31 protein-coding genes and 5 pseudogenes are annotated in these 43,267 nt (G+C 37.3%); 10 read left to right on the top strand and 26 right to left on the bottom strand.

The window, feature by feature from the left end:
* The 10 genes and pseudogenes from F6K15_RS26335 to metH form a co-directional block, all read right to left on the bottom strand.
* Positions 1-241 (bottom strand): annotated as a pseudogene (locus F6K15_RS26335) (hypothetical protein); the annotation flags it as partial.
* 277 nt (positions 242-518) lie between these two features.
* Positions 519-599 (bottom strand): annotated as a pseudogene (locus F6K15_RS38660) (type II toxin-antitoxin system PemK/MazF family toxin); the annotation flags it as partial.
* Positions 600-636: 37 nt separating this feature from the next.
* Complete coding sequence (locus F6K15_RS26340; RefSeq protein WP_293066495.1) at positions 637-768, bottom strand: hypothetical protein; 132 nt, start codon at positions 766-768, stop codon at positions 637-639.
* Complete coding sequence (locus F6K15_RS26345; RefSeq protein WP_293066498.1) at positions 759-938, bottom strand: hypothetical protein; 180 nt, start codon at positions 936-938, stop codon at positions 759-761. The genes F6K15_RS26340 and F6K15_RS26345 overlap by 10 nt, the downstream gene beginning before the upstream one ends.
* A 53-nt stretch (positions 939-991) precedes the next feature.
* Positions 992-1,384 (bottom strand): type II toxin-antitoxin system VapC family toxin, encoded by a 393-nt coding sequence (locus F6K15_RS26350; RefSeq protein WP_293066501.1) that lies wholly within the window; start codon positions 1,382-1,384, stop codon positions 992-994.
* 14 nt (positions 1,385-1,398) lie between these two features.
* Positions 1,399-1,611, bottom strand: a complete 213-nt coding sequence (locus F6K15_RS26355) for a hypothetical protein (RefSeq protein ID WP_293066504.1) — start codon at positions 1,609-1,611, stop codon at positions 1,399-1,401.
* Between the two features lie 70 nt (positions 1,612-1,681).
* Positions 1,682-2,059: a DUF6516 family protein gene (locus F6K15_RS26360; RefSeq protein WP_293066506.1), complete on the bottom strand. Its 378-nt coding sequence runs from the start codon at positions 2,057-2,059 to the stop codon at positions 1,682-1,684.
* Complete coding sequence (locus F6K15_RS26365; RefSeq protein ID WP_293066509.1) at positions 2,049-2,339, bottom strand: hypothetical protein; 291 nt, start codon at positions 2,337-2,339, stop codon at positions 2,049-2,051. Before F6K15_RS26365 ends, F6K15_RS26360 begins: the two co-directional genes overlap by 11 nt.
* A 17-nt stretch (positions 2,340-2,356) precedes the next feature.
* Complete coding sequence (locus F6K15_RS26370) at positions 2,357-2,965, bottom strand: hypothetical protein (RefSeq protein ID WP_293066511.1); 609 nt, start codon at positions 2,963-2,965, stop codon at positions 2,357-2,359.
* Between the two features lie 324 nt (positions 2,966-3,289).
* Entirely contained in the window at positions 3,290-6,865 is a 3,576-nt protein-coding gene (metH, locus tag F6K15_RS26375) for a methionine synthase (protein WP_293066514.1), read from the bottom strand.
* Between the two features lie 655 nt (positions 6,866-7,520).
* Between metH and F6K15_RS26380 the strand changes: the two genes are divergently transcribed.
* Positions 7,521-10,004 carry a hybrid sensor histidine kinase/response regulator gene (locus F6K15_RS26380; RefSeq protein ID WP_293066517.1) on the top strand — a complete coding sequence of 828 codons (2,484 nt, stop codon included), beginning with the start codon at positions 7,521-7,523 and terminating at the stop codon, positions 10,002-10,004.
* 4 nt (positions 10,005-10,008) lie between these two features.
* Entirely contained in the window at positions 10,009-11,415 is a 1,407-nt protein-coding gene (locus F6K15_RS26385; protein WP_293066520.1) for a response regulator, read from the top strand.
* Positions 11,416-12,321: 906 nt separating this feature from the next.
* On the opposite strand, the gene F6K15_RS26390 is transcribed toward F6K15_RS26385, so the two are convergent.
* From F6K15_RS26390 to F6K15_RS26405, 4 genes are all read right to left on the bottom strand, one after another.
* Positions 12,322-17,724 (bottom strand): ATP-binding sensor histidine kinase, encoded by a 5,403-nt coding sequence (locus tag F6K15_RS26390; RefSeq protein ID WP_293066522.1) that lies wholly within the window; start codon positions 17,722-17,724, stop codon positions 12,322-12,324.
* Between the two features lie 1,005 nt (positions 17,725-18,729).
* The gene (locus tag F6K15_RS26395) at positions 18,730-18,927 is read right to left on the bottom strand and encodes a hypothetical protein (protein ID WP_293066524.1); all 198 of its coding nucleotides are present in this window, start codon (positions 18,925-18,927) and stop codon (positions 18,730-18,732) included.
* 655 nt (positions 18,928-19,582) lie between these two features.
* Positions 19,583-20,233 carry a DUF1295 domain-containing protein gene (locus tag F6K15_RS26400; protein WP_293066527.1) on the bottom strand — a complete coding sequence of 217 codons (651 nt, stop codon included), beginning with the start codon at positions 20,231-20,233 and terminating at the stop codon, positions 19,583-19,585.
* A gap of 198 nt (positions 20,234-20,431) precedes the next feature.
* Positions 20,432-21,832 (bottom strand): serine/threonine-protein kinase, encoded by a 1,401-nt coding sequence (locus F6K15_RS26405; protein WP_293066530.1) that lies wholly within the window; start codon positions 21,830-21,832, stop codon positions 20,432-20,434.
* A 110-nt stretch (positions 21,833-21,942) separates the two neighbouring features.
* Between F6K15_RS26405 and F6K15_RS26410 the strand changes: the two genes are divergently transcribed.
* Entirely contained in the window at positions 21,943-22,080 is a 138-nt protein-coding gene (locus F6K15_RS26410; RefSeq protein WP_293066532.1) for a hypothetical protein, read from the top strand.
* Positions 22,081-22,449: 369 nt separating this feature from the next.
* On the opposite strand, the gene F6K15_RS26415 is transcribed toward F6K15_RS26410, so the two are convergent.
* Together F6K15_RS26415 and F6K15_RS26420 are read right to left on the bottom strand one after the other, a co-directional pair.
* The gene (locus F6K15_RS26415; protein WP_293066534.1) at positions 22,450-22,644 is read right to left on the bottom strand and encodes a hypothetical protein; all 195 of its coding nucleotides are present in this window, start codon (positions 22,642-22,644) and stop codon (positions 22,450-22,452) included.
* Between the two features lie 1,553 nt (positions 22,645-24,197).
* Positions 24,198-26,540, bottom strand: a complete 2,343-nt coding sequence (locus tag F6K15_RS26420; RefSeq protein ID WP_293066537.1) for a TIGR03032 family protein — start codon at positions 26,538-26,540, stop codon at positions 24,198-24,200.
* Between the two features lie 624 nt (positions 26,541-27,164).
* Between F6K15_RS26420 and F6K15_RS26425 the strand changes: the two genes are divergently transcribed.
* From F6K15_RS26425 to F6K15_RS26435, 3 genes are all read left to right on the top strand, one after another.
* The gene (locus F6K15_RS26425; RefSeq protein WP_293066540.1) at positions 27,165-27,998 is read left to right on the top strand and encodes a hypothetical protein; all 834 of its coding nucleotides are present in this window, start codon (positions 27,165-27,167) and stop codon (positions 27,996-27,998) included.
* Positions 27,999-28,870: 872 nt separating this feature from the next.
* A complete protein-coding gene (locus F6K15_RS26430; protein ID WP_293066543.1) occupies positions 28,871-29,005 on the top strand; it encodes a hypothetical protein in 135 nt (44 codons plus the stop codon).
* 117 nt (positions 29,006-29,122) lie between these two features.
* Positions 29,123-29,266: a hypothetical protein gene (locus tag F6K15_RS26435; protein ID WP_293066546.1), complete on the top strand. Its 144-nt coding sequence runs from the start codon at positions 29,123-29,125 to the stop codon at positions 29,264-29,266.
* Positions 29,267-29,472: 206 nt separating this feature from the next.
* Here F6K15_RS26435 and F6K15_RS26440 read toward each other — a convergent pair whose 3' ends face one another.
* A complete protein-coding gene (locus tag F6K15_RS26440; RefSeq protein ID WP_293066548.1) occupies positions 29,473-30,441 on the bottom strand; it encodes a hypothetical protein in 969 nt (322 codons plus the stop codon).
* A 317-nt stretch (positions 30,442-30,758) separates the two neighbouring features.
* On the opposite strand from F6K15_RS26440, the gene gcvT reads away from it, so the two are divergent.
* The 3 genes from gcvT to rimK all read left to right on the top strand — a co-directional run bounded on the left by gcvT (position 30,759) and on the right by rimK (position 33,524).
* Positions 30,759-31,892, top strand: coding sequence for a glycine cleavage system aminomethyltransferase GcvT (gene gcvT / locus F6K15_RS26445; protein WP_293066551.1), 1,134 nt, complete (start codon positions 30,759-30,761; stop codon positions 31,890-31,892).
* 281 nt (positions 31,893-32,173) lie between these two features.
* The gene (locus F6K15_RS26450) at positions 32,174-32,668 is read left to right on the top strand and encodes a RimK/LysX family protein (protein WP_293066553.1); all 495 of its coding nucleotides are present in this window, start codon (positions 32,174-32,176) and stop codon (positions 32,666-32,668) included.
* Entirely contained in the window at positions 32,643-33,524 is an 882-nt protein-coding gene (gene rimK / locus F6K15_RS26455) for a 30S ribosomal protein S6--L-glutamate ligase (RefSeq protein WP_293066573.1), read from the top strand. Before F6K15_RS26450 ends, rimK begins: the two co-directional genes overlap by 26 nt.
* Positions 33,525-34,696: 1,172 nt before the next feature.
* Here rimK and F6K15_RS26460 read toward each other — a convergent pair.
* The 4 genes and pseudogenes from F6K15_RS26460 to F6K15_RS26475 form a co-directional block, all read right to left on the bottom strand.
* A complete protein-coding gene (locus tag F6K15_RS26460) occupies positions 34,697-36,514 on the bottom strand; it encodes a bifunctional diguanylate cyclase/phosphodiesterase (protein ID WP_293066556.1) in 1,818 nt (605 codons plus the stop codon).
* A 37-nt stretch (positions 36,515-36,551) separates the two neighbouring features.
* Positions 36,552-39,494, bottom strand: a complete 2,943-nt coding sequence (locus F6K15_RS26465) for a histidine kinase dimerization/phosphoacceptor domain -containing protein (RefSeq protein WP_293066559.1) — start codon at positions 39,492-39,494, stop codon at positions 36,552-36,554.
* 166 nt (positions 39,495-39,660) lie between these two features.
* Positions 39,661-39,891: pseudogene (locus F6K15_RS26470) on the bottom strand (sensor histidine kinase); the annotation flags it as partial.
* Between the two features lie 119 nt (positions 39,892-40,010).
* Entirely contained in the window at positions 40,011-40,202 is a 192-nt protein-coding gene (locus F6K15_RS26475; protein ID WP_293066562.1) for a hypothetical protein, read from the bottom strand.
* Positions 40,203-40,293: 91 nt separating this feature from the next.
* Here F6K15_RS26475 and F6K15_RS26480 point away from each other — a divergent pair.
* Positions 40,294-41,440 (top strand): annotated as a pseudogene (locus F6K15_RS26480) (RNA-guided endonuclease InsQ/TnpB family protein).
* Positions 41,441-41,443: 3 nt separating this feature from the next.
* Here F6K15_RS26480 and F6K15_RS26485 read toward each other — a convergent pair.
* The 5 genes and pseudogenes from F6K15_RS26485 to F6K15_RS26505 form a co-directional block, all read right to left on the bottom strand.
* Positions 41,444-41,605, bottom strand: coding sequence for a hypothetical protein (locus tag F6K15_RS26485; RefSeq protein ID WP_293066564.1), 162 nt, complete (start codon positions 41,603-41,605; stop codon positions 41,444-41,446).
* Positions 41,606-42,026: 421 nt separating this feature from the next.
* On the bottom strand, positions 42,027-42,380 hold the full coding sequence (locus F6K15_RS26490; protein WP_293066567.1) for a hypothetical protein: 354 nt from the start codon (positions 42,378-42,380) through the stop codon (positions 42,027-42,029).
* A 277-nt stretch (positions 42,381-42,657) separates the two neighbouring features.
* Positions 42,658-42,807, bottom strand: coding sequence for a hypothetical protein (locus F6K15_RS26495; RefSeq protein ID WP_293066575.1), 150 nt, complete (start codon positions 42,805-42,807; stop codon positions 42,658-42,660).
* A 43-nt stretch (positions 42,808-42,850) separates the two neighbouring features.
* Positions 42,851-42,937: pseudogene (locus tag F6K15_RS26500) on the bottom strand (hypothetical protein); the annotation flags it as partial.
* On the bottom strand, positions 42,903-43,267 hold a 365-nt coding region (locus F6K15_RS26505; protein WP_293066570.1), incomplete at its 5' end, for a transposase. The gene F6K15_RS26505 and the pseudogene F6K15_RS26500, both read right to left, overlap by 35 nt.

Raw genomic sequence — 43,267 nt, forward strand, 5'->3', positions numbered from 1 at the left:
TATTACTTTGAATTTTGTTTTGATTGACATGAATCATTTTTGGTGTGGTAGATTCTCTCTTGCGCCACATACCTTTCGGACCCCGCCGAGCCGGAATTATTACAGGCATTCCACTGTCTGAAACTGGTATTTCCCAGAATCTGCCTTTTTTTTCGGCTCCTTTAACTCTTCCTTGAGCTAATAAAACTAATAAACGTTGACGAGATATACCTAATAAAAAAGATGCTTCTCTAGTACCCATGATTTTTTTTATTAACTATTGGACAATAGTTAAAGTTTATAAGATGTCTATTATATATAAAGTTACTTAAAAGCAAATATAAACAAAATTATTGGTTTTGTCAACAAGAGAGTTTGCGCTCAAAAGTATGAGTGGTTAGGGTAGGAGTCAACTGAGACGACCTAAACCTGAACCAAGAAGTCCCAAATTCCCAATACTACGAACTTAAAGCGCATTACCCGCAGAGTTAAGGGGCGGTTTTGAAACTTAGGTTCCATTTGGCTACAGAAATAATAATTCAGACACTTACTGAACTAAAAAGGTTTGAACTAATCACAACTGCCTGGCGAGTTTTTTTGATTTCTTGACCTCTAGTCGGGTCTAGTTGTACGAATCAAACTTCTCCTCTTTTAGGATTATTCATTTTCTGTTTCCCAATCTTCTCCATCAAGAATAGAAAACTCTGTTAATTCTGGGTCATTTAAAAAATTTTCAGCAGTTTTAGCTATTGATGCTGTTAATAATTTATGACGCTCCGCTATAGGCAAACGAGATTTTTTTTGAGAGATAACTTATTTTTAGAATCAACTTGAGATAGTTTCAATTTGTGTTGAATAAACTGAATAAAGTCTAACACTTCCTGTTGTTTTTCAGGCGGTAATAATTTCAGATTATCCATAACTTCTTGTTCAATATTATTATTTGTTATTGCTGTCATAAAAGTCATCTCCAACTCATATAAGAAGTCATTTTAGCAAAAATATTAAGTTATCATGGTAACACTTCAAATCCAGCTTGAAGAAAATGGTTATCTAAAGTTAAAGCTGTAACTATCTTTCGTTGTTTCATAATGATAAATGATAAACAATCAGTAAGAGAATAGGATTTGTCTTGATGCTTTTGAAAATATTGCCATCCTTGATTAAATAGACTTTTATCAATATTAATCAATTCTATATCAGGACTTTCCAATAGTTGATTACCAACTTCAACTGCTTTATAATGAAGGTTTATACTATTGAAGAAAGTTACTACTTTATCAAAAATATATGTTGTTGTTACTAACAAAGGCTGAGATTTGGCTAAAAAATTCCAATTTTGTAATACTTGTTGATGAGCATCTTCATTTTTTATTTCTAGAGCCAAAATATAGCTAGTATCCAAAAAATATACTTCTTTCATTGTTGATTATACAGATAACGGTCGTGATTAATTGCGCCATCCTTTACATCACATTCCACAGGATTTTTACCTAAATCCCAAATAGAAGGTGTTTTTTTGATGCTGGTGATAATAATTTTCCCATTGTCTTGAATAATCTCAAATTCTTGGTTTTCTCCTAACAATTCTTTGGGTATGAATAACCCTTGTTCTGTTGCTGTTAATTTCATGTTTAATTACCTCTATTAATTTTGTAAATTAATTCATTAAAATCGCCCTATTTCAGAATAGCAATACTTATCATAAATTTTCAATTTCCTGCAATACTTCTATCAAAGTAGGAGCATTTGAGGAAATAATATTTTCTTCAGTTCCATCATGTTTGTGATGAGGAAAGTTGGGCAAATTTAGCTTTTTATGGTGTCTAGTATTGTCATAACGAAAAATCAAGTTTTTGGAGGGAGTCATATATTGATATACGTACATACCACGATTGATTATTGTTTTAACATTTACAAATTCACGCCAATAAAGAATAGAACCATCTATAAAACTTATTTCACCTACAATAAAACCTTGATCGCCTGTTCGTTCATCAGATGTAATATTGAAGGAAGTGACTAATGAGCAAGAGTTAATTACTTCACGAATTTCCTGAACATAATCCTTAATTAACAAACTCAACCACCTTTAAATTTTCTACTTCTTCACAGAGATTTTCCAGCATCCAAGATTCTCCAATCCATTCGTCTAATTCTAGGGTTTCTGTAAATTCATCATTTTCATATCTTCTGAGAAATTCTTCTGTAGATAACTGATACTTAGTCTCAAATTCCTGCAATCTTTGTTTGGTTCGTTCAATACCATCAGACAAAGATTGTAATTCTTTTTCTACTGCTGCTTTTAATAAAATTTTTAATGATTCTGGGTGCTGGCATTTAATTTTTAGTTCTGGCATATTTATTATTTCCTTTGTTAGTTATTCAATAACCTCTTTAATTCATCTTGAATACTTACAGCTACTTGCATTGTTTCATCAAAATATTTTCCATAACTATTAGCTTTATCACTAATTTGCATGGCTTTTAAGGCAGAAATATTATCAGAAAATTTTTCTGGTCTAAAATTAGGGTTTTCTCTCAATATTCTTTCTGTTTTAATAGCACGCACAATATCTTTTCGTGTTAGTTTAACTGCACCAATAACTTTTTCTCTATCCGAGAATTGAACGGGATTTCCTGCTTCTTTTAATTTATCTAATACAACAACGTTTTTAGCAGTATTATTAAACTTATCAGCTTCTAAAACTAAATGTCTGAGAGCTGAAGAAGCTAGAGGAATTTTTTTAGTAGATCGGTTCACAAATTTATCCTGGAAAAAAGAGTTATAGTAAAGAGAACCAGTCAACCTCTGTAAGAAAATTGGTCCTATTCTAAGGAGCTTAAGACCATTTTCTCGAAGTTCCTTCTGTTCTTTGAGTCCGCGACTACCGCCAAAGGGACCGAGAAAGTCAACTTCTTTCCAACCCATCAGCTCTATAATAAAATCATCACTAATAAAAAGTTGTTCTGAATCGTAAGCCATAAAACTCAACCTAAAACTAATAATTTAAAAGCTATTTCTAGCATATCAAATAGATGCTTTTTTTTGCAAATTATTGGTTCATCTCATGTTCAGCTAAATACTTTTCATTAATGGATAATGGATAATGGAGAATTACCTTTCCCTAAAAGGGAGAGGATTGACGAAAAGGAAAAAATTTATTTTTTTTCCCTTGAAAGGGGAGGCTAACAAAGCTGAATTATTTAATTATTTAATTATTAATTCTTCGGTAATAAACTAAATTTGCACTCTGTTGTTTACAGGAAAGGTGAGCATATCGCCCACCCTAAATTAAACTACACCAAACTACGCACTAAAATATTTCGCCACAGGATGATAAGTAATGATCGCTGTCGTAGACTGTTCTGGATAAAGTTGCTCGCTCTCATCCATATACATATCAATCCTTTTCACATCCAACAAGTCTAACTGCTTAAACTGATCCTGCATATTGGGACAAGCAGGATAACCAAAACTATAGCGCGACCCTTGATAACGCTGTTTCAAAATATCCTTAATATTATCTGCATCCTCTGCACCGAAACCTAGCTCCCGACGAATACGAGCGTGTAACCATTCTGCCATTGCTTCCGCAGTTTGTACCGCCATACCGTGGAAATACAAATAATCTGTATACTGATCGGCAGCAAACAACTTCTGAGCAAACTCAGTGGCTATTTCTCCCACTGTTACAGCGTGCATGGGGAACACATCAATAATTCCGGAATCCTTGGGAGCAAAGAAGTCAGCAATACATAACCGTCGTCCTGACTTTTGCCGAGGAAATTCAAAACTGTTGACAACTTTTGTTGCTTTTCCAGTCTTATTCATTTCGTCGGAGTCGTAGATTAAAAGTGTATTTCCTTCTGCTTGACAAGGGAAATAACCATAAATAGCTTGGGGATGTAGTAACTTTTCTTCAACTACCCGTGATTTCCAAGTTTCCAGAATCGGATAAACTTTCTCAGCTAAAAACTCATTATATTCTTCCCGTGGTTGTCCTTGGGGTTTGCGGAATTGCCACTGCCCTGCCATCAACGCTTGTAAATCTAAATACCAGAATAATTCCTCGAATGGCATATCTTCTGGTTGTAATAACTTGGTTCCCCAGAATGGAGGAGTGGGGCGATCGATATCTACTGCTACATCATCGGAACGTCGAGTATCTACCACAACTGGTTCAGCAGGTTTAGTTTTCTCTTTTTCCTCGGACTTAACTTGGGTATCAACTTTACCATTACCATTACCATTCCCACTCCCATTACCGTTTTCTTCGGCAAACTCACCTAAGAACCCTTGAATGTCATCCCATTTCTCTTCTGCTTTTGCTGGCATCAATTTATCCATGAAATGCAAGTCGGAAAAGGCATCCTTACCATAAACTACTTTACCTTTGTAGGTATTTTGGCAATCTTGATGAACGAATTTAGGTGTTAGTGCAGCACCACCTAAAATCACGGGAACGGTAATACCTTCTTGGTTAAATGTTTCCAAGTTATCTTTCATAAATGCGGTTGACTTCACCAATAAACCACTCATGGCGATACAGTCAGCATTATGTTCCCGGTAAGCGGAAATAATATTATCAACTGGTTGTTTAATTCCGAGGTTAATTACTTTATAACCATTATTTGACAAGATAATATCCACGAGATTTTTACCAATATCGTGAACGTCTCCTTTAACAGTAGCAATTAAGAAAGTTCCTTTAGAATTATCCTCACCTGACTCTTCTGTTTCCATGAAAGGTTGTAGATAAGCAACTGCTGCTTTCATAGTTTGAGCAGACTGCAATACAAATGGTAATTGCATTTGCCCGGAACCGAATAATTCTCCTACTACTTTCATGCCATCTAATAAATAGACGTTGATAATATCTAACGGCGGATATGTTTCTAAAGCTTTTGCCAAAGCATCTTCTAAACCGATACGTTCCCCATCAATAATATGTTGTTTTAAACGTTCTTCAATTGGTAAATTTTGTGTAGCACTTCGGTCTTTTTTAGTTGTTTTACCCTGGAACATTGTTGTCAATTCAGTTAGAGGGTCGTAAACACAAATATCCCCATCAAATTCCCGTTGGTCATATATTAGCTTCCGACAAACTTCTTGATGTTCTGGTTCAATTTTTGACATGGGTAAAATCTTACTGGCACTAACAATAGAACCATCCAAACCTACTGCCATTGCTTCATGCAAAAATACCGAGTTCAACACTTGTCTTGCTGCGGGATTTAAACCAAATGAAATGTTAGAAACCCCAAGCATTATATGACAATCTGGTAACTCTTTCCGAATCTTTTTAATAGATTCAATTGTGGCTTTTCCATTTTCCCTATCCTCTTCAATACCTGTAGAAACTGGCAAAGCTAAAGTATCAAAGAACAATTCATGGGCTGGAATGCCATATTCTATTGCTGCATCATAAGCTCGTTTTGCTATTTCAAATTTCTTATCCGCCGTCCGAGCCATTCCATCCTCATCGATGGTTCCAACTACCACACCAGCACCATATTTTTTCGCCAATTCTAATACTTTAAAAAAACGAGGTTCTCCATCTTCATAGTTAGTAGAATTTAGCAAACATTTACCGCCAGCAACTTTTAAACCAGCCTCCATTTTTTCCCATTCAGTCGAGTCTAACATCAGAGGCAAATTAACATTTGTGACTAAACGAGATGCTAATTCGTGCATATCTTTAACCCCATCGCGCCCCACATAATCAACGTTAACATCGAGAATATGTGCTCCTTCTTTTACCTGAGATTTTGCTAAGGCAACTAAACCATCCCAGTCTTCATTATTCAGCAAAGTTCGACATTTTTTAGAACCACTAGCATTCAGTCTTTCCCCAACAATTAAAAATGAGTTATCTTGTTCGTAAGTTTCCGAAGAATAAATAGATGCTGCTGAAGGAATATAGTTATATTTTCGTTCTTTTGGTGTGAGAGTTTGAGTAATTTCAGCTAATGCTTTAATATGGTCTGGACGAGTACCGCAACAACCGCCGATAACTTGTACTCCCAGGTCTTCAACAAAGTGCATTAAAGCCATTTTTAACTCTAAAGGAGTTAATTTGTAGTGAGCTTGTCCGCCGATATTTTCTGGCAAGCCAGCATTAGGAATACAGGAAACAACAAAAGGCGAATTTTCCGACAAATAACGAATATGTTCCTTCATTAAATCCGGACCAGTGGCACAATTTAATCCCAGAATATCGATAGAATAAGGTTCTAAAATTGTCAGAGCAGCATTAATTTCCGAACCAACTAACATAGTTCCAAAAGATTCCATAGTTACTGACACCATGATAGGTCGGCGATCGCCTTTTTTTGCAAAGGTTTCTTCTATGCCATTTAATGCTGCTTTTATTTGTAAAACATCCTGACAAGTTTCTACAAGAAATAAATCTACTCCCCCATCAAAAAGACCTTCCGCTTGCTCGGCAAAACCATTTTTTAGGGTGTCAAAATCAATATGTCCCAGGGTAGGTAATTTTGTTCCTGGCCCCATTGACCCAGCAACAAATCGAGGCTTTTCTGGGGTTGAAAATTCCGCAGTAACAGACTTTGCTAATTCGGCCGCTGCTTTATTCAAATAATAAGCTTTGTCCGCTAAATCGTATTCTGCCAATACAATTTTTGTACCACCAAAAGTATCAGTTTCAATCACATCGGCACCTGCTGCTAAGAACCCTCGGTGGACTGTAGCAACTGCTTCTGGTTTAGTATGGACAAGATATTCGTTACAACCTTCGTATTCTTTACCGCCAAAGTCTTCAGCAGTCAGGTTTTGGACTTGGAGATTAGTACCCATTGCACCATCAAAAACTATGACTGGGCGTTCTGGGCTATGGAGACGATTCAAAAATGGGCTATTCATAATCGAGTGTTTGGTTTTTAGGTACTATTTTATACTACTCTTTTCAGAGTTTAAGAGCAATTTATGTTCTATATGATAATATGTATTTAAGAGGTGCTATCGCAATTAGAATATAGATTGTCTACAGTTAAATAATAACTCAAAAAAATAGAAGTTATAAATCGGTGACTTATGACTTATATATCCTAATATCTATCAAATTTTTATTAGTAGTAATACGATAATTACTTATAAATATAATTTGAAAATGAGAATGATATACAATCAAAATTCATAGATAAATTAAGATTTAATTTTTCTGACAATTACCAAGTTAATATTTTTTAGTAGACCTAGTTTGTCTAAGAAAAATTAGACTGATTAATTAACCTTAATTAAGGTGCTTGAAAAACGGCATTGGTGACTTGAGGTATGATATCATGTCCGGATAAGAGGGCGGGCAAAAAACTTTCCCCTTCTACTCCTGTTTTTTCTTCTTTATTCCCTTCTGACTCGGTCCTCCTAACTCCTGACTCAGTCGTTCCCCTTCTGGCTCCCCTCCTGGGAGGGGCGGGGGTGGGTTGACTCCTAAGTAATGAAGATGAATATCATACACGCTATTCAGCAACGCCAAAAAAACTAATGATTTGATTCAATCAACTAGAATGAAGTAGCTATGAATAGAACTGAGCAACTACCAGGAATCAAATTTCATCAAAAGCTAAGTATTTGGTGGAAAAATAGTCTACAAGATCGGAAATCAACTCGTAGTTTTCTGTTACGTTTGTTGGTTGCATGTACTACTGTCTTAGTTAGTATTGCTGCTTTTTATAGCTATCAAGTTGTTCGTGAATTAATTCTAGAGAAATTGAAAAAAAATGCTTTGTTGGAAGTGCAGCTAGGAGCAGATAATATCGATCGCTGGTTAGCCACCAAAAAAATTGAAACATACACTACTGCTAATACTCCTACATTCCGAACCATGGACTGGTCAGTGGTTAGACCTTTCTTAAAATCTAAAGAGTTGCGATCGCCAGATTTTTTCTTTTTTGCCATGATTAATCCTGATGGTTCCTACTATACCAGTAAAGTTGGCAAGGCAAAAGCCAATCTTAAAGACCGTAAGCACATTAAACGAGCCATAGCTGGTCAAGTAAATGTTTCCGATCCTGTAATTTCTCGCACTCTAGATGTTTTAATGGTTTTTGTTGCTGTTCCTGTGTGGTCAGACGATCCTAATATCAAACAACCAATAGGAATTCTAGCGGGTGCAATTTCAACTGACCGGATGAGGCAAGTAGTGAGTAGTTTGCAGTATGGTGATAATAGTTATGCTTTTGCAATTAATTCTGAAGGAGAGTCAATATTTATACCTCAAAAAGATCTAAACGGCAATGAAACAAAACCTATTCCCAATTTTTCGTCGTCAAAAAATCCTAAGTTACAGAATATTTCCCGAAAAATGCTTGCCAAGGAAAAGGGTATAGAATTAGTAGAGATTAGCGATCGCCAAGTTTATCTAGCTTATCTTCCCATAGAGCAAACAGACTGGTCTCTGGGCTTAATTATCCCCCGTGCAAATATTGAATCGCAACTCAAAGCACTAAATCTGATGGCATTAGTAGTGCTAAGTTTAGCCGTTACCATGATTATAGTCTTGTGGAAAGTACAATCATTTGAGCAAAAGCAACTCAAAAAAACCAAACAAGCTGCTGAGATAGCAAACCAAGCCAAAAGCGAATTCCTAGCCAATATGAGCCATGAATTACGCACCCCTCTCAATGGCATTCTCGGTTACGCTCAAATCCTTCATCGTTCTAAGTATGGGGGCGAAAAAGAACACAAAAGCATTGAAATTATTCATCAATGTGGTAACCACTTGTTAACTCTGATCGATGATGTTCTTGATATATCAAAAATAGAAGCTCGTAAACTTGATTTATATCCCTCCAATTTTCATTTCCCCTCTTTCCTAGAAGGAATTGTAGAAATGATTCGTATTAGATCTGATCGAAAAGGAATTGAGCTTATTTATCAACCAGAAACCAACTTACCAACGGGTATCATTGCAGATGAAAAACGCTTGCGCCAAGTTTTAATAAATTTGTTAAGTAATGCAGTCAAATTTACTGATACTGGTAAGGTTGTTTTTCAAGTGAAAACTTTTAGAGGTAAGTCGAGTCAGAGTCAAGATAACTCACATCCATTTTCTACCATTGAATTTAAAGTTCAAGATACAGGAGTTGGTATTCCAGCAGAAAAAATCGACACTATTTTCAAACCCTTTGAGCAGGTGGGAGAGCAGATGAAACGCTCTCAAGGAACAGGATTAGGATTAGCTATTAGTAGTCAAATTGTTAATCTCATGGGTTCAAAAATTAGAGTAAAAAGTAAGTTAGGTGTAGGCAGTATCTTTTCCTTTAAAGCGAAATTTACTCTCAGTGCTAACTGGGTCAAGTCAGCTTCTACGATCGCTGGAAAACAAATTATTGGTTACACAGGGACACAAAAAACTGTTCTGGTTATTGACGATCGCTGGGAAAATCGATCTGTGCTAATTAATTTGCTGCAACCAATTGGTTTTGTAACTGCGGAGGCAGAAAATGGTTCTCAAGGATTAGCTAAATTAGCAGAACTCAAGCCAGATGTAACCATTGCAGATTTACAGATGCCAGTGATGGATGGTTTTGAGATGCTCAGGCAGTTGCGTGCAGTTGATGAATTGAAAAATTTGCTAGTAATAGTCTCTTCTGCCTCCGTATCACAGAGAGATCGACACAAAAGTCTTGATGCTGGGGGTAATGATTTTCTCCCTAAACCTGTAAATGCACAGAAATTATTTAAAATGCTAGATCGACATTTAGGAATAAAATGGAAATATGCTCAAACAAAAAATATAGAAATCATGCCAGAATCATCTACTTCAGATATAGTTATTGACAACCCTCAGATTTTATCCCCACCATTAGAAGAATTAGAAATCTTACTCGCATTGGTACAGAGAGGTAGGCTGAATAAATTGAGTATAAAAGCTCAACAAATTCAGCAGTCGAATCAAAAATATATTCCTTTCATTAAACCAATTTTGCAATGGACTAAAGATTTTGAAGCTGATAAAATTGAAGAATTTATTCAAAGTTTTTTAGAGCAAAAGGAGTAAATTAGTGACAACCACAAGTAGTTCAGCACTTATTTTAGTTGTAGATGATACTCCAGCTAACCTCACAGTAATGGTTGAAACTTTAATTGATGAAGGATATGAAGTTACCACAGCAATTAGCGGTGAACGAGCACTCAAACAAATTTCTTATGAATTGCCAGAACTGATATTGCTAGATATACAAATGCCAGTCATGGATGGATTTGAAACTTGTAAAAAGTTGAAAGAAAATCCTGAAACTAAAGATATTCCCGTAATTTTTATGACGGCCATGGCAGATAGTGAAAGTATCGTTAAAGGTTTTACTTTGGGAGCCGTTGATTATATTACAAAACCTTTTAAAGTAATAGAAGTTCTCGCTAGAGTTAAAACTCACATCAATTTACAATATTTGAGAAAAAATCTAGAACAAACAATAGTCGAGAAAACTCATGAACTCGATCAAATTTTAAATGAGTTAAAAAAATTTCAAGTAAAACTAATTCAAAGCGAAAAAATGTCAGCACTAGGAGAATTAATTGCTGGAATAGCTCACGAATTAAATAATCCCATAGGTTCAATTTATAGTAATACTAATCATCTAGAAATTTATATTAAAAATATAATTCATCACTTATCTCTTTACCAAAAATATTATCCTCATCCTGTTTCAGAAATTATTGAAGATGCTGAAAAAATGGATCTAGACTTTATTATTCATGATTTACCCAACATGGTTACATCTATGAAAGCAGCTTCAGAAAGAATTACTATCCTGAGCACATCTTTACGAACATTTTCTCGGATTGAATTAAATAACAAAAAAAAGGTGACATTTCATATTCATAAAAGTATTAATAGCACCCTATTAATACTAAATCATCGTCTGAAAGCTAATCAGTATCGTTCACGGATTAAAGTAGTGAAAGAATATGGATATATTCCACATATTGAATGTTTTCCAGGACAATTAGGACAGGTATTTATGAATCTTATTTCTAATGCTATTGATGCTATAAATGAGTTGAGTAATCAAAAAGAATTTTCTCAGTTGAAAGTTGTGCCTCAGATTTTAATTCATACTGCAATAAATGAGAATCAAACAGCAGTAGTGGTGAGAATTCAAGACAACGGAATGGGAATGTCACAAGAAGTTAAGGCAAAAGTTTTTGATAGCTATTTTACTACTAAACCAGTGGGTGATGGAACAGGTTTAGGATTGTGCATTGCCCATCAAATTGTAGTAGAAAACCATGGTGGGAGACTTTGGTGTGAATCAATTTTAGGCCAGGGTTCAGAATTTATTTTAGAATTACCATTGAAGAAGGAAGAAGGAAGAAGGAAGAGGGAAGAGGCAGGAAGGCTTAATATCATGTCTGAGAAGGAAGAAGGAAGAAGGAAGAAGGAAGAGGGAAGAGGCAGAAAGGCTTAATATCATGTCCGAGAAGTGAAGAAGGAAGAAGGAAGAGGGAAGAGGCAGGAAGGCTTAATATCATGTCCGAGAAGTGAAGAAGGAAGAAGGAAGAAGGAAGAGGGAAGAGGCAGGAAGGCTTAATATCATGTCCGAGAAGGAAGAAGGAAGAGGGAAGAAGGCTTAAAAACTTGAAAAAACCTAAATTTCCTGTAGATATTCACCCTTGAGTTTAACTTTCCTGGCGGGAAGTCCCGCGCTCTCCCGCAGGGGAGCGTCGGGATGAAAGCCAGGGCCAGGATTCGGATACCTTCATAAGCTAAACGTTCACAAGCCCTTGACAAGCTAGCTACATTTTGTTATTCTCCAGTTCAAAACAGGGGGAGGACATCACCTCTGTCTAAACAGCGGTCAGGGTTTCCCAGACTGAAGAATCCCGCGTTGCCCTTACGGGACAACGTCGGGAGTATGTCAAACAAATGATATTATTTCTTGCTTCTTTCTTCCCTCCTGACTCCCCCTCCTGGGAGGGGTTAGGGGTGGGTTGACTCCTGACTCCTAATATCATCAGGATTTACGCAAAGACACTATGTATAGAGTCCAGTAACTATTGGACAATAGTTAAAAGTACTATATATAGCGTATCTGCGTAAGTCCTAATCATGTCCGGATAATCAGTTATAAAAAAACCTTTTCCCTTCTTACCTTTTCTTTCCTCACAGGAGTGCGCATTCCCTCTCTTGGTCAGCATTCCCTCTCTTGGTCGGCGTTCCCTTGCGTCTGACGCCGACGCGGGTTCCGACCGCTTGCGTCTGACGCGCCCCGCGGGGTCGCACCGCTTCTGCCTCCTGCCTCCAGCTCCCGCTGCCTTCCTTCCACCAAAGTCTAATTATTCAACCGGACATGATATGACTCCTGACTCCTCCGTCATTTTATCGGAATATTGATCATAAATTCTGTGCCTTTTCCTGCTTGAGAAATACATTCTAACTGTCCTCCATGTTGCTCAGTGATAATTTGGTAACTAATAAACAACCCTAGTCCGGTGCCTTTACCAACTGTTTTAGTAGTAAAAAAGGGGTCAAAAATTCGTTGACAAATATCTTCACTCATTCCAATGCCGTTGTCAGCAATTCTAATTCTTACCGTTTGCGAGTCTTTCACCTCAGTTGTGATGGAAATTTGGGGACAATTCTCTGACTCTGAGGCGATTACAGCATCAAGTGCATTGTTCAGAATATGTAGAAATACTTGATTGAGTTGATTGGCATAACAGTTAACCCGGGGAAGTTCCCCATAGTTTTTAACAATAGCAATTTCTAGACCAGAGCTATTTCCATTGAGACGATGTTGCAAAATCATTAAGGTATTATCTAATCCTTCATGGATGTTTACCTCCTTGCTTTTCGATTCGTCCAGGCGGGAGAAGTTACGCAAACCGCGAATAATTTTGCTAATGCGCTTACTTCCTGTTTCCATAGAGTTCAAAAGTTTTTCTAAGTCGTCACATAAGAACTCTAACTCAAGCTCTTCAAGTTTTTCTTGGATAACTGAACTAGGATCAGGTGAGTCTTCCTGGTAAAGGTTTAGCAGCTCTAGTAAGTCCTGGAAATATTCGCGAGCATGAGCGATATTACCTGAGATAAAGCTAATGGGATTGTTGATTTCATGGGCAATTCCTGCTACCATTTGTCCTAAAGAAGACATTTTTTCAGTTTGGATCAGTTGAGCTTGGGTTTGTTGTAATTGTTTGAGAGTTTCTTGTAAATGTTGGGTTCTTTGTTCAACTTTTGCTTCTAGATGTTGGTAAAGTCTGGCGTTTTCGATGGAGATGGCTGCTTGGGCGGTCAGCAGATTGAGAATTTCGAGGCGCTCTGGAGTAAAAGCTTCTGTAGTGAGGTTATTTTCTAGGTAGAGGATGCCAATAAGTTTTCCTTGGTGGAGAATGGGAGTACAGAGGAGACTTTTGGGTTTTTGTGCGAAAAAGTAAGGGTCTGTAGTGAAGGTATTGTTTTGCTCAAGGTTGTTCAATAACAGTGTTTTTTGAGTGTGTTTGACAGTATTGATGATGGTGAGGGGTATGATTTCAGTTTGTTCTAGAGTAATAGTGGATAGATCGCAAGTGTTGTTATGGCATTGAGCAACGATTTCCCAATTGTCGGAGTTGCTTAACAATAACACTCCTTTGTTTGCTCCAGCATTTTCCATTAGAACCCGCATCAATTTTGAGAGCAAGCTATTGAGTTCGATTTCTTCGGAGATGGCTCTGGAGGCTTTGATGACAGATGCTTGGTCTAGGACTATAGTGAGTGTATCTGAGGATTGAGTAGAGGTGACAGTGTTGTGGAAATTATGGGGTTCTTTTCTTTCTAGGATGGCAGTGAGAAGTTGGGGATATGTTGATTCGAGTTGTTTGGTTTTGGCTCTTGCTCCCCAACGAGCGTAACAATAATAAGCTTCTTGCATATAGCCTACTGCCGCTTTTTCTTGACACCAGTCGAGGTAGAATTTTGCCACTAATTCATTCGCTAAGGCTTCTTCTTGGATGTATTCGTTTTCTTTGGCTCCAGCAATGGCGCGTGCATAAAGTTCGACCGCTTCAGCTTTTTGTCCTAAGACTCGGCATTTTTCTGCTTCTACCAAATCAACTTTATGTTGATGATTCATGGGAGCATAATTTGCCCACTGTTGTTGTAATTGTGTTTGGTTTTGTTCGACCCGCTGGAATTCTGCTGATGTTTCTTCTGCAGGTGAACTCATCTGTGCTAAAGCAACTAGAGAATCATAGAAATAAAATGCAGGTTCAGTTACTGAACCTGCGCCACCCATTAAATAACGCCTACCTTCAACTGCATAGTTTTGAGCTGATTCAATTTCTCCAAACAAGTAACAAAGCATCAGTTTATAGACATAGAAGTAATACAACCCATTAGAATCATTGGCTTCGAGCAGTTGGGGCAGAAGTTCTGCTTCTTGGAGAGCCTCCCCAGACAATGTACTTGGATCTTCTACAGCTTCCAGCAAATTTAAAATTGATTGCCAATAAATTAGACACCAATTTCCTGTTATTAATTGATTCAATTGCACTAACGCATGGGAGTAAGCACGAGTCTCCGGCTCCAAGATAGCAAGAGACTGACCGCACCAAAAAGAATTAAGACAAAAACCGTGAGCACAATATCCAAGAAATTCCAGACTCCCTACTTCTAGCCCAGTTGCATACCCATCTTGCAAGAGCGGTAACACTTCTTTGATATGATATTTGCGGTGTAAAATGAATATTCCCGCCACAGCTAATACCTCTGGTTTAACAGCTTTAGCATCCAGTTTGGAAACGACCTGAATTGCTAATTGACCAAACTTCACCCCCATATCGACATCTTGCAAAAAATTACAAGCAACGATACCATAGGTACTATAAGCAAGAACAGAGGCTGTTGTGTTGCCATATTGAATGGAGAGTTTGACTGATAAGCTAATCAGTAAAGGAAACAAGGGAGAACCGGAGATATAAGCTGCTGGGGTGATACTATTGGCAATCTGAATAATGGCGATTTTTTCCACGTCCGTCATGATTTGCAGATCAACTAAGTCTTCAATTTCCCGGTCGCCGATCGCTCTGTTAATCTCGGCAATGCAATCTTGAATATCATTTTGTGTAGGTGTTTGAGGAAAAGTTACATCAAACTGTTGTAAGAGTTGTTGGGCAATGGCAATAGCTTCATTGGATTTATTCTGGAAGACATTTGCTCGAATTCTAATTAGGTAAACATTAACCTTTTCCAGTAAATAATTTGCCTGTTCGATGACTGTATCAATGAACTGCTCCATCACATCAAACTCACCACATAGTGAAGCCAATTCTGCCGTTAAATTATGGAATTCCAGACACATTTCATATTGATGCTGCCAAGGTTTTTTGCCGAGCAAGGATAATCCAATGCTGGCATATTCACGACCTGCTTGATAAGCTGTTGCAGCTCTGGCTTTGCGACAGGCAATTAGATTGAGTTTGGATAATTCATCTCGTTCTTTTTGTTCACTAATTAAGACCGTTCCATAATTTAATTGACCCACTAGCTCAAAAATTCTATGTTCTCTTGCTTCTTTGGGGAGCTGTTGCAGTAGAAGTTGTCCGATGTGGTAATGGGTTATTTGTTTTTCCTTTTCTGGAATCAAAGAATAAGCTGCCTGTTGTACTCGGTCATGTAAAAAGCGATAACCAACTGTAATATCGTCAACATCCTTTTCCCCTTCTCCCTGGAAAAACTTATAGGTTTCACTCTGAGGAATTACAAACCCTTCTTGTAATGCTCCCCATAAATCTGTTGCCACTTTCTCTAGGTTTTTTTCACAAATTACCGCTAAGGTTTCCAAGTCAAACTGGTTACCAATGCAAGCTGCTAACTTCAGTACATTCTGGGTAGCTTCATCTAGTTTACGTAAACGCCCGACCATGAATTCTAGCACATCATCGGTGAGGGCTAACTGTCGTATTTGCGTTAAATCACATTGCCAGTAACCCGCCTCTGAATCAAATGTAATCCAAGCATCTTCATACAACCCTTTCAAAAATTGGGTTGTAAAAAATGGGTTTCCTTTGGTCTTTTGATAGACTAATTGAGACAATGGTGTAGCATTTTCCACAGAACATTGCAGAGTATCGGCAACTAAACGAGTAATATCTACTTCCCTTAAAGCAGCTAGTGTGATGGTATTAATCTTCACTTCCTGTTTTTGAATTTCATCCAGTGTCAGCATTAATGGATGAGTAGGAAACACTTCGTTATCTCGATAAGCTCCCAATAATAGCAAATAACCTATCTCCGACTCACTCATCAACAACTTCAGCAGTTTCAACGATGCCAAATCTGCCCATTGTAAATCGTCCAGGAAAATCACTAGAGGATGATCTTTTGTCGTAAATACGCTAATAAATTTGCCAAACAGCAAGTTGAAACGATTCTGTGCTGCACTGCCAGACAATTCAGGAACAGGAGGTTGTTGACCAATAATATTTTCCAACTCTGGAATCACTTCAATTAGAACTTGACCGTTTTCTCCCACTGCATTGATAATTTTTTGTTTCCAATTATCCAGTTGGGTATCACTTTCTGAGAGGAGTTGCCTCATTAAATCTCGAAAAGCTTGCACAATGGCAGAAAAGGGAATATTTCGATTGAATTGGTCAAACTTTCCTTTGATAAAATAGCCCCGTTGTCGAACTATGGGTTTGTGAATTTCATTGATAACAGCAGTTTTGCCAATACCTGAAAATCCTGCCACTAGCATCATTTCTACCCCACAGGATTCTACTCCCCCCTTATTAAGGGGGGTTGGGGGGGATTCTTCTCCCCCTTTGCTAAGGGTAGTATCGGCGGGAGTGGCAACACGCTCAAAGGCGTTAAGGAGGGTTTGTATTTCCTGTTCCCTTCCGTAGAGTTTTTCAGGAATAATGAAGCGATCGCTCTTATCCCTCTGTCCTAATTCAAAGGATGGAATTTTCCCGATAGTTTCTAACTGTTGCAGACATCGCTCTAGATCGTACTTCAATCCCAAGGCACTCTGATAACGATCTTCAGCATTCTTAGCCATCAATTTCCGGATAATATTCTGCAATACTTCTGGAACTTGACTTTCTATGGGAAAACTTGCTGTCTGGGCAATATGACAATGCAGCAATTCCATTGGGTCATTAGACTGAAACGGTAATTTTCCGGTTAAGAGTTGAAAAAATGTTGCTCCCAGGGAATAAAAGTCGGTACGGTAGTCAATTCCTCGGTTCATGCGTCCGGTTTGTTCTGGGGAAATGTAGGCGAGAGTTCCTTGTAAGACTTTAGGGTTGATGAGTTGTTGTTGTTCGGTTGGTAGTAAACTGGAAATACTGAAGTCGATGAGTTTGACTTGCTTGGTTTCGGGATGAATCAGGATGTTACTTGGTTTGATATCTTTATGAATAATCCGTTGTTGGCTGAGATAGTGTAGAACTGATGCTAGTTGGATAGCTATGTTGAGGAAATCTTTTTGGGAATGCTCAGAGTGCTGCCAATAGTCCGAAAGGGCGATCGCTCCTGAGTCTGGCATCACCAAGGCGTAAGCATTGCCGTAACGTTCTAGGGCAAGAGGTTGAACAATAGCTGGATGTTCAAGATGGTGAGTAATGATATATTGGTTACGAAATTGGACTAATTCGTTAAAGTTGGGGTGGGGGTTGCGTAAGACTTTGATGATGACTGGTTGCCCTTGGGTAGTTTGGATAGCTTGATATACTAAGGTCCGGGTTCCGGCATATATTTGGTTTGTTTCTTGATAACCAGCTAAGTTTAGCATTTTGATTCTCAGGGGTAAAGTGAAGTAGGGTTTGCTGAAAAAGTCTTTTAGTAGGGGTAGGAGACAGGAGACAACCCACCCCCAACCCCTCCCAGGAGGGGAGAAATGGGAACTTAGAGGAGGTAGGAGCTAAGTTTTGTCCCTTAATTTTTCTGCCCAACTATGAGCCTAAAATACGCTCCTTTTTGAGCGTGAAGAGCTGAAAACCAGGCACTTTTTAAAGGCAAAAAAAAGACTGAAACCTTTATCTGTAAATACTTTTAGATTTAATCAGCAAGCCCTAAGTAGCAAAAAATTAATTATTTTTGTTCTTATTGTACCAAATTAATGGTTGGAAAGAGAAGTGTTTTTTATGAGAGTTATAGCAGTCGCCATTACTGTAATTGATAGATAAAAAGCTTACAACTCAGACAACGCAAGATTTTTCCTTCTTCCTTCTTCCTTCTTACTTCTGTTTTATGTGGAGATAGAGAGTTTAATTATCAAGATTGTCACCGATCTAACTTTGACATCCTCTCCCGTGCTTCAACTGGGAGAGGATGTCAATATCTCTTGGTGCGCGTTCCGCAAGCGAGCTGAGGTCGTTGCGGGGTCGCATGGCTTTTTGACCATTCCAGAAACATTGTCATACCTGTAATATCATGTCCGTTGGTATTGATAGTCTTCTTCCCTCTTCCCTCTTCCCTCTTCCCTCTTCCCTCTTCCCTCTTCCCTCTTCCCTCTTCCTTCTTCCTTACCTTCGCTATACAATACCGATGCTACCGGACATGATATAAAAAAATTATTTGGTTTTCACGAATTATTTGAGTGGATAATTTATGCAGAAAATCCGTCCTAGTATCTTTGAGTTTGGCATATTTGTGTAGCATGACCTAGGAAAATTTAGCTACTCTCAATCTAGCTTTTTCATATCGTTTAGACCCTAATGTTTTCTTAGATAGTGATTTACTTAAGTTTCGTGAGCGCAGCACCTGCGGTTTGCGGAGCATGACCTAGGAAAAGAGGCTATTTTTTAATCCGTTTTTTCAATGGTTTAGGAGCATCAACCTTCGTACCACTGCTAAATTTAGCAAAGGTTTTAATGCCTAAGTCTATCCCCACTGAATTATCAGTTTTAGACAAAGTTTCAGGTAATATTTCCACTCCAAAACTTAAGAAATATCTATGAGCTGAATCTTTACATAAAATTGTTATAACACCCAAAATCTACTACCTACTACCTCACACCTCACACCTCACACCTCACACTACTGGACTGTTTCATCTAAAATGTTGCAATAGAAAATGTTGCAATAGAAAATGTTGCAATAGAAAATGGGGTGATGGGGTGATGGGGTAACGAAAAAAGCTAATACACTATTTTAGGTGAAACAATCCACTACAAATATTTTAACTATTTTTTTTCTGCAACTTTTTTGTAAGCATTCAGCCGTCAGCGCTTCCCTGCGGGATGCTACGCAAACAGCGTTCAGCTATTGCTTTTAGTTTTAGATAAAAGCTTTAGTAATAGGACTTACGCAGATACGCTATATAGCAATGAGCGCTGGTGTATTTACAAATTGCAGGAGAGGCCAAATAGCTAAAAGTCTTATATTATCAGTAATTTATTCCCCCTTCCGGAGCTGTTGCTTTCCGGAGCTGTTGCCTGCGCACAGCGCTATATATACTGCTCAAAACTATTGTCCAATAGTTACTGGACCCTATAAATAGTGCCTTTGCGTAAGTCCTGAGTAATTGAAGCAGAATTTATACTTACTACCAAAGTCGGCTAAAACAGTCTATATTCATTTAAAACCCCTAATGAGAGCTGAGGGGCTGACAGCTAATAGCTGTTTGCGCAGCATTCCGTAGGAAATGCTTACATTTTTTTGGTTTCGGAAGTAAGAGAATTGTTGCCAAATAGTTGAGGAAGAATTAACCCAGAATTAGCTTGATATTCTGCAAATTCGGGATAGCGAGATAGAGACTTATCTTTTTTCAGCATATTAGGGATAAATATTCCGGCAACAAATGCTCCTAAAATTAAATAAGGTAGCCAATGTTGGGCTAACATTGCAAAAGAAAGATAGATAAATATTTCTCCTAAATAGTTAGTATTTCGGCAACGGGCAAAGAATCCTTCTGTAATTAATCCTGACTTATATTTGAGAGTATAATATTTTTGAGCATCGCTACTGTAATGGAGGAAAATGCCAAAAATATTCAGAGAAATGGCGACAGCTACTAAAGGCAATGGAGGTTCAGTTCCACTACTAATTAAAATATAGGGAGCTACCCAATATAAGCAGACTATTCCAAAAATTATAATACCTTGTACAAAAGGAACTTCTTGTTCCCATTGCTTATCTGGATAAATACGGTCTTTCAGTAACCATAAAATTCCATAAGTACCATGTAGGGATAAATATACCCACGTCACTAAAGAAAAATTTTGATAGGCTACCATCAGCGCCAATATAAATATAAAAGTTGTAGCTTTAGATAGATTAATTGAATGTTTTACTTTCATAAGGAGGGCTAGTTATTAAAAAAAATTGCTTATATTTAGGGTTTGCGTATGGAAAGTCTTTTTGCTGAGGTAGGAGACAACCCTTACCCATAAGACTACTGAAGCGCAAACCCTAATTAATCAGCAAGCTCTATTTATATATAGAATATAGATACGATTAATTGAAAAGTCAAGTTATATTAGAGATAATTCATCTCTCTAACCAGCAATAAAAGCTGCAATAACAAACAGAAATAAAATCACTAAAATACCAATAATTACAACAGTTGAAATTAACAATAAAGAGATAATCGACCACATTCTCTGATGCTTTCTAAATTCAGCAACATTTTTCCATTGCCGACTTTTCCAAGCCCACTCATTTCCTTTAATACCTAAAATTATTCCTGTCAGCAACCATCCGATACCCAAGGTAACAAAACTTAAATCAATCCAGGCAATTAATCCTATCCAAACATGATTAGTTAAACACCAGAAACCAGGCAAAAAAAATGCCCCCCAATTCCAACCAATAATTTCTGCTGGCACCTCATTAGAACTATGAATAATATTTCCGACTTTTGGAATAGAAGCTATTGCTGTTTTTGTCTCTATTTCTTGATTCTTTGACTCAGTTTTACTGATTTGAGTTGGTGCAATAATTTCCGGTTCTGGAGGTTGTAGCTGTGCTAATATTTCCTCTGCGGACTGGAAGCGATCGCCAGGAATAAAAGCCAACATTCTATTTAAAATACCATCAAATTTCGGACTTAATTTTAGTTCTTTACTCCATTGCCACTGCATTGTTTTTGTATTAATTAACTCTGAGGGAAGTTTGCCAGTCATTAATACTAAACAAGTCACTCCTAAAGCATACAAATCACTATGTGGAGCAACAATTCCTAACCGTATTTGTTCGTCAGGTGCATAACCAAATTTACCTAGCTTAGTAGCAGCAGGAACAACATTTTTAGAACTATCAGCTTCGTGAGAAACTTCGGCAGCAATTTGTTTTACTCCACCCAAATCAATTAAAATTGGTAACCCATCTTCTGCCCGACAAATAATATTATCAGGAGCAATATCTCGGTGAATAATTCCTCGACTATGTAGATAATTTAAAACTGGTAAAATTTGACGAAGAAAGTCAATTATTTCTATTTCGCTAAAAAATTTACCTTGTCGCCGACGTTGACTAAGCAGAGATTCATAAGTTTGCCCTTCAATAAAATCTTGCACCAAAAACAAACATTTATTTTCCTGAATAAATTCCCAAAAACGCGGAATTTGAGGATGATTAATTTGATGTAATATCATTGCTTCTCGGTGAAAAAGTTCCTCCGCTTTTTGCACAAACTCAGTGCCTTGGTTTCCTGGTGTTAATTGTTTTAAAACTACTGCTTGCTTGAATCTACCTGTATCTTCTGCTAAGTAAGTTTTGCCGAATCCACCTTGACCTATTTGGCGAATAATTATGTAGCGATTTCTTAATTTACTTCCTGGTTTTAATTCCGTAGATGTTGTTTGATAGGGTTTTATTTCCTCTAGATAAGCACCACAATTAGAGCAAAAACGGGAGGTAATAGTATTGTTATGTCCACAGTTTGTACAAATAGTCATATTTATTAATTCAAAGAAATAAGGAAGAAGGGTAACTAATAATCCCAATATTAACTTTCTGCTTGGCCAACATCTGAATACAAGCATAGTTTATGAGATATTGACATCCCTTGGTATGGCAATGGGTAATTACCAACATTATAGCTTTGCCTATGGGTTTATCTATTTTAGGGGTCGTTACTTTTGCTGCATTTGTTATTATTTTTGAAGTGCCTTTACAAGAAAATGATTGGCCTCCATACCCATGACCATTAGGTGATTTCTTGAAAATTTTGATAACTTGAGTAATTTTAACTGCTTTACAATGGTTTTTGCTACGACAAAAAATTACTTATGCTCCGTGGTGGGCAGCATTCAACAATTAATAATTAATAATTACCTCGATAGTGAAAATGGATAGAATTGACTAATGATGAAAATTTTTTCTTCTCTTGGTCGATTGGATATGCCTCCGACACTTCGCCATTCCCCGACCGCTTTTTTCTCCTTTAAAGGAGAGGGTTTCAACTTTAATTGTTTGGTAAATAGTACAGTTTAGTTAATAGCATTATTTCTGTTTTTGCGGAGTAAATTTAATTATCCAGATTTTGTATTAAACCTTAATTATTCGGTAAATATTAAGCTAAATTCCGCCACCTATTACTTTCAATACTAGGGGAAGTTGGATTCTCCTTATTTTTGTTCATTAAATCTTCTAAATCTGGAGGAAGAAATCCCCCGACCACACTTTCTAGTTCATGTTCTTGTAATACCACTAAGCCATTCTCTACTTGATTGATTTTTTGATTCTTCTTGGCTTTAATTTTCTTCATATTTAATATTTGTCTCTTTAATATTGAGGAATTTAGACTCAGTAGAGAAGCTAGGGGGGTCGTACCAAATTAGATTATCAAAGATACTTTATGAGTATGCCAGATTCTACCTTTTCCCCATCTCCCCTAAACCTTCTCTCCCCAGAAGTTAGTATTTAGTATAATCTAGGGATGTTCTATAAAATATCCCTACTCACTCCTAATACTTAATACTTGATTTAAGCTTTTACTTAACAATCAATTGAAATTATTTGTTTCATTACTTTTGCTTAGTGCTTGTTCTAAAATTTGTGACCGGATAAAAGTACGTTGTTGATACAGTGCATAGAGTAATAATTATTGCTGTTTAATCTGCTCTTGTGTTTTTTGATAAAGTATCTTCCAATCATGTTCTGCTGACATAACAAAGACTCCTTTAGATATCCAGGATGAAGTTGAATTTAAAGCTCGATTTTAACAGTATTGTTATTAAGTATTCTTAAATAATTTAGTTCTAAAATAACTGTTATCAATAGTTATATGTACTAAATTTATGGGGGTTTTGATACTGACTAAATAGCCATTCATTCTCTGCGATAAATTGACTACATAGTACCTAATAAATGGGTATTTCAAGCAAATCAAAATAGGGTAAATCTGCATAGTCCATAGGATAATTGATGATATTAAATTCATTATAACCTCCATATATTTTCTGAAGTTGTAATGTTAAATAAGCGTTGTAATCTTTAACAGTAAAATCAGTATAAATGAGGTATCTATCAACTAATTAGGGTTTGCTGAAAAACATGAGTGGTAAGAGTAGGAATCAGGAGCAAGAATCCATAAATTCCTACGGAATGCTCCGCAAACAGAAGAGATGGGAATTATAGACAAGGTAGAAGGAATAACTTGAGAAATCCGCATATAAAAATCTCCTAAGTCCTGATATGAAAATTTTTAGAAGTAATATTTTTGGTACACAGTTTTACTCAGCTATGAGCTGTAAATCTTCATAACAAAATATTAATTAAAGTTTTTGATTATTGCCAAGGTAGGTATAGCCGTTCAAAAGGTGGGGAAATCTACACTCACTTGCCGTGTTTATATGTTGCTCTAGCAAAAGGGGTGGGGATTCAACAATTAATAATTAATCATTAATAATTAACAATTACTTCTCCTTGAAAAGAAGAGGATTAACTCATAATGAAAATTTTTTCTTATCTTAGTCGATGGTCGGCCAGCGAGGAGACATCGCCATCCCACCCTTAGGGAAGCTCCGAAGATCGACCGCTTGCTTCTAGAGGCTTTAAACCTTAATTATTTGGTAAGGGAGTAGGGGAGTAGGAGAGATTGAAGGCTTGAAGTAATTATAGAATTATAAAGATATATTATATAACCGGATTCTATATAAAAAGGCTTTTTCCTACAAAATTATGCACAAATATATGGGTAGCAAACTGTTAACTGAAATGACTACTTCTTCAAGGGTATTTTTGATGTGACATTATTCTGTAGAGACATTCCAGAGAACACCTCTACTAAAGCCTAAAATTAATACTTAATTTAAGCTTCTACTTAACACTTATAATCATTTTTTTTCCCATAATTTTCCATAACTCTGCTTGTACCTTTTCAACTACTTCTTGCCACTCCCTTGACTGAGAATGACGGAATAATTTCATTGTTGGATACCAAGGAGTTTTTTCTCCTTCTTGTAACCAACGCCAGTCGGAATTAAAACATAACAAAGTCCATACATTTTTACCTAATGCTCCTGCTAAATGTGCCACTGAAGTATCAACACTTATTACTAAATCTAGTTGATTGATTACTGCTGCTGTATCAGCATAATTATTTAACTGAGAACTCATATCTTCTATCTGAATATTGCTGGAAAGTTGAGTTAGTTCTTTGGTAGCTTCTCCTTTTTGCAGACTGTAAAATTTGACTCCTGGTACTTGCAAAATAGGTAAAAAATTAGTTAGTTTGCAAGAACGATTATGGTCATTTTTATGAGTAGGACTACCTGCCCAAACAATACCTACTTTGTATTCAGTATCTGAGATATTTATATGGTTACTTTTTGTGGATTGGAGATAGGGAATATTGGCAGGAATTGTTTCTAAAGTTGTGCCGAAAATATAGGGTAAACTCATTAAGGGTACATAGATATCAAATTCTGATAATTGTAGTTCTCCGGGTGGCATTAATTTATCAATTCCTGGGATATTTTTAAATAGAGGAATTAACTCTGGCGGACATACTAATATAATTCTTTGACAACGTTTCGCTGCTAGAGGAATATAACGGATAAATTGAATAGCATCTCCTGCTCCTTGTTCGGTATGAATTAACAAAATTTTATCCATAATATCTTCCCCTTTCCATCGGGGATGAGGGCATTGAAAAGGAGTAAATTCTGCGGTTTGCCACCGCCATTCACATTCTGCAAATCCCCGTTTTAAGTCTCCATTTTTCAACAATGTCATGCCTAAATTAAAATGTGCTTTGGCAAAATTACCGTTGAGATTAATTGCCTTTTCATAATGTTTAATTGCTGCTTCTAATGCACCTTTTTGACTATAAGCATAAGCAAGACTGTTATGAGCATCTGCATTATCTGACTCTGTTTTAATTACCTGTTGTAAAACATTAATTGCTGCTTCGTACTGTTGATTATCTCCTAAAGCTACACCCAAATTATATTTAGCTCTTGTTAAGTCTGGTTGTAACTTCAAACATTCTTGATACTCAGCGATCGCTTCTAATAATTTACCTTCTTGATATAGCTGATTTCCTTTTACTAAATGAGTCTCTGCCATAGCTATTTCTGAAGTTGGTTTGACTGTTTCTGCTAAGGCTTCATCTGGTAAAACATAGGAACTAGCTAATAAATTTTCATCCCATTCAATAATTTCCGGGAAACGAATATTCGGCAAAACTGCCACAGAAAATATTTCCTGAACTCCAGCTTCAAACCTTAAAAAGGCGACAGTTTCTCCAGTAAAAATATTTACTACCCAAACCCCACAAATTCTTTCTTGAAGTTGAGTAATTGGCATCCCACTAAAAACAGCAGTTTCTCGAACTTGAGACAAACCAATAAATGCTAAATTTCCCCAAAAATCTATACCGCGAGTAAATCCTGGTAATTTAGCAATTGTTTCTAATTTTCTCTGGTTTAAATCGACTTTTGCCAAGCTACCATTGCCCGATTCTAATAACCATAATTGTTCTTGATACCATCTCGGAGAATGGGGCATAGATAAACCCCGCATCAATATTTCATTTGTTTCTATATCCATTAATATGCCACCATTGGCTTTATTTTTTCTCCACCCTGCTGAAGTATCAGTTTCTCCTAAAGCTGTAGCATATTTTGGTCGTTCATTTTTTAAACATAATCCATTCAAATGACAGCGGTCTGTTAAATCATATCCAGTAATAAAAGGAGGTCGCCATCTGGGCACGAAACTATTAGGATGACCGAGAGTACAAAGGCAAGAAAAACGAGTATTAATAAACCATAATTCATCTTTTGCCCAAGCCATTTCGTGAATATCAATATCTCCAGTTATATGAATATTTCTGGGTAAATAACAAGCGTCATGTTTACCAGCAGGTTCTAATTTTTCTGCCACTGCTGGAACATTGCGAAAATCCCAAATTTGATAAGCAGTTCCCAGGGCAATTTTTTCGTGAGTTGCTGCTAATCCCATGGGTTTATTAAAGGTGCGAAAATGAGTATTAATTACTCCATTATCGGCACGCAATACGATTAATTTACCTGCTTGATAAGTGGAAACGACTAAAGAGATTCCTAATTGGTCTAAAATTTGGGGGAAGTTGTTTGTATGTACGCTTCTTAATAAATAATTTTCGGTATTAACAGGGGTATTAGCTTGATTATTCATTGTCAGGTTATCCAATATTAGGGTCAAAATAGGTATAAATTTATTAAACAATGAATTGAGCTAAAAATCCGGATTTTTAGGAGTCAGGAGTTAGGTCTAGTAGTGGATTGTTTCAACTAAAATAGTGCATTAGGTAGGGACGTTGCATGCAACGAACGTCCGTAGGGGAGAAAGATTGTTGTTGGGTTGAGGAACGAAACCCAACCTACATCTATTGCAACTTCTTAATAAAGAATTTTCGGTATTAACCGGGGTATTAGCTTGATTATTCATGGTCTTTTCAGTTATCAGTTATCGTTTGTCAGTACCTCCAGTTTCAGTCAGAGGGTTGAAATCTGAAATTTCTTTTTTTTTATCCCCTTGAAAGAGATAGGAAACCTGATTTTTTGGTCTAAGAAAGTAGGTATAAATCTATTAAACAATAAAAATAACCCTGAATCCGGAGTTTTACTAAACTCCAGATGAACACCTCTAGGCATGAAATTTGGTTATTTTTAATTTCTAGAACATTTAACACGATTGTTTCAGGTTGATTAATGTCACTTTTTTTGCCCTGATAAGCGCTCTTTGTCACCGTAACCTACTTTAGAAAGCAAACCTGCAAAAATTATCAATGATTTTGATATGAAAAGACTTACCTTTGCCAGAATTATAGTATTAGGTTTAGCAATTGTAGTATTAGGTTTAGCAACTGCAGTTCCGCCTGCTAATGCAGTTTCTCTATTTAGCGTAGAGACGCAATCCAATAGCTTAGTTCTGATTGATTCAGAAACAGGGAAAGTTAATACTATTGGTACCCTAGGATTTGATGCAGTTGATACAGATTTAGCATCTTTTGGCGATCGACTGTTTATTCTCAACAGTATTTACCGAAACAGAGTAGATATTTATGAAGTTAATCCAACAACTGGTGCAACTCTATCTTCTGCTCAAGTAGCTTATGAAAATAAGCCTGTTTTACACGCAGAAGGATTAACAAATCTTGGAAGAAAATTAATAATTGGCTTCTCAGCTAACGGTGGCGATCCTGGCTCTGAAAGCATAGGAGAATTATCACTAATAGGCGCGATTACTAATGCTATGCCAACTGACACAGATTTTGATGGTCTTGGAGGAGATGGAATTGCCCAGATTTTTTCAGTAGATGGTCTAGGAGGATCAGGCCCAACTAATTTGTTTAATGTTAATTATACTAATGGCTCTCTCAGCCCAATCGCTAATCTCCCAATAGCTAGCAATGATATAGTCTCCGACGGAAAAAATCTTTTTCTACTCGATATTAATTCTGGGAAGTCAGAACTTAGACTTATTAAGACTTCTATTACTGGTGAAATTAAAAGTAATGTCCCTATCGAAGTAGGGCAACAATACCTTGGATTAGCTATAAAACCCGATCGTGGACTGTTGGGTATCATTGTTGAGTTTTTGTCTTGGCTGTTACAGGCGTTAAAATTTTGAAAATTTACTTTAGGCTGCTAGTGGGATAGGTTATTGTATAATTTTCTTGAATATTGTACCGTCAGTAGAGGCGAACGTTTGCTCGCCTCTACAATTTTATATGTAGATGTTGCCTGATTTCTTTGGGTTAGGCGATCGCCCTTCAAAACACTACTAACTCTCAAAAATTACGGCATAATCTCAAAAAACTGACAATGCTTACGTTGAAATAATAGTCAAATTTTTCTTCTATTGCTCTATACGCAATAGTCAATACATTTTCTCAAGTACCCAAACAGAATAGTCAAATTTTTCTTCTATTGCGTATAGACTTTTTTTTAAGGATTTTTTAGATTACGCAATACAGATAAAATAATGTATAGAATTCTATTACTTGCATTTATTGCAAAGTAGATAGCTGAACAAGTTGGTAGTTGGTTACGATCGGCTAAAGAGACAGAAGGTAGTTGCAAAGGATCGAGTGAAATGGACATTTTATAATTTGCAGCTCATCAAACTACAATATTATGATAATTTTCAAAAGACAGAATAAACTAGACTTCATCCAATGACAAAAAAAACAAAAAAAGTCGATATTAGTAGTAAACGTTTAATTGGAATTGCCCCCAGTCGTTGGGTAGAATGGGTGACATAAATTACCAATATTACTGTCGAATAAATAATCTCTTCAGACTTCCAATGGGTAAGTCGAGAAGGGGATGTTTTGCTCAGTGTTTCTAGTCAAGAACATGGAGAATTTCTGGTCCTCAATGAAATGCAATTAAGATATGTTCAACAATTATTAATTATTAATTATTAATTATTAATTATTAATTATTAATTATTAAACGCCTTTTGTTCCTATTCTCAAAGGTGGAGGAGAAGAAGCAACTGTGAGACAAGCATTACAACTTTTACGGGAGGATGAAGAACTCTTAGAATTAGAAAACTTACTAGCATTTTTTGCTACCTTTGTATTAAAGACGGAAATAGTACAACAGATAATGAGGTGGGATATGGCAGTTTGACAACAATCTCCTTAGTATCAACAAATTTTACAAGAGGGAGTAGTAATTGGCGAACAACGCGGAATTGAAATTGGTCAACAAATAGGAATACTTTCTGGAATAGAACTAGGATGAGAATTGAAATTTTGCTCCTCAGGAAAAGAGATATTTTCAGAGATTAATGCTATTGAAAATATTCAGGTTTTAGAAACAATTCTTGCCTCTCTCAAAACTGTGGAAACTATCGAGCAATTACGGCAAATTTATCAGTCAAATTCTTAAATTAGGGACTAGGGGACCCACCCCTAACCCCTCCCAGGAGGGGAGAAGGGGAATAGGGAGTAGTTAGGAAAAACGAGAATTCTGAATGCGAGTTTTGTTTCCTCCCCTCTAATAGCGCATCATCTGAAGAACTTGAAGTTGAAAAAAGACCGACCTCGCACATTTCCCGAAAGAGGCCGGCACAAAACATTTGTGAATAAGGCAGGCTACAGAAGTGATTCTATAATTTCAATAATGTCATCCGCCTCCTTTAAGAAGTCGTGCTGGGGTGTAAAGACGGAACCATTCGCGTATCTCGGCTTGCTTGAGCTAGGACCGTGATCTGCATCAATAGCCTTCCGCCATCTCTCTGCGTGGGTTCTCCACTGCAGCGTATTAACAAGCTCGGGTGCTGTGAACCAGAGATTCCAAGTAAGTACGTTGCCCTGCAGTAGCATATTGCCAGTAGCAATATTGAAAATATCTAGGACTTTTTGGTTGAAGGTATCGACAGTGGGATGATTTCTCGTTATGATTCTACCAATTTGCACTTCTATATTCCCAACTGCCCATGCTCTTGGGTGTTTAGCAAAATCAGGAACTTCAAATGTTTTGCTTTGGCCAGCCATAATTGGAAAGATAGGTTGAACGGGGTTTCCAACCTTATGAGTATAGACCTGAATCGCGTTTGCTTTGTCCGAGGGAAAGGGCAGAGATTCTCTGGCAAAGAGATCCCATGCTTGCCGAACCAGCCAATTTTGGTGGGAACTTGGACTAAACCAAATCTTAGCTTCTACAGTCATATCCGCTGCTAGGTCTAGCTCCCGATTTGTCTCGTTAACCCAACCTCTCTGTCCGGTAACACTAACTTCTACATTCAGGCAAGCTATGTTAGGAGCACAAGCACCTTGCTGGGGACAGATGATAGACCATATTCTCCCTGTATCGTCATAACCGATGCTGGAAATATCGTGGGCAAACCTCTGAAAACACCTGGAACTGGGGTCTCCTTTAATGGTTTCCCAACTGAATTCTGGCCAATATATACGTTGCTGGCGTTTGATTCTGTTAATGTTGTCCATGTTACACAACATTGGCAACGAATTCAGGTTTGGATCTGGATAGGCAAAGGCGGGATTTGATTCAGCGAACCCGCCTATCCATCCTGGTGGGACATTTGAATTTTGATTAGACATTATAAAACTTTACTTTATTTAGTTAGGGATCAAATTGAGAGCTATCCAACTTACAAAATTATTGTACTGCCATACTTCTGAAAAAATAAACTATTGGTCTCTTCTATGGTCTAGTTAGGGTTTGCGCTCAAAAGTCTTATGGGTGAGGGTAGGAGACAGGAGACATATGTCAATAACCTGAATTATGCTCACCCTGCACTCTACTGAATCATGCTAATTAGCAGAGCGATCGCTACTCCCTCCTAACTCCTGACCCCTGTTAATACCTACAATGTCCTAAAATCAATAAAGTTAATCATCAACTTAGGGAACTAGCAGTGGCCAAATCAACAGAATCTAATACACAATCTCTTTCTCGCACACCTCTATATGACTTATGCATTGAACTTAAGGCCAGAATGGTAGAATTTTCTGGGTGGGAAATGCCAGTACAATACACCAGCATCAGTACCGAACATGAGGCAGTACGCACCAAAGCTGGAATGTTCGATATTTCCCACATGGGTAAGTTTATCGCTCAAGGCCACGACTTAATCGAAAAAATTCAACTTTTAGTACCTTCCGACCTGAGTAACTTAGAACCTGGTAAAGCTCAATATACTGTCTTATTAAACTCCCAGGGAGGTATTATTGATGACTTCATTTTCTATCGTCAAAGTGATGACCCCATCACCAATGAAGCACGGGGTTTTATGATTGTTAATGCTGCCACTAAAGCTAATGATAAAGCATGGATATTAAGTCATCTAGAAAATAGTGGTGTGAAATTCCAAGATATTTCTGAGGAAAAAGTGTTATTAGCTGTGCAAGGTCCGGAAGCAGAGTCTTATGTGCAGCAGTTTGTGAAGGAAAATTTGGCATCAATTGGATTTTTCGGGCATTCAGATATTACTGTATTAGAACAACCTGGTTTTATTGCCAGAACTGGTTACACTGGGGAAGATGGGTTTGAAATTATGGTTGACCCGTCTGTGGGTGTGGAGTTATGGCGTAGTTTGTTGAGTGCTGGCGTTACTCCCTGCGGTTTGGGAGCAAGAGATACTCTACGTTTAGAAGCTGCAATGGCACTTTACGGTCAAGATATTGATACTGAAACTACTCCTCTAGAAGCGGGTTTAAGTTGGTTAGTTCACCTAGATAAAAAAGGAGAATTTATTGGTCGCCAGGTCTTGGAAACACAAAAAGCAGAAGGAGTCTCAAAACGTTTGGTAGGTTTAGAAATGCTCGATCGCTCTATTGCTCGTCATGGTTATCCTGTTTGGAGTGATGGCAAAGTGGTAGGGGAAGTTACTAGCGGTACTAAGTCTCCTACTTTAGGGAAAGCGATCGCTCTAGCTTATGTACCTAAAAAATTAGCTAAGGTAGGTCAAAAATTAGAAGTAGAAGTTAGGGGTAAAAATTATGCAGCTATTGTTGTTAAGCGACCCTTTTATAGAAGGAATAGGGAATAGGGAACAGGCAATAGGGAATAGGGAAAAATTACAACTCTATTTATTAGTGTAGACTGCAATTTTTCGCTATTTTCAAAGGTTATTTTTTTGTCGTAGTCATTGCAATAGCAATAGTAGTCTGTTGTAATTATTTTAGTCAAGGGGAATGATAGTGGGAGCATCTTGCTCCCTTGTTAGGTGTTGTTCGTCCCCATCTACCATTAAACTATTATTTTTTTCTTCCTCCTTCTTCCTTCTTGCTTCTTCCTCCTTCCTCCTTCCTTCTTCCTCCTTCCTTAAAAATGAAACATCAAGAATTACCTGTTATTGGTTGGCGAGAATGGATAGCATTACCCGAAATTGGAATTACTAGAATTAAGGCAAAAATTGATACTGGTGCCCGTTCTTCTGCTTTACACGCTTTTGATATTAAAACTTTTGAAATTCACGGAAAACCGATGGTAAAATTTAAAGTTCATCCCCAACAACGAAATACCAATCTAATAGTAACTGCTGCAGCAGAATTAATAGATGAACGAAAAGTTCGTAGTTCTAGTGGCGAAACAGAATTACGTCCTGTAATTTTAACTGAAGTCAATTTAATGAACAAAAAATGGCAAATTGAACTAACCTTAACTAATCGGGAATTAATGGGATTTAGAATGTTATTGGGGCGACAAGCTGTGCGAAATAATTTCTTAATTAACCCTGGTAAATCCTATTTAGATACCAATTCAAAATTTAGTCAAAAAAATGGTAGAAAACAACAAAATGAAAATCGCTGTTTTATCTACTGACCCCACTCTTTATTCAACCAGAAAATTAGTAGAAGCTGGAGAAAAACGCGGTCACGAAGTTCAGGTTATTGATTACCTACGTTGTTATATGAATATTACTTCAATGAAGCCTCAAGTTATTTATATCGGTGAACCTTTAGAAGGATTTGATGCTATTATTCCTCGCATTGGTGCTTCTCAAACATTTTATGGCACGGCGGTAGTTAGACAGTTTGAAATGATAGGAGTTTTTACAACAAATCCTTCTCAAGCTATTTCTCGGTCTCGTGATAAATTACATTGTTTGCAATTATTAGCTAGAGAAGGAATAGGATTACCTGTGACTGGTTTTGCTCATTCAACTCAAGATATTGATGGTTTAATTAATACTGTTGGTGGCACTCCTTTGGTAATTAAATTATTAGAAGGAACTCAAGGAATAGGAGTAGTTTTAGCTGAAACTTATCAAACAGCTAAGTCAGTTATTGAAGCTTTTCGTGCGTTATATGCTAATATTTTAGTACAGGAATTTATTGAAGAAGCAGGTGGTGCAGACTTGCGGTGTTTTGTAGTAGGAGATAGAGTAATAGCAGCTATAAAAAGACAGGGAGCTGAGGGAGAATTTCGCTCAAATTTGCATCGAGGTGGTAAAGCAGAAAAAATTAAATTGAGTCCAGAAGAACGCTCAACTGCTGTGCGTTCAGCTAAAGCAATGGGGTTGAGAGTTGCTGGAGTAGATTTGTTACGCTCTAATCATGGCCCAGTAGTGATGGAAGTGAATTCTTCCCCTGGTTTAGAAGGAATAGAAGCTGCTACAGGAGTAGATGTTTCTGGTAAAATAATAGAATTTTTAGAGAAGAATGTAGGAAAAGGCTAAGTCCGCGATCATATTGAACCTACATTCCCCACTACAAAACGTAGCATAAAAACATAAGTCAAAAGTCAAAAGCAAGAAGTCAAAAGTAAGAAGAAAATTATAGTAGTCAATAGGAGTCAACGATTTAGAAAAAAAGGGTCAAACCTTGCCATAACAACAATGATAAAAAATCTAATGCACAGTTTTAGCTGAAACGGTCTAGTGGATTGTTTCACCTAAAATAGTGCATTAGCTTTTTTCATCACCCCATCCCCCCATCACCCCATTTTCTATTGCAACATTTTAGCTGAAACGGTCCAGTAGTTATATCAAATCCGGTTAATTGCACATAGAATCCTGTTATACCAGTTTGATAAATCTTTGCTACAAATATTTAGGTTACTGCTATTGAGTCAACCCACCCCTACCCCTCCCCAACCCACCCGCGGGTCTCTCCCAGGAGGGGAGGGGAAGACAGGAGGACTGAGTCGTATGGGAATAGGTTTGATACCATTTTTTATGTAGTAATTTATCTTTTTCGTCCAATAGATATTTCCTACAAATTATTTTAATACTGCTTATTATTTGTAACATTCTTTTTTCACGCTTGGTATTATCAGGACTTACGCAAAGGCACTATTTATAGAGTCCAAGTACTATTGGACAATAGTTTTGAGCGCTATATATGGCGTATCTGCGTAAGTCCTAATTATATAATATCTGTTTATAATTCTATAATTACTTCAATATTAGACATCTCCACCAAAAGAGGCATCAGGAGGAAATAATTGATAATTTCTGTACGATAATTAATTTGATTTTTGATTATTGTAGATGTCTATTTAGGGCTTGCTGAATAAAGCTAAAAGTCAGGTAGCTTAAGGTAATGAAGCTTTTTATATTCAATTTATCTCCTAAGTTATTGGCTCTTATTTGCATCAATTTACTGAAATTTTCTGCTGAAGTTCAAGAAAATTTCTTCACATCAAATGGCGAAACCATTGCCTGTTCCCCCATCTCCGCGTCTGATGCGTCTCCGTGTCCTACCCCCACCAACCAATTTTTTCAGCAGACCCTATTTAATCTCCCCTACTCCCCCACTCCCCCACTCCCCTACTCTCAACTATATAATCTGACTTCTAACTTCTGACTCCTGACTCCTAAGCAATTAAGATTAATATCATACACGCGCTTCAGCAACGCCGCAAAATTTTTCCCTGATGCACTAATTTGTAAAATTCCTGTGCAGAAATAGGGGGACTAAAAAGATAACCCTGAATCATATCGCAATGGTGTTTTTGTAAGAATGCTAGTTCATCCTCTGTTTCCACTCCTTCCGCTACAACAGTAAGATCTAGTTGACGTGCCATCTGAATCATTGCAATCACAATGGCTCTGTTCTTGGAATGTTTGTGAATATTGGATAAAAACGAGCGGTCGAGCTTGAGAGTATCAAAAGGAAATCGATAGAGATAGCTCAGAGACGAATAACCAGTGCCAAAATCATCGATCGCTAGATTCAGTCCTAGGGTTTTGAGAGCTTCTAACTGTTGCTGGGCTATATCGATATCTTCCACCAAAGCACTTTCAGTCAACTCCAACTCTATAAAATTAGCACTGAGTTGGTGATTTAATAATATTTTGGAAAACTTCTGCTGTAACTGAGGTTGTCGAAGTTGATAACTTGAGATGTTAACAGCCACTTTAAAGTCTTTGAGCAGCTCATCTTCTTTCCATACTTGGAGTTGTTTGCAAGTATTTTCTAATACCCATTCCCCAATAGTTTCAATCAAACCAGTAGCTTCTGCTAGAGGAATGAATTCTGTTGGAGATATGAAACCTGACTGTGGGTGATGCCAACGCAAGAGAGCTTCAGCACCAGAAATTTTACCTGTTTTTAGGTCTACTTTTGGTTGATAATAAAGCTGAAGTTGTTCGCGGTCGATCGCATAGTGTAAATCTGTTTCTAGAGCCAACCAGTTAGTATTGCTGGTTTTACCCTGTGAGCTATGGAATTGATAACGATTACCTCCTTGCTCTTGGGCTTTTTGCATTACTAAATGACAATCTTGTAATAAAGAGAGAAAACTCTTGCTGTCACGAGGATAGAGCGCTCCACCCAGGCTGGCTGTGAGAAAAACTTCTCGCTCTCCAATAATATAGGGATTGGCAATTGTTTTTAATACAGAGTTAGCAACTTCGCTAGCTTGACCCAAGTACTCAACAGGCTCCAAAATCAGGATAAACTCATTGATATCTGTACGAGCAACAACATTATTTTTCCCTACTACCTCAACAATTCGCTTGGCTACAGTTTGCAGTAGATAGTCTGTTTCTTGACGATTCATGTATTGGTAGATTCTATAGAAGCGATCGAGGCTCAGACAAAATACTGGTATGTAAAGAGATTGCTGGAAATGAGAGTGATTGTTTACTATGGGAAGTGAAAATCTATTTACTATCTCTTCAAACATACTTTGTAAAACTTTCCTAGTGGGTAGGTTCGTCAGTGGGTCATATTTGTGCAAACGCTCTAACTTTTGGTAAGCATCTTCGAGTTTACAAGTATATTCAGCTTGGGCAGCAACAACTGATTGATGCTTTTTCAACGTAATCTCTATAGTAGTTTTTAAGTCTAGAATTTGAAAAGGTTTAATTAGATAACCATAGGAGTGTGTATGTTTTGCTCGTTCAATGGTATCATCATCAGCATAAGCTGTGGTAAAAATTACTGGAGACTGGAATTGTTGATGGATTTTTTCTGCTGCTGTAATTCCGTCAATCTCGCCTTGAAGCATGATATCCATGAGTATCAAATCTGGATTTGTTGTTGCAACCTGTTGTATTACTTCTTCTCCGGAGTGAATAACTCCGACAATTTCATAGCCTAGTTTTTGTAAAACCATCCTGAGGTTTTCCGCCACAATTAATTCATCTTCAACAATCAGAATTTTAGTAGTTGCAGTGTAGTTAACTTGATTATTTGTTGCAGAATGGGTAGGGATTTTCATTGTAATACCTCCAAAGATAATATAATTTTTTGAACTTTTAAAACCGTTGTTTGTACTTTAACTCTGAGAAAATTAAGCTAATAGATGTACCGTTAGAAGTATCAAAAGTAAGAGTTCCATTTAACTGTTTTGCCAAAATACGGACGAGTTTGAGGCCCAGAGAGTTAGAAGTTTCCCAATTAACTGTTGAAGGTATTCCAATACCATTATCACATACTTCCAAGACTAATTTTTGATTGATATCTTTAAACATTGCGATCTGAACTTTTCCTACTCTTTGGTCAGGAAAACCATGTTTAAAAGCATTCATCAGAAGTTCATTAATCAGTAACCCACAAGGAACAGCTGTTTCTAAATTGAGCAATATGGCATCAACTTTCATAATAGGATTTACTCTGTTATTGTTGCTTTGACAAGAACAAAAGATGTTATTGACTAACTGTTTTATGTATTCACTAAAATCAACCTTCCCTAAATGATTTCCTTTGTAAAGTTGTTCGTGAATTAATCCCATAGTCTGGATGCGTTTTTTAGCATCATTAAATAGGTGAAGCAGAATTTCATCAGTAATTGAGTACGATTGCAAATCTAGTAAGTTAGAGATAATATTAAGGTTATTTTTAACGCGATGGTGAATCTCCTTGAGTAATACTTCTTTTTCTGCTAAAGATTGCTTGATTTGCTCCTCAGCTTGTTTTCGTTCGGTGATGTCTCGCACAATCATCAACACTTCCTCTTCTCCATTGCTAACGATGCGGAGTTCTTCATAACGTACCTCACCATACCTGAGAATTTGTCGTTCATAAACTTGTAGTTTGCCTGTGAGTATTGCTTGATTGATATAGTAAAGTTCTTGCTCTAAGAAATTTGGTGGTAAAGGTTCATCATTAGGAAAAAAATTTACCATATCAATACTTTCAGGAGGAATAAAATCCAAACAAGTGCCATCGCGTCGCACGCGCATAATTAAATCAGGAATTGCCTCTAACATAGCCCGGTTAAGGGTTTCGCTCTCTTGAAGTGCCTTTTGTGCTAACTGATGAGCACGCTCTGCTTCAACTCGCTCACTTGCTTCTAGTGCTAAGGCTACCAAATCTGCTAGAGTAGCAATAAAATTTTGTTCCTCTAAAGTCCAGGTACGGGGAGTACCAATATGCTCCAGACAAATAACCCCAATGATTTGACCACCAGAATAAATCAAAGCATTCAATATGGAAGTGATGCCAAGTGGCATCAGATATTCCTGAAGCAATTCTTTGACTCTTGTATCAGAATGTACGTTGTCAATAACCAGTACACGGCTATTTTCCAAAGCTTGGAAGTAGTCTGGATAGTCAGCAACCGGCAATTCTAATCCCTGAGTATGCTCATCTGTAGTAACTCGATAACAATCTACACATCGAATGAGAGTGTGAGCATCATCTAGCAACCAAATACTTACCTGTTTGACTTCCAATGTCTGCGATACGACCTCATTAATTTTTTGGCAAGCTGCCAAGAAATCTCCTTGAGTTAATACCTTATTTTTAGATAGATCGATCAGTGCTTGATTGTGGGCAATTAACTGTCTGCGACTCCTTTGCAGTTGGGCAGTGCGTTCCTCTACTTGTTCTTCTAAGGTCTGATTCATTTGTGCCCATGCTTCAAAAGCAATTTTTAACTGAGCAGCCATCAGATTAAAAGCGATCGCTAGTTCATCTAACTCACGAATATTTGGTAGCCAAGGAGCAATACTTTTTAATGGCACTGTCTGGTCTAAATTTCCATACGCAACAGATAAAGATGCTTTATGAACGCTGAGAATAGGAGCAGTAAGCCAACGCGAAATCTTGATGGCTAATTGTATTGCTAGTATGAATGCTACTAAAGAAACTGGGACGATGGTTTTCAGCCTGGCATAGAAACCTGCCATTAAGTCTAACTCCGGTGTGGCCACCACTAGCACCCAGTCCAAACCTAACTTTTCTCCCCAACTTGAAGCGTTAACAAAATATTGCTCGCCTAGTAATTCCGTATTAAAATTTTGATGCGACTCAATTGTCTGTATGTTTTCAAGCTGTTGCTGCAAATATTGAGCAGTTGCTTGAGTCAGTGGATCGGGACTATTGACTGCTGCTAACCGTTTTGGTTTACCATTGATCACTTCAAAAGAAGGTGATTTCGAGGAGCTGGCAACCAACATTCCAGAACGTTCCATAATCATTACTACCTCAGATTGATTAACTTGTAATCTTTGTAGGAAATTGGAAATATCAGAAATCGCTTGATCTACCCCCAAAACACCAATTAATTTTTGGTTATCATCATAGAGGGGATAACTTGCAGAAATTGCTAATATATCAGTTATTCCATCGCACACATAGATGTCGCTCCAGATAGCTTTACCTGCTTTAATTGGCTGAGTATACCAGTATTCTGTTTTGTAATCGTAGGCATAAGTGCTGCGAACATCTCCCAGGTTTCCTTCATAGTCAACAGCATACTCATATACGATTTGAGGATGGGAGCGGGTTGTAATATCAATACTTATATTATTATTGCCTTTCATACCAGCACCTACAAATTCTCCGGTCTCATTGGCAAAATTAATATAGCTGACATCAAATATCTGGCTTTGCTGGAAGAAAAAACGTCCTGTTGTTTCTAGATCGGATAAATCCAACAAACCTAATTTCACCGCATTGTGGTTCATCTGATTAATTAATAGGGGTTGACGCAGGTAGTTTTCTAGTAAATTAGTAACATTATTGATAATTTCTTCATGGAGAATTCCTGCTAAGTTATAACTAGCCTGATGCCCATTCCAAACTGTTACCCATTGCAGTAGTAGCATTACTACTGATATTTGTAACACAAAGAAAACAACCAAAAAACTACGGAGAGAAATTTTGCGGGAAATACTTTGGACATAATCAGAACGTTGTCGTCTCCAAAAACACACTCCTCTTTTTATTAAATTATGCACTAACATTTTTAACATGAATTAACCTCCTTTTTATCTAAAAGCAATCTCTTTAAATTCTACTTGAATTAATGAGGACTGCTGATAGAGCACTGGAAGGAAAGGGCGCGGACATATCAAAATCTTAAAACTCAGACAACACCAGATTTTTCCTTCTCTGTTAGATAACTAAAGCCTTCTTCCTTTATATAGCTTGACTCAAAGATTGTCTAATCGGCATTTCAATGATAAATTCTGTCCCCTCTCCAGACTGAGAGTTACATATTAGATTCCCTCCATGATATTCGACGACAATTTGGTAGCTAATTGATAATCCTAATCCTGTTCCCTTGCCAATCTCTGTGGTGGTAAAAAATGGGTCAAATAACTTAGACTGAATATCTGGCGGAATTCCGTAACCATTGTCAACTATCCGAGCGGACTGGATAACGCCGACGTTCCCAGGTAGAAGCAGGAATAGAACAGATTATTTATAGAAAATCTATGATTTATATAGATAATCATAGGTTTCTCAGAACGGTACTATCAATACTTTTATGGTAAAAAGCGATCGTATAATTTGCATACACTTGCCCTGGAATAACAACCAATGGCACTGACTAATTCAGGATTCTTCGCTTCTGTGACTACTTCCCAAAATGGCTGTGCAGTTGTGGCACGATACCAGGCAAAAGTACAGCGTTCAATCTTGAGTAAAGTATGAATCTCACTCACAACTGTTTCCAAAATAGTATTGATATTGAGAGTATTGACTTAATCAAATAATAACGATATAATACGTTAAAAAGCATACTATTAAAGCAGACTGTTCTCACTCATTTACATGAAGTCCATTAGAACCAAGCTCAAACTTAATAACAAACAGAAAACCCTCTTGGCTAAACACGCAGGTTACTCACGATGGTGTTATAATTGGGGGTTAAGTTTGTGGAAGGCAGCTTACAGAGATGCTTATAAACCTAATACTCGTAAACTTAGAGAGGTTTTTACTAACCATACAAAACCTCTTTACCCCTGGATGAAAAACTTGTCGTCTAGAGTTTATCAATACGCTTTTCCTACGGAATGCTGCGCAAACATCCACTTAGGTGAAGCATTTAAGAGGTTTTTTAAAGGACCCTTGTAAATATCCAAAATTTAAGAAAAAAGGTAGGTCTGATTCTTTCACAATAGATAATTGTGGAAAACCAATAGAACTTAATGGTTGGTCTCACAAGTTACCTTTTATCGGTATTGTTAAGACTTATGAACCCATTGAGGCGACAACCAAAAAAATCACCATTAGTAGACAAGCAGGTGATTGGTATCTTAGCTGTAGCTATGAATTTAATGCAACAACTACACCCAAAAAAACTGATGTTATCGGTGTAGATTTAGGTGTGAAAACCTTAGCTACATTGAGTGATGGAAAAGTCTTTGAAAGTGTGAGATCGTATCGCCAGTTTGAAGCTAAGTTATCAAGAGAGCAATACCTAAATCGTCACAAAGAGGTAGGCTCTGCTAACTGGAGGGCGGCACAACAGAAGATAGCTAGATTGCATAGAAAAGTAGCAAATATCCGTAAAGATGCACTTCATAAATTGACAACATACTTAGCCAAAAACTACGGCAGAGTCTCAATTGAAGATTTGAATGTAAGCGGAATGTTACGCAATCGTAAGCTAGCAAAATCAGTTAGCAGATAGTGATTTTATGAGTTCAGGCGACAGCTAGAATACAAGTGCAAATGGTACGGTTCTAAGCTAGTGGTAGTTGATAGATTTTTTTCATCATCAAAGACTTGCTCTAACTGTGGTCATGTTCAGGATATGCCCTTGCATCTGAGAACTTATGATTGCCCAGAATGTGGGTTATCAATAGACAGAGATTTAAACGCAAGTATAAATTTAAGAAATGCGGTCGGCTTGACCGTTAATGCCTGTGGACGGAGTGCTGCCGACAGTTCCGGTGGAAGCAGGAAGTAAACATTAAAATGTCGCTATATGACGTTTTATATCGGTTTTATGAAGCAGAATTTGGTTAGCAATATGACTTTTGAGCCAGTGGCGACGTTGAGCTTCCAGGAATTTAAGTTGGGTTCGCTCTAATTCAGCATTTGCCAGTTGATTTTTTCTCCGTACTATTGTCACCCCAGCAACACTTAAAGCAAGTAAACCATTTACAGCAGTTTTCTAGTTGATGAGGTACAAAGTTTTATTGCTTTAGGCAACAGCTCCGGAAGGCAACAGCTCCGAAAGGGAATATAGGAATAAATAGTCTTATAGCTATACCTCACTATCCTCAAAAGTGCTGTAAAAATAGATACAGCCAGAGGAAATTGCTCAACATTTTATGAGATTTAGCAGACAACGCTTCTGGGGAAATATAAGAAATTATTTTCCAACCGTAGCTATCTATGCCGTTTTTGGATAGGGTAATTTTGGGAATGTTCACTTGAGCCAAGTTTTTAGGTATATTCCGAGGGTCAAAGGTGGTAAAACTAAATAATCCCTCCTTAGTTTGTATTTGTCCTGAATCTTTGAGAGATATATCTTGCCATGCTTGGGGGAACTAACGCTCAAATGTTTGTTGCCTTCGCTGGGGTAGTATGAAACCCCATTCTTGCTCTGGCTCTGGACTGATTAACCAATATCCAGACCTATTCAGTATCATTACTTGACCTAGAGTCGTATAACTTTTTTGGGTTAGCTGTCGGTCTAAGTGTTCTCCCATGTAGGTAATCGCTACAATCCCTTGCAGTTTATTTTGGCTATTGTATATAGGTGCAGCTAATCTTATAGATGCTTTAAATGGTCGGTCAATTTTTCCCCATTCTTGGTTTAAGTCAAAGGCCGAGATGTAAATACTATTTCTTGGTATAGCGATCGCTGTTTTGAAGTAATTCCTATCTGCTTTATTTGGCATTAAGTTTTGGGGAACAAGTTCAACTTTTCCATTTTCATAGTTAACTTTGACTATTTCTTGACCTGTAGTATCAAGCAGTCGAACTTGGTTAGGACTTACGCAGATACGCTATATATAGTACTCATAACTATTGGACAATAGTTACTGAACTCTATACACAGTGTCTTTGCGTAAGTCCTGTTGGTAATAAATTTGCTGATATTTGGCAAATGCCACAAACTGTTCTTCTATATGCTCTAAATTTGACATCCTCCCCGGCCTAAAGGCGCGGGGATTCCTACCGAGCCGAAGCTCCTCGGTGGGTTGACGTTTCACAGGCTGCTGCTACTTTTGCAGTAGTCTTACGCTTGCCTCCACGTCCGTTTAGTGTCTCGGACTGCCCGCCCGCGACTAATATATTTATGGCTGCATTCTCGTCTAAGAACATGTTTTGCACCGCAGTTGAGACACTCCCATTCTCGTACCTTCAGGTCTAGCTTCCCACCTTTAAAGCCACAATCTGAACAAACTTGAGATGTTGGCTCAAGGGCGACTAATGACTCTAAAATCACGACCATATTTTTCAGCAATTCCATCTAGGAATGTCCGGAATTGTCTCCAACCTAAATCTGAAATTGCTCTGGATAATTTACGGTTTTTTACCATGCCAGAAACATTCAAATCTTCTAAAATAATTGTTTGGTTTTCACGAATTATTTTAGTAGATAATTTATGCAGAAAATCTGTTCTTGTATCTTTCAGTTTGCCATGGAACTTAGCCACTCTAACCCTGGCTTTTTCATACCTTTTAGATCCTTTAGTTTTATGAGATAATGACTTGCTTAACTTTCTTAATTTCTTAATTCTTTTCTTCAGTGGCTTAGGAGCATCAACCTTTGTACCGTCGC

Source organism: Okeania sp. SIO2B3 (assembly GCF_010672525.1).
Taxonomy (GTDB): Bacteria; Cyanobacteriota; Cyanobacteriia; order Cyanobacteriales; family Microcoleaceae; genus Okeania.

Coding starts and splice junctions, on each gene's coding strand:
- F6K15_RS26365 (WP_293066509.1), bottom strand. CDS start 2,339: ATGCCAGAACTAAAAATTAAATGCCAGCACCCAGAATCATTAAAAATT.
- F6K15_RS26490 (WP_293066567.1), bottom strand. CDS start 42,380: ATGCCAAATAAAGCAGATAGGAATTACTTCAAAACAGCGATCGCTATA.
- F6K15_RS26465 (WP_293066559.1), bottom strand. CDS start 39,494: ATGTTAAAAATGTTAGTGCATAATTTAATAAAAAGAGGAGTGTGTTTT.
- F6K15_RS26390 (WP_293066522.1), bottom strand. CDS start 17,724: ATGCTAAACTTAGCTGGTTATCAAGAAACAAACCAAATATATGCCGGA.
- F6K15_RS26370 (WP_293066511.1), bottom strand. CDS start 2,965: ATGGCTTACGATTCAGAACAACTTTTTATTAGTGATGATTTTATTATA.
- F6K15_RS26495 (WP_293066575.1), bottom strand. CDS start 42,807: ATGTTCTTAGACGAGAATGCAGCCATAAATATATTAGTCGCGGGCGGG.
- F6K15_RS26355 (WP_293066504.1), bottom strand. CDS start 1,611: ATGAAATTAACAGCAACAGAACAAGGGTTATTCATACCCAAAGAATTG.
- F6K15_RS26460 (WP_293066556.1), bottom strand. CDS start 36,514: ATGAAAATCCCTACCCATTCTGCAACAAATAATCAAGTTAACTACACT.
- F6K15_RS26405 (WP_293066530.1), bottom strand. CDS start 21,832: ATGACTATTTGTACAAACTGTGGACATAACAATACTATTACCTCCCGT.
- F6K15_RS26380 (WP_293066517.1), top strand. CDS start 7,521: ATGAATAGAACTGAGCAACTACCAGGAATCAAATTTCATCAAAAGCTA.
- F6K15_RS26415 (WP_293066534.1), bottom strand. CDS start 22,644: ATGAAGAAAATTAAAGCCAAGAAGAATCAAAAAATCAATCAAGTAGAG.
- metH (WP_293066514.1), bottom strand. CDS start 6,865: ATGAATAGCCCATTTTTGAATCGTCTCCATAGCCCAGAACGCCCAGTC.
- F6K15_RS26400 (WP_293066527.1), bottom strand. CDS start 20,233: ATGAAAGTAAAACATTCAATTAATCTATCTAAAGCTACAACTTTTATA.
- rimK (WP_293066573.1), top strand. CDS start 32,643: ATGAAAATCGCTGTTTTATCTACTGACCCCACTCTTTATTCAACCAGA.
- F6K15_RS26440 (WP_293066548.1), bottom strand. CDS start 30,441: ATGTCTAATCAAAATTCAAATGTCCCACCAGGATGGATAGGCGGGTTC.
- F6K15_RS26420 (WP_293066537.1), bottom strand. CDS start 26,540: ATGAATAATCAAGCTAATACCCCTGTTAATACCGAAAATTATTTATTA.
- F6K15_RS26450 (WP_293066553.1), top strand. CDS start 32,174: ATGAAACATCAAGAATTACCTGTTATTGGTTGGCGAGAATGGATAGCA.
- F6K15_RS26345 (WP_293066498.1), bottom strand. CDS start 938: ATGACAGCAATAACAAATAATAATATTGAACAAGAAGTTATGGATAAT.
- F6K15_RS26425 (WP_293066540.1), top strand. CDS start 27,165: ATGAAAAGACTTACCTTTGCCAGAATTATAGTATTAGGTTTAGCAATT.